This is a genomic window from Streptosporangium nondiastaticum, assembly GCF_003011965.1.
Lineage (GTDB): Bacteria > Actinomycetota > Actinomycetes > Streptomycetales > Streptomycetaceae > Streptomyces > Streptomyces nondiastaticus.
This window is the reverse complement of the sequence record NZ_PXWG01000032.1, coordinates 1-55,401: the sequence shown is the minus strand read 5'-3', so window position 1 is coordinate 55,401 and position 55,401 is coordinate 1. Positions and strand designations below refer to the sequence as shown.

54 protein-coding genes and 1 pseudogene (1 of these 55 only partly in view) are annotated in these 55,401 nt (G+C 73.1%); 23 read left to right on the top strand and 32 right to left on the bottom strand.

Going from position 1 to position 55,401, the window contains the following annotated elements; all coding sequences use genetic code 11:
• Nucleotides 1–621 carry the 5' portion of an MFS transporter gene (locus B7P34_RS15055; RefSeq protein ID WP_106676744.1) on the bottom strand. The gene continues 735 nt to the left of window position 1, outside the view, so the window shows 621 of its 1,356 coding nt (coding positions 1–621); its start codon is at nt 619–621; the stop codon falls past the left edge of the window.
• Nucleotides 622–623: 2 nt separating this feature from the next.
• Nucleotides 624–1,517 (bottom strand): alkaline phosphatase family protein, encoded by an 894-nt coding sequence (locus B7P34_RS15050; RefSeq protein WP_106676742.1) that lies wholly within the window; start codon nt 1,515–1,517, stop codon nt 624–626.
• A 138-nt stretch (nt 1,518–1,655) separates the two neighbouring features.
• On the opposite strand from B7P34_RS15050, the gene B7P34_RS15045 reads away from it, so the two are divergent.
• Nucleotides 1,656–2,198, top strand: coding sequence for an MOSC domain-containing protein (locus B7P34_RS15045; protein ID WP_106676740.1), 543 nt, complete (start codon nt 1,656–1,658; stop codon nt 2,196–2,198).
• 19 nt (nt 2,199–2,217) lie between these two features.
• Here B7P34_RS15045 and B7P34_RS15040 read toward each other — a convergent pair whose 3' ends face one another.
• Entirely contained in the window at nt 2,218–2,505 is a 288-nt protein-coding gene (locus B7P34_RS15040) for a hypothetical protein (RefSeq protein WP_223267866.1), read from the bottom strand.
• A gap of 101 nt (nt 2,506–2,606) precedes the next feature.
• Between B7P34_RS15040 and B7P34_RS15035 the strand changes: the two genes are divergently transcribed.
• On the top strand, nt 2,607–3,578 hold the full coding sequence (locus B7P34_RS15035; RefSeq protein ID WP_106676739.1) for an oxygenase MpaB family protein: 972 nt from the start codon (nt 2,607–2,609) through the stop codon (nt 3,576–3,578).
• On the opposite strand, the gene B7P34_RS15030 is transcribed toward B7P34_RS15035, so the two are convergent.
• Nucleotides 3,561–4,088 carry a PadR family transcriptional regulator gene (locus tag B7P34_RS15030; protein ID WP_106676737.1) on the bottom strand — a complete coding sequence of 176 codons (528 nt, stop codon included), beginning with the start codon at nt 4,086–4,088 and terminating at the stop codon, nt 3,561–3,563. The two genes, B7P34_RS15035 and B7P34_RS15030, sit on opposite strands and share 18 nt — an antisense overlap.
• Before the next feature lie 137 nt (nt 4,089–4,225).
• Between B7P34_RS15030 and B7P34_RS15025 the strand changes: the two genes are divergently transcribed.
• Nucleotides 4,226–4,960 carry an alpha/beta fold hydrolase gene (locus tag B7P34_RS15025; RefSeq protein ID WP_223267865.1) on the top strand — a complete coding sequence of 245 codons (735 nt, stop codon included), beginning with the start codon at nt 4,226–4,228 and terminating at the stop codon, nt 4,958–4,960.
• Between the two features lie 27 nt (nt 4,961–4,987).
• Here the strand turns inward: B7P34_RS15025 and B7P34_RS15020 are convergent, their stop codons facing one another.
• Nucleotides 4,988–5,641: a class I SAM-dependent methyltransferase gene (locus tag B7P34_RS15020; RefSeq protein WP_106676735.1), complete on the bottom strand. Its 654-nt coding sequence runs from the start codon at nt 5,639–5,641 to the stop codon at nt 4,988–4,990.
• 125 nt (nt 5,642–5,766) lie between these two features.
• Between B7P34_RS15020 and B7P34_RS15015 the strand changes: the two genes are divergently transcribed.
• Both B7P34_RS15015 and B7P34_RS15010 read left to right on the top strand, forming a co-directional pair.
• A complete protein-coding gene (locus tag B7P34_RS15015) occupies nt 5,767–6,189 on the top strand; it encodes a roadblock/LC7 domain-containing protein (RefSeq protein WP_106676733.1) in 423 nt (140 codons plus the stop codon).
• 89 nt (nt 6,190–6,278) lie between these two features.
• A complete protein-coding gene (locus B7P34_RS15010; protein ID WP_146166823.1) occupies nt 6,279–7,223 on the top strand; it encodes a DUF6397 family protein in 945 nt (314 codons plus the stop codon).
• 30 nt (nt 7,224–7,253) lie between these two features.
• On the opposite strand, the gene B7P34_RS15005 is transcribed toward B7P34_RS15010, so the two are convergent.
• Nucleotides 7,254–8,117, bottom strand: a complete 864-nt coding sequence (locus B7P34_RS15005) for an acyl-CoA thioesterase (RefSeq protein WP_106676729.1) — start codon at nt 8,115–8,117, stop codon at nt 7,254–7,256.
• Between the two features lie 49 nt (nt 8,118–8,166).
• Nucleotides 8,167–10,662, bottom strand: a complete 2,496-nt coding sequence (locus B7P34_RS15000; protein WP_223267864.1) for a DEAD/DEAH box helicase — start codon at nt 10,660–10,662, stop codon at nt 8,167–8,169.
• Nucleotides 10,663–10,815: 153 nt separating this feature from the next.
• On the opposite strand from B7P34_RS15000, the gene B7P34_RS14995 reads away from it, so the two are divergent.
• Nucleotides 10,816–11,607, top strand: coding sequence for a metal-dependent hydrolase (locus B7P34_RS14995; RefSeq protein ID WP_106676725.1), 792 nt, complete (start codon nt 10,816–10,818; stop codon nt 11,605–11,607).
• 31 nt (nt 11,608–11,638) lie between these two features.
• Here B7P34_RS14995 and B7P34_RS14990 read toward each other — a convergent pair whose 3' ends face one another.
• Together B7P34_RS14990 and B7P34_RS14985 are read right to left on the bottom strand one after the other, a co-directional pair.
• Nucleotides 11,639–13,420, bottom strand: coding sequence for an ABC transporter ATP-binding protein (locus B7P34_RS14990; RefSeq protein WP_106676723.1), 1,782 nt, complete (start codon nt 13,418–13,420; stop codon nt 11,639–11,641).
• Nucleotides 13,417–15,282, bottom strand: coding sequence for an ABC transporter transmembrane domain-containing protein (locus B7P34_RS14985; RefSeq protein WP_106676721.1), 1,866 nt, complete (start codon nt 15,280–15,282; stop codon nt 13,417–13,419). The genes B7P34_RS14990 and B7P34_RS14985 overlap by 4 nt, the downstream gene beginning before the upstream one ends.
• 150 nt (nt 15,283–15,432) lie before the next feature.
• Here B7P34_RS14985 and B7P34_RS14980 point away from each other — a divergent pair, with 150 nt between their 5' ends.
• The gene (locus B7P34_RS14980; RefSeq protein WP_106676719.1) at nt 15,433–17,049 is read left to right on the top strand and encodes a peptide-N4-asparagine amidase; all 1,617 of its coding nucleotides are present in this window, start codon (nt 15,433–15,435) and stop codon (nt 17,047–17,049) included.
• 79 nt (nt 17,050–17,128) lie between these two features.
• Here the strand turns inward: B7P34_RS14980 and B7P34_RS14975 are convergent, their stop codons facing one another.
• Entirely contained in the window at nt 17,129–17,569 is a 441-nt protein-coding gene (locus B7P34_RS14975; RefSeq protein WP_106676717.1) for a MarR family winged helix-turn-helix transcriptional regulator, read from the bottom strand.
• 96 nt (nt 17,570–17,665) lie between these two features.
• Here B7P34_RS14975 and B7P34_RS14970 point away from each other — a divergent pair, with 96 nt between their 5' ends.
• Both B7P34_RS14970 and B7P34_RS14965 read left to right on the top strand, forming a co-directional pair.
• Nucleotides 17,666–19,483 (top strand): ABC transporter ATP-binding protein, encoded by a 1,818-nt coding sequence (locus B7P34_RS14970; RefSeq protein ID WP_106676715.1) that lies wholly within the window; start codon nt 17,666–17,668, stop codon nt 19,481–19,483.
• A 199-nt stretch (nt 19,484–19,682) separates the two neighbouring features.
• Nucleotides 19,683–20,930: an MFS transporter gene (locus B7P34_RS14965; RefSeq protein ID WP_223267863.1), complete on the top strand. Its 1,248-nt coding sequence runs from the start codon at nt 19,683–19,685 to the stop codon at nt 20,928–20,930.
• On the opposite strand, the gene B7P34_RS14960 is transcribed toward B7P34_RS14965, so the two are convergent.
• From B7P34_RS14960 to B7P34_RS14940, 5 genes are all read right to left on the bottom strand, one after another.
• On the bottom strand, nt 20,927–22,117 hold the full coding sequence (locus B7P34_RS14960; protein WP_223267862.1) for a CaiB/BaiF CoA transferase family protein: 1,191 nt from the start codon (nt 22,115–22,117) through the stop codon (nt 20,927–20,929). The two genes, B7P34_RS14965 and B7P34_RS14960, sit on opposite strands and share 4 nt — an antisense overlap.
• Nucleotides 22,118–22,216: 99 nt before the next feature.
• On the bottom strand, nt 22,217–22,906 hold the full coding sequence (locus B7P34_RS14955; protein ID WP_106676709.1) for a LutC/YkgG family protein: 690 nt from the start codon (nt 22,904–22,906) through the stop codon (nt 22,217–22,219).
• Nucleotides 22,903–24,390, bottom strand: coding sequence for a lactate utilization protein B (locus B7P34_RS14950; RefSeq protein WP_106676707.1), 1,488 nt, complete (start codon nt 24,388–24,390; stop codon nt 22,903–22,905). The genes B7P34_RS14955 and B7P34_RS14950 overlap by 4 nt, the downstream gene beginning before the upstream one ends.
• Complete coding sequence (locus B7P34_RS14945; protein ID WP_106676705.1) at nt 24,387–25,175, bottom strand: (Fe-S)-binding protein; 789 nt, start codon at nt 25,173–25,175, stop codon at nt 24,387–24,389. The genes B7P34_RS14950 and B7P34_RS14945 overlap by 4 nt, the downstream gene beginning before the upstream one ends.
• Nucleotides 25,176–25,260: 85 nt before the next feature.
• Nucleotides 25,261–26,355, bottom strand: a complete 1,095-nt coding sequence (locus B7P34_RS14940) for an FAD-dependent oxidoreductase (protein WP_106676703.1) — start codon at nt 26,353–26,355, stop codon at nt 25,261–25,263.
• Between the two features lie 54 nt (nt 26,356–26,409).
• Between B7P34_RS14940 and B7P34_RS14935 the strand changes: the two genes are divergently transcribed.
• Nucleotides 26,410–26,841 (top strand): YjbQ family protein, encoded by a 432-nt coding sequence (locus tag B7P34_RS14935; protein ID WP_106676701.1) that lies wholly within the window; start codon nt 26,410–26,412, stop codon nt 26,839–26,841.
• 37 nt (nt 26,842–26,878) lie between these two features.
• Here B7P34_RS14935 and B7P34_RS14930 read toward each other — a convergent pair whose 3' ends face one another.
• The 3 genes from B7P34_RS14930 to B7P34_RS14920 all read right to left on the bottom strand — a co-directional run bounded on the left by B7P34_RS14930 (nt 26,879) and on the right by B7P34_RS14920 (nt 29,119).
• Nucleotides 26,879–27,799, bottom strand: a complete 921-nt coding sequence (locus B7P34_RS14930; protein WP_106676700.1) for a D-alanyl-D-alanine carboxypeptidase family protein — start codon at nt 27,797–27,799, stop codon at nt 26,879–26,881.
• A 107-nt stretch (nt 27,800–27,906) separates the two neighbouring features.
• On the bottom strand, nt 27,907–28,602 hold the full coding sequence (locus B7P34_RS14925) for an HAD family hydrolase (protein WP_223267860.1): 696 nt from the start codon (nt 28,600–28,602) through the stop codon (nt 27,907–27,909).
• 34 nt (nt 28,603–28,636) lie between these two features.
• Nucleotides 28,637–29,119 carry an Lrp/AsnC family transcriptional regulator gene (locus B7P34_RS14920; RefSeq protein ID WP_106676696.1) on the bottom strand — a complete coding sequence of 161 codons (483 nt, stop codon included), beginning with the start codon at nt 29,117–29,119 and terminating at the stop codon, nt 28,637–28,639.
• Nucleotides 29,120–29,416: 297 nt separating this feature from the next.
• On the opposite strand from B7P34_RS14920, the gene B7P34_RS14915 reads away from it, so the two are divergent.
• Nucleotides 29,417–30,913 carry an FUSC family protein gene (locus B7P34_RS14915; protein WP_223267859.1) on the top strand — a complete coding sequence of 499 codons (1,497 nt, stop codon included), beginning with the start codon at nt 29,417–29,419 and terminating at the stop codon, nt 30,911–30,913.
• Nucleotides 30,914–30,978: 65 nt separating this feature from the next.
• Nucleotides 30,979–32,043 carry a lactonase family protein gene (locus B7P34_RS14910; RefSeq protein WP_106676692.1) on the top strand — a complete coding sequence of 355 codons (1,065 nt, stop codon included), beginning with the start codon at nt 30,979–30,981 and terminating at the stop codon, nt 32,041–32,043.
• Nucleotides 32,044–32,252: 209 nt separating this feature from the next.
• Here B7P34_RS14910 and B7P34_RS14905 read toward each other — a convergent pair whose 3' ends face one another.
• The 4 genes from B7P34_RS14905 to B7P34_RS14885 all read right to left on the bottom strand — a co-directional run bounded on the left by B7P34_RS14905 (nt 32,253) and on the right by B7P34_RS14885 (nt 36,544).
• Entirely contained in the window at nt 32,253–33,149 is an 897-nt protein-coding gene (locus B7P34_RS14905; RefSeq protein ID WP_223267858.1) for a hypothetical protein, read from the bottom strand.
• A gap of 168 nt (nt 33,150–33,317) precedes the next feature.
• On the bottom strand, nt 33,318–34,382 hold the full coding sequence (locus B7P34_RS14900; RefSeq protein WP_106676688.1) for an N-acetylglucosamine kinase: 1,065 nt from the start codon (nt 34,380–34,382) through the stop codon (nt 33,318–33,320).
• Nucleotides 34,383–34,581: 199 nt separating this feature from the next.
• Nucleotides 34,582–35,259 (bottom strand): uracil-DNA glycosylase, encoded by a 678-nt coding sequence (locus B7P34_RS14890; protein ID WP_106676684.1) that lies wholly within the window; start codon nt 35,257–35,259, stop codon nt 34,582–34,584.
• Nucleotides 35,260–35,449: 190 nt separating this feature from the next.
• Complete coding sequence (locus B7P34_RS14885) at nt 35,450–36,544, bottom strand: NADH:flavin oxidoreductase/NADH oxidase (RefSeq protein WP_106676752.1); 1,095 nt, start codon at nt 36,542–36,544, stop codon at nt 35,450–35,452.
• Between the two features lie 163 nt (nt 36,545–36,707).
• On the opposite strand from B7P34_RS14885, the gene B7P34_RS14880 reads away from it, so the two are divergent.
• A complete protein-coding gene (locus B7P34_RS14880) occupies nt 36,708–37,082 on the top strand; it encodes an ArsR/SmtB family transcription factor (RefSeq protein WP_106676682.1) in 375 nt (124 codons plus the stop codon).
• Nucleotides 37,083–37,103: 21 nt separating this feature from the next.
• Here B7P34_RS14880 and B7P34_RS14875 read toward each other — a convergent pair whose 3' ends face one another.
• The 6 genes from B7P34_RS14875 to B7P34_RS14850 all read right to left on the bottom strand — a co-directional run bounded on the left by B7P34_RS14875 (nt 37,104) and on the right by B7P34_RS14850 (nt 42,635).
• Complete coding sequence (locus B7P34_RS14875; RefSeq protein ID WP_106676680.1) at nt 37,104–38,462, bottom strand: FAD-dependent oxidoreductase; 1,359 nt, start codon at nt 38,460–38,462, stop codon at nt 37,104–37,106.
• A 174-nt stretch (nt 38,463–38,636) separates the two neighbouring features.
• Nucleotides 38,637–39,254, bottom strand: a complete 618-nt coding sequence (locus B7P34_RS14870) for a TetR/AcrR family transcriptional regulator (RefSeq protein ID WP_106676678.1) — start codon at nt 39,252–39,254, stop codon at nt 38,637–38,639.
• Nucleotides 39,255–39,450: 196 nt separating this feature from the next.
• Complete coding sequence (locus B7P34_RS14865) at nt 39,451–40,146, bottom strand: HAD family hydrolase (RefSeq protein ID WP_106676676.1); 696 nt, start codon at nt 40,144–40,146, stop codon at nt 39,451–39,453.
• Between the two features lie 9 nt (nt 40,147–40,155).
• Entirely contained in the window at nt 40,156–40,860 is a 705-nt protein-coding gene (locus B7P34_RS14860) for a phosphatase PAP2 family protein (protein ID WP_106676675.1), read from the bottom strand.
• 153 nt (nt 40,861–41,013) lie between these two features.
• Nucleotides 41,014–41,964, bottom strand: coding sequence for a M56 family metallopeptidase (locus B7P34_RS14855; protein WP_106676673.1), 951 nt, complete (start codon nt 41,962–41,964; stop codon nt 41,014–41,016).
• 86 nt (nt 41,965–42,050) lie between these two features.
• Nucleotides 42,051–42,635: a DUF5134 domain-containing protein gene (locus tag B7P34_RS14850; protein WP_106676671.1), complete on the bottom strand. Its 585-nt coding sequence runs from the start codon at nt 42,633–42,635 to the stop codon at nt 42,051–42,053.
• Nucleotides 42,636–42,862: 227 nt separating this feature from the next.
• Here B7P34_RS14850 and B7P34_RS14845 point away from each other — a divergent pair, with 227 nt between their 5' ends.
• Nucleotides 42,863–43,405 carry a GNAT family N-acetyltransferase gene (locus B7P34_RS14845; protein ID WP_106676669.1) on the top strand — a complete coding sequence of 181 codons (543 nt, stop codon included), beginning with the start codon at nt 42,863–42,865 and terminating at the stop codon, nt 43,403–43,405.
• 115 nt (nt 43,406–43,520) lie between these two features.
• Here the strand turns inward: B7P34_RS14845 and B7P34_RS14840 are convergent, their stop codons facing one another.
• Genes B7P34_RS14840 through B7P34_RS14830 form a run of 3 tightly spaced genes read right to left on the bottom strand, consistent with a single transcriptional unit; the run spans nt 43,521 to nt 46,119 of the window.
• Complete coding sequence (locus B7P34_RS14840) at nt 43,521–44,273, bottom strand: amino acid ABC transporter ATP-binding protein (protein ID WP_106676667.1); 753 nt, start codon at nt 44,271–44,273, stop codon at nt 43,521–43,523.
• Nucleotides 44,270–45,187, bottom strand: a complete 918-nt coding sequence (locus B7P34_RS14835; protein ID WP_106676665.1) for an amino acid ABC transporter permease — start codon at nt 45,185–45,187, stop codon at nt 44,270–44,272. Before B7P34_RS14835 ends, B7P34_RS14840 begins: the two co-directional genes overlap by 4 nt.
• The gene (locus B7P34_RS14830) at nt 45,184–46,119 is read right to left on the bottom strand and encodes an ABC transporter substrate-binding protein (RefSeq protein WP_106676663.1); all 936 of its coding nucleotides are present in this window, start codon (nt 46,117–46,119) and stop codon (nt 45,184–45,186) included. Before B7P34_RS14830 ends, B7P34_RS14835 begins: the two co-directional genes overlap by 4 nt.
• Before the next feature lie 369 nt (nt 46,120–46,488).
• Between B7P34_RS14830 and B7P34_RS14825 the strand changes: the two genes are divergently transcribed.
• Genes B7P34_RS14825 through B7P34_RS14815 form a run of 3 tightly spaced genes read left to right on the top strand, consistent with a single transcriptional unit; the run spans nt 46,489 to nt 49,738 of the window.
• Nucleotides 46,489–47,886, top strand: a complete 1,398-nt coding sequence (locus B7P34_RS14825; RefSeq protein WP_106676661.1) for a DUF6421 family protein — start codon at nt 46,489–46,491, stop codon at nt 47,884–47,886.
• Nucleotides 47,887–47,909: 23 nt separating this feature from the next.
• On the top strand, nt 47,910–48,671 hold the full coding sequence (locus B7P34_RS14820) for an SDR family NAD(P)-dependent oxidoreductase (RefSeq protein WP_106676659.1): 762 nt from the start codon (nt 47,910–47,912) through the stop codon (nt 48,669–48,671).
• A complete protein-coding gene (locus B7P34_RS14815) occupies nt 48,668–49,738 on the top strand; it encodes a threonine aldolase family protein (protein ID WP_106676657.1) in 1,071 nt (356 codons plus the stop codon). The genes B7P34_RS14820 and B7P34_RS14815 overlap by 4 nt, the downstream gene beginning before the upstream one ends.
• A 115-nt stretch (nt 49,739–49,853) precedes the next feature.
• On the opposite strand, the gene B7P34_RS14810 is transcribed toward B7P34_RS14815, so the two are convergent.
• A complete protein-coding gene (locus B7P34_RS14810; RefSeq protein WP_106676655.1) occupies nt 49,854–50,585 on the bottom strand; it encodes a lysophospholipid acyltransferase family protein in 732 nt (243 codons plus the stop codon).
• A gap of 310 nt (nt 50,586–50,895) precedes the next feature.
• Between B7P34_RS14810 and B7P34_RS14805 the strand changes: the two genes are divergently transcribed.
• From B7P34_RS14805 to B7P34_RS38590, 6 genes and pseudogenes are all read left to right on the top strand, one after another.
• Entirely contained in the window at nt 50,896–51,222 is a 327-nt protein-coding gene (locus B7P34_RS14805) for a thioredoxin family protein (protein WP_223267857.1), read from the top strand.
• Nucleotides 51,223–51,326: 104 nt separating this feature from the next.
• Nucleotides 51,327–51,953, top strand: coding sequence for a flavin reductase family protein (locus B7P34_RS14800; protein ID WP_223267856.1), 627 nt, complete (start codon nt 51,327–51,329; stop codon nt 51,951–51,953).
• A 212-nt stretch (nt 51,954–52,165) separates the two neighbouring features.
• Entirely contained in the window at nt 52,166–52,930 is a 765-nt protein-coding gene (locus B7P34_RS14795; protein WP_286157477.1) for an electron transfer flavoprotein subunit beta/FixA family protein, read from the top strand.
• 57 nt (nt 52,931–52,987) lie between these two features.
• Complete coding sequence (locus tag B7P34_RS14790) at nt 52,988–53,950, top strand: electron transfer flavoprotein subunit alpha/FixB family protein (protein ID WP_106676649.1); 963 nt, start codon at nt 52,988–52,990, stop codon at nt 53,948–53,950.
• A 144-nt stretch (nt 53,951–54,094) separates the two neighbouring features.
• Nucleotides 54,095–55,357 (top strand): DUF6986 family protein, encoded by a 1,263-nt coding sequence (locus B7P34_RS14785; RefSeq protein ID WP_146166821.1) that lies wholly within the window; start codon nt 54,095–54,097, stop codon nt 55,355–55,357.
• Nucleotides 55,323–55,401 (top strand): annotated as a pseudogene (locus B7P34_RS38590) (DNA-binding response regulator); the annotation flags it as partial. The gene B7P34_RS14785 and the pseudogene B7P34_RS38590, both read left to right, overlap by 35 nt.

Sequence of the window (55,401 nt, the reverse complement as noted above, 5' to 3'; positions counted from 1 at the left end):
CAGGAGGACGAGCACCCCGAGGGCGGCCGTGCAGCCGCTCACGGTGAACACGGCGTCGTAGCCGCCCGCCGCGGCGCGCAGGACGAGGAAGGCGACCAGGGGCCCGATCAGCGCGCCCGCGGTGTCCATCGCGCGGTGCACCCCGAAGGCCCGGCCCCGGGCGGCCGGGTCGCAGGCCAGCGAGATCATGGCGTCGCGCGGCGCGGTGCGCAGGCCCTTGCCCGTGCGGTCGGCGGCGAGCACCGCGCCGATCAGGGGCACGCTGTGCGCGAGGAGCAGCAGCGGCTTGCACAGGGCGGAGAGGCCGTAGCCGGCCGCGGCCACGGCCTTGTGGCCGCCCGCCCCCCGGTCCGAGAGCCTGCCGCCGGCGAGCCGGACGAGCGCGCTGACCCCGTTGTGGATGCCGTCCAGGAGGCCGAAGCCGAGCGGTGAGAGGCCGAGTTCGGCGACGAGGTAGAGCGGCAGGACGGCGGTGACCATCTCCGAGGAGACGTCGGTGACGAGGCTGACGGTGCCCAGGGTGAGCACCGTCGCGGGGACGGCGGCCCGCCGGCCGGAGGAGGGGGACCGGCCGGCGGTGTCGGGGACACCCGGTGCGGTGCGGCTGTCCGCGAGGTACACGGTCAGCTGTTCCAGATGCCGGTGATGTCCTGCGCGCTCTCCGCCCTGCCGGCGTGCGCGGTGCCGTACATGTCCTCGAGCGTGCGCAGGACGTCGTAGTGGTTGTAGGTGGTGCCGGACGCGGACCCCGGCTTGACGGGCTGTCCGTACAGGACGGTCGGGATGCGGTTGCCGCTGAGCCTGTTGTCCTCGTCGAAGGTGATGAGGAGCAGGCTGTTGTGCGACGCGGCCCAGTCCGCATAGCCCTTGAGGTTGTTCTTCAGCCAGGTGTCGCCTGTGCCGACAGAACAGTCGTGCATGTCGCTGCAGAGGTTCGGCACGACGAACGAGACGGTCGGCAGCTTGGTGTAGTCGCCGGGGAAGGCGGTCATGGTGTGCGCGGTGCTGGTCGGCACGTTGCTGAAGCCGAACCAGGGGTTGTGCTTCTGCGCGTACTTGCCGCTCTTGCAGGTGGTGGACCCCTCGGCGGGCAGGGACTCGTTGTAGCTCGCCCAGGTCCTGCCCGCGGCGGTCAGTTCGGAGGCGAGGTTGGGGGCGTCGCTGAAGCCGGGAGTGACACAGCTGTCGTCCGTGACGTCCTGGGTGTCGCCCGAGAAGAGGGCGTAGTAGTTGGGCTGGCTGGGGTGCGTCTCGGCGTAGGAGGCGGTCAGGCTCGCCCCACCCGAAGCGAGGGAGTTGATGTAGGGGGCGCCCCCGTTCCCCATGACCTGGTCGTAGGCGTGGTTCTCGAAGACCACGACCACTACGTGGTCGGGAGTGGGGACGGCCGCCGCCGCGGTGGAGTCCGGGACCCACAGGCCGAGGGAGGCGGCGGCGAGACCGAGGGCCGTGCCCAGGGCGCCGAGGTGGCGGCGGCGCGGCCGGCGCGGTCCGTGGGGGCTGGTGGTGGGGGACATACGGGCAACGTAGGACGCTACGAGTGTCATGTACACGCCTTCGAGGTGACGGCTTCGGGAACTGTCGGTGCCACCGGTTAGGCTCGGAGTCCGGCTGACGTACGCACGGGTGTGCGTGACCGAGGGGGAGGGCCTGCCGTGACGGGGACAGTGACTGCCGTGTGCCGCAGTGGTGAGCACACGTTCAGCAAGCCGGTGAGCGAGAGCATCACGCTCCTGGCAAAACTGGGGGTGGAAGGCGACGCCCATCTCGGCGTGACCGTGCAACACCGCTCGCGGGTCGCGCAGGACCCGACGCAGCCCAACCTCCGTCAGGTACACCTGATACACGAGGAGTTGTTCGCGGAGGTCGCCGAGGCGGGCTTCGCGGTCCGGCCGGGCGACCTGGGGGAGAACGTCACGACCAGCGGGATCGACCTGCTCGCGCTGCCGCGGGGCACCCGGCTGCACCTCGGCGACCGGGCGGTCGTCGAGGTGACGGGGCTGCGCAACCCGTGCTTGCAGATCGACGGCTTCCGCAAGGGGCTGCTCAGGCACGTCGTCGGCCGGGACGAGAACGGGGCGGTCGTCCGCAAGGGCGGCATCATGGGCGTCGTGCTCGAAGGCGGCGAGGTCCGGCCGGGAGACCCCGTACGCGCGGAGCTGCCCGACGGGCCGCACGTCCCGCTCGACCGCGTCTGAGCCGCGGCCGGCCCGCGGCTCAGGAGACCGGCAGGTTGAGCAGCTTGCGCGCCATGTGCTGCGGCGTCTCGTCGTGCTCCCGGGCGAGCGCCACGACCGCCCGGCACGCGAGCTCGTTCACACCGAAGCAGAGCGCCTCGGGGGAGACCCAGCGGGCCGCCTCGGCGCTTCTCTCGTGGTCGTCCTCGGCGCACGCCGCCACATATGTCGCGGCCGCCTCGAAGAGATTGTGCTGCCGCCGGGCGGGCGGCGGGGGCTCCGGCACCCGCCGGGCCTCCTCGATGTGCTTGCGGAGCTTGCCGAACACCGATCCTCACCTGCCTCCGCGAGCGTTCCGTGCCGTGGTCGTTCAAGTGTGCCCGCCGCCCGTAGAGTTGAACCTCCGACGAACGAAGGGGCGACCACCGCGTGAAGCGCTACGACCGGCTCAGGGCGATCCGGAGGCTGGACCCCGAACGGGACTTCCTCAGGATCTACCGGATCACGGCGACCCTGGAGTTCCCCTGGGACATCACCCGCGCTTTGGAACTCGCCCTCTACAGGACCTATGCGGTGCCCAGCATCGGCCGCCTGCTGGCCGGAACGGGCGAGTTCTCCGGCCGCCCGCAGAAGCGCTACGACGACACGGCCCTGCTGCTCGACACCGTCGTGGAGCACGGATTCGACAGCGAGAGCGGCCGGACCGCGATCCGTCGAATCAACCAGATGCACCGCAGCTATGACATCAGCAACGACGACATGCGCTACGTCCTGTGCACCTTCGTCGTCGTCCCGCGGAGGTGGGTGGACGCGTACGGCTGGCGAAGGCTCTCCGGGCACGAGCGGCAGGCGATCGCCGTGTACTACCGCACCCTGGGCAAGCACATGGGCATCCAGGACATCCCCGGCTCCTACGACGAGTTCGAGCGCTGCCTGGAGGAGTACGAGGCCGAGCACTTCGGCTGGGACGAGGGCGGCCGGCGCGTGTCCGACGCGACGCTCGACCTGATGGCCTCCTGGTACCCGCGCCCGCTCGCCCCGCTCGTGCGTGGCGCAAGCATGGCCCTGCTCGACGACCCCCTGCTGCGCGCGTTCCGCTACGAGCGGCCCCACCCCGCCACCCGGGCGCTGGTCCGGGGCGCCCTGCGGGCCCGGGGCAGGGCCGTGCGCCTGCTCCCGCCCCGCCGCACTCCCCACTACGTGCGCCAGAATCCCGAGATCAAGGGCTACCCCGACGGCTACGTCGTCGCGGAGCTGGGCACGTTCCCCGCCGGCCGCAGGGGCGCGGTCTGCCCCGTGCCGCACGAACGGCCCGCCACGGACCCCGCGACCGCCGGAACCGACGAGGCCTCCGGGGCCGCTCCGGACCCGGCAGGGAGGGGCTCAGACGCCGCGGAGTGAGCCGATCGTCTCGCGCAGCCAGGCCAGTTCCGCACGGCTGGTCGCGCGGGCGATGGTGAGGACTCCGCGCCGGAAGGGGTCCTCGATCTCCTCGGCCCGCAGCGGCCGGTCGCCGGAGTGGAAGAAGCTCGTCGGCTGCTGGAGGAAGGCGAGCCGCCGTTCCAGCACGGCGGCCTGCCCCGCCGGTTCGCCGAGGTGCCGCAGGAACGCGAGCACCGTGAACCAGCGGTTCTCGTCCGTGATGTCGCTCTCCGCCGGCTCCGCCAGCCGGTGGCGCAGTTCCTCGCGGCCGTGCTCCGTGAGGCTCAGCACGTGCCGGGGGGCGGCTCCGCAGCCGGGCCGCGTCTCGCGGGCCAGCAGCCCCGCCGACTCCAGCCGCTTGATCGCCGGATACAGCGACCCCTCCGCCACGGGCTTGACGTGTCCGGTGAGCGCGGCGATGCGTTTGCGCAGCTCGTATCCGTGCAGCGAAGCGTCGTAGAGGAAACCGAGGATGGCGAGTTCGAGCATGGCGGTATTCAACCCGACAGCTGCTGTACATCGCTATGGCGGTACATCGTGATCGATGTATGGTGATGATCCAGTACGAAATCGCTGGAGGGGAGAACGGCATGCGGCAGGCGGAGTTCGGATCCACGGGGGCCTGTGTGCGATGGACCGAGGCCGCCGGAGGCGGCCCGGCGCGGGTCTACCTCCACGGTCTGGGATCGGCCTCGGCCGTCTACCACGCGCACATCGCGGCCGCCTCCGCGCTCGCCGACCGGCGTTCGCTCTTCATCGACCTGCCGGGACACGGCATCAGCGACCGCCCCCTGGACTTCGGCTACACGCTGGAGGAGCACGCCGACGCCGTGGCCGCGGCCCTGCACTCGGCCGGGATCACGGGGGCCGAGGTCGTCGGCCACAGCATGGGCGGAGCGGTCGCCATCGTGCTCGCGGCACGGCGGCCCGAGCTGGTCTCCGGCCTCGTACTCGCCGAGGCGAACCTGGACCCCGACCCGCCCCGCACGGCCGGCAGCAGCGGCATCGCTTCCTACACGGAGGAAGGCTTCGTCCACGGCGGCGGCTTCACGGAGACGCTGCAGCGCGTGGGCCCGCTCTGGCGCGCGACGATGCGGCTCGCCGACCCCACCGCGCTCCACCGCAGCGCCGTCGGCCTGGTGCGGGGGACCCGGCCGACGATGCGCCGCATGCTGCAGGAACTGGCCATTCCGCGCACGTACCTGATGGGTGAGCTGAGCGGGGAACTCCCCGACCGCGAGGGACTGGAGGCCTCGGGTGTGGTCGTGGAGACCGTGCCCGGCGCCGGGCACAACATGATGTTCGACAACCCCGCCGCCTTCGTGGAGGCGGTCGCCGGGCAGTCCCTCCTCTCTTCGTAGGCCCTTCTTCCCGGCGCGCGCAGGCGCTCAGTCCCGGACCGCCCCGTTCTGCGCAGGGCGGTCCGAGCGGCTCGCGAGCGCCAGGAACCGCGTGTCCTCGTCCGTGTACGAGTCGAGGTGCCAGCCGCCGCTCGCCAGCAGAGGGCGCAGGTTGGGCTCGGCGCGCTCGTCGTCGGGCGTCACCTGGCGTCCGTGACGAGCTGCGAGCGCGGCCCGCCCGACGGGGTGGAAGAGCGCGAGCCGGCCGCCGGGCCGTACGACCCGGGCCAGCTCGGACAAACCCTCCACCAGGTCCGCCAGGTGCGAGACGAGCCCCGCGGCGAAGACGGCGTCGACCGAACCGTCGCGCAGCGGAAGCCTGGTGACGTCGGCCAGCAGCAGCCGGCCGGCCCGTTGCCGGCCGGCCCGCACGGCCGCCTCCAGCATCGCGGGCGTGAGGTCCGCACCGAGCACGACGCCCCGCGGGCCGACGGCCGCGCGCAGCGCCGGCAGCGCCCGGCCGGTGCCGCACCCCGCGTCCAGGACCACATCGCCCCGCCGCAGCCCGAGGTCGGCGACGGCGGCGTCGTAGGCCGGCCCGTCGCCGGGGAACCGGGCGTCCCAGTCGCGCGCCCGCACGCTGAAGAACTCCTGCACGTGGGCGGGATCGCGCCACTGGTCCTTGGTCGTTTCCTGTGCCATGTCCCCATCATGTGCCAACTTGTGCACGGAGACGTGCCGACGGGCCGGGACGGGTTGCCGACAGCACGCGGGTGAGCAAGGCTGGCACGGCAGTTACGGGGAAAAGTCGAACGGGGAGGCGGGACATGACAGTCGGCAAGGGGCTCGACTGGATGCTGGACGACCTGACCGAGCGCATCGAGCACATACGGCACGCACTGGTGCTCTCCAACGACGGACTGGTGACGGGGGCCAGCACGAGCCTGCAGCGCGAGGACGCCGAGCACCTGGCCGCCGTCGCGTCGGGGCTGCACAGCCTCGCCAAGGGCACGGGCCGGCAGTTCCGGGCCGGCCGGGTGCGGCAGACGATGGTCGAGTTCGACGAAGGCGTGCTGTTCGTGACGGCCGCGGGCGACGGCAGCTGCCTGTGCGTCCTCGGGGGAGCGGAGGCCGACATCGGCCAGATCGGGTACGAGATGACGCTGCTCGTCAACCGCGTCGGCGAGCACCTCGGCGTCGCGGCCCGGCAGCAGAGCGGGGCGGTGGGGGGCCCGGGCAGCCGCAGCTGACGGGAGGTTATCCACAGGCCGGAAACGCCGCCGTACTCCACCGCTATCGTCGTCACTGTCAGTGATCGGACGGTTTCGGGGGAGGTTTCATGGCAGTGCAGGAATGCCGGGAGCGGGGGACGGCGGCCACGGTGGCCTGTGGGACGGCGGCGCGGGAGCTGGGTCTCAAGCCCCGCGAATTCGAGCTCGCCGTGCAGCTGGGGCACGTGCGGACGGTGTCCGTCAGCGCCGGCGGCAGACCGCGGGTCGCCCGCGAGGAGATCGAACGGCTCCGGTCCGGTGCGGGATTCCCCGAATCGCTGCGCAACAGGCTGTGGGCCGTGGGCACGGCGGAGGCCGCCCAGTTGATGGGCGTCAGCCCCGCCCGCTTCGCCCGCCTCGCCAGAGCGGGCTGCTTCGCCCCCGTGAGGTTCTACGTCAATCGCTACCGCGCGGTGGTCTGGCACTATCTGGCGGCCGACCTCGTGGAGTTCGCCGACGCCAATCCGGAGCTCCTCAGCGGTCGCACGGACCCGGCGCTCCGCATGGAGCTGGAGGAGCGTGACGACCAGCGGGCCCGGAGCTGGCGCGCCCGGCGGCTCGGCCAGCTGACCGTGCTGACCGCGGACCCCTGGGAGCGCGCGGCGGCCGTCGCGGCCGTGCTCGCCCCCGACCAGCTGGCGGACGCCGTGCCCGACCCGTACGAGCGGGCGTACCTGAGCTTGCTGCGCCCGGATCTCGCCGGGATCCGCACGGACTCGGCCGCGGCGCGGGACGTCATCGAGCGGGTGACGCTCGCTGCCGACGCCGACGAGATCGGGCGCCACCGGGAGCGGCTCGCACGGGCCCTGGCCACCGCCCGAGCGGCGCGGCCGGCGCCGAAGCCCGACGGGTACGTGCCCGTGCCCCAGCCTTCCGCCGAGCCGGTTCCTGATCCGGCACCGGTACCGGAGCAGGAGCAGCGGGAAGAGGAGCGGGAGGCGCAGGCCGCGGAGGAACCGGCGGCGCCGGCGGGTCTGCGGGGGTGGCTCCGCAGGCTGCGCCGCATCGCGTGAACGCCCCGGAGGGGGCCGCTCGGGCGGCTCTCAGCCGACCTTGCGGAACAGCCCCTCCTGCATCACCGATACCAGCAGCCGGCCCTCGCGGTCGAAGATCTGGCCACGGGCCAGCCCCCTGGCACCCGTCGCGATCGGTGACTCCTGCTGGTAGAGGAACCACTCGTCGGCCTGGAAGGGCCGGTGGAACCACATCGCGTGGTCCAGCGAGGCCATGTCGAAGCCGCGCGGCCCCCACAGCGGCTCCACCGGGATGCGTACGGCGTCGAGGAGCGTCATGTCGCTCGCGTACGTGAGGGCGCACGTGTGCACGAGCGGGTCATCGCCCAGCGGCCCCAGCGCGCGCATCCACACGGCGCTGCGGGGCTCGGCATCCGCCAGCTCCTGCTGCGTCCAGCGCAGCCGGTCCACGTAGCGGATGTCGAAGGCCAGCCGGCGCTCCATGTGCCGCAGCGCGCTGGGCAGCTCGCCGAGGTGATCGCGGATCTCGTCGGCGAGCCGCGGCAGCTCCTCCGGAGCGGGCACGTCCGGCATGGCCACCTGGTGTTCGAAGCCCGGTTCGGGCTCGTGGAAGGAGGCGGTGAGATTGAAGATCGTCCGGCCCTGCTGGACGGCCACCACGCGCCGCGTGGTGAAGGAGCGCCCGTCGCGCACCCGCTCCACCTGGTACACGATCGGCACGCCCGGCCGCCCCGGGCGCAGGAAGTACGCGTGCAGCGAGTGGACCGGGCGGTCACCGTCGGTGGTCCGCCCGGCCGCGACCAGCGCCTGCCCGGCCACCTGCCCGCCGAAGACGCGCTGGAGCGACTCGTCGGGACTGCGGCCGCGGAAGATGTTCAGGTCGATCCGCTCCAGGTCGAGCAGACCCACCAGACGGTCGGTCGGTGTGGTCATCGGGCCTCCTTCGCTGCCGGGGCGGGCCGCGTGGGCCGCGCCTCGGAGGCTACAGCTGGCCGACCTCCAGGACGCGCACCACCGCGCGGCCCTCCTCGTCGGAGGCGGTGAGGTCCACCTCGGCCGTGATGCCCCAGTCGTGGTCGCCGTCGGGGTCGGCGAAGGTCTGCCGGACCCGCCACAGCCCGTCCTCCGGCTTCTCCTCGATGCGCAGCAGCTTCGGGCCGCGCGCGTCGGGGCCGGTCCCCAGGTCGTCGTACTCGTCCCAGTAGGCGTCCATGGCCTCGGCCCAGCGGTCCTCGTCCCAGCCGGAGTCGGCGTCCATCTCGCCCAGCTCGCCGACCTTGTCGAGGGCGGCCAGCTCGACCCGGCGGAAGAGCGCGTTGCGCACCAGCACCCGGAAGGCGCGGGCGTTCGCCGTGACCGGCTTGACCTGGTCGGCGCGGTCCTGGGCCTCCTCGGCCGACTCCTCCTCGGGGTTGGCCAGCTGCTCCCACTCGTCCAGCAGGCTGGAGTCGACCTGGCGCACCATCTCGCCCAGCCAGGCGATGAGGTCCTCGAAGTCCTCGGACTTCAGGTCGTCGGGGACGGTGTGGTCCAGAGCCTTGTACGCGCCGGCCAGGTAGCGCAGGACGATGCCCTCGGTGCGCGCCAGGTCGTAGAAGGAGGTGAACTCCGTGAAGGTCATGGCCCGCTCGTACATGTCGCGGATGACCGACTTCGGCGAGAGCGGGTGGTCGCCGACCCAGGGGTGGCTCTTGCGGTAGAGCCCGTAGGCGTGGGTCAGCAGCTCGTCCAGCGGCCTGGGGTAGGTCACGTCCATGAGCCGCTCCATGCGGTCCTCGTACTCGACGCCGTCCGCCTTCATCGCGGCGACGGCCTCGCCGCGCGCCTTGTTCTGCTGCGCCGCGAGGATCTGCCGCGGGTCGTCCAGCGTGGACTCCACGACCGAGACCATGTCCAGGGCGTAGGACGGCGACTCCGGGTCCAGGAGCTCGAAGGAGGCGAGCGCGAACGTCGACAGCGGCTGGTTGAGCGCGAAGTCCGACTGCAGGTCCACGGTCAGGCGGACGATGCGGCCCTCGGCGTCGGGCTCGTCGAGCCGCTCGACCACGCCGCCGTCCAGCAGGGAGCGGTAGATCGCGATGGCGCGGCGGATGTGCCGCAGCTGGTTCCTGCGCGGCTCGTGGTTGTCCTCCAGCAGGCGGCGCATCGCCTCGAAGGCGTTGCCCGGGCGCGCGATGACCGCGAGCAGCATGGCGTGGGTGACGCGGAAGCGCGAGGTCAGCTGCTCCGGCTCGGAGGCGATGAGCTTCTCGAAGGTGTTCTCCGTCCAGCCGACGAAGCCCTCGGGAGCCTTCTTGCGGACCACCTTGCGCCGCTTCTTGGGGTCGTCGCCGGCCTTCGCCAGGGCCTTCTCGTTCTCGATGACGTGGTCCGGGGCCTGGGCCACGACGAAGCCGGCCGTGTCGAAGCCGGCCCGGCCCGCGCGGCCCGCGATCTGGTGGAACTCCCGCGCCCGCAGCGTCCGCACCCGCTGGCCGTCGTACTTGGTGAGCGCGGTGAACAGCACCGTGCGGATCGGCACGTTGACGCCGACGCCGAGGGTGTCCGTGCCGCAGATGACCTTCAGCAGACCGGCCTGCGCCAGCCGTTCCACTAGGCGGCGGTACTTGGGCAGCATGCCCGCGTGGTGCACGCCGATGCCGTGCCGGACGTAGCGCGAGAGGTTCCGGCCGAACTTGGTGGTGAAGCGGAAATTGCCGATCAGCTTGGCGATCTCGTCCTTCTCCTCGCGCGAGCACATGTTGATGCTCATCAGCGCCTGCGCCCGCTCCACGGCCGCGGCCTGTGTGAAGTGCACGATGTAGACGGGCGCCTGGTGCGTCTGCAGCAGCTCGGTGAGGGTGTCGGTGAGCGGTGTCGACCGGTACTCGTAGGACAGCGGCACGGGCCGGGTCGCCGAGCGGACCACGGCGGTGGGCCGCCCCGTGCGCCGGGTCAGATCCTCCTCGAACCGGGACACATCGCCCAGAGTTGCCGACATCAGGATGAACTGCGCCTGGGGCAGTTCCAGCAGCGGGATCTGCCACGCCCAGCCCCGGTCCGGCTCCGCATAGAAGTGGAACTCGTCCATCACGACCTGGCCGATGTCGGCGTCCTTGCCGTCCCGCAGCGCGATGGAGGCGAGCACCTCGGCGGTGCAGCAGATGATGGGCGCGTCGGCGTTGACCGAGGCGTCGCCCGTCAGCATGCCGACGTTCTCCGTGCCGAAGATCTTGCACAGGTCGAAGAACTTCTCCGACACCAGCGCCTTGATCGGCGCGGTGTAGAAGGTCACCTGGTCGTTGGCCAGCGCGGTGAAGTGCGCCCCGGCCGCGACGAGGCTCTTGCCGGAGCCCGTGGGGGTCGAAAGGATCACGTTCGCCCCGGAGACCACCTCGATCAGCGCCTCCTCCTGCGCGGGGTACAGCGAGATGCCCCGCTCCTCGGCCCAGGTCGAGAAGGCTTCGAAGAGGGCATCGGGTTCGGCATGGCTAGGCATCTGATCGATAAGGGTCACCCCTCCATACTGCCTGGCCCCGGACCGGATCAGGGAACCGGCCGGTCCAAAGGTGATCATCCGGACGCTACGCTGAGTCGCCGACCCGGCGTCAGAACAGCGCACGCCGTCCGGCACGAGGAAGTGGGAACGACCATGATGGGACCGGCGCACTCGCTCTCGGGAGCGGCCGCCTGGCTGGGAGTGGGAGCGGCGACGGCCGCCGCGGGCGAGCCGATGCCCTGGCCGGTGCTCGTCGTCGGCGCCCTGATCTGCGCCGGAGCGGCACTCGCCCCTGACCTCGACCACAAGTCGGCGACGATATCGCGCGCCTTCGGCCCGGTATCCCGCGCGCTGTGCGGCGTCATCGACAAGCTGTCGCACTCCGTCTACAAGGCCACCCGCGGGCACGGCGACCCGCGCCGCAACGGCGGGCACCGCACGCTCACCCACACCTGGCTGTGGGCCGTCCTCATAGGCGCCGGCGCCTCGGCGCTGGCGGTCACGGGCGGCCGCTGGGCCGTCCTCGGCATCCTCTTCGTCCACCTCGTGCTCGCGGTCGAAGGGCTCCTGTGGCGTGCGGCCCGCACCTCCAGTGACGTCCTGGTGTGGCTCCTCGGAGCCACCAGCGCCTGGATACTGGCCGGCGTCCTGAACGAGCCGGGCAACGGCGCCGGCTGGCTCTTCTCCGAACCCGGCCAGGAGTACCTGTGGCTGGGCCTGCCGATCGTCCTCGGCGCCCTCGTGCACGACATCGGCGACGCTCTCACAGTCTCCGGCTGCCCGATCCTGTGGCCCATACCCGTCGGCCGCAAGCGCTGGTATCCGGTCGGACCGCCGAAGGCCATGCGCTTCCGGGCAGGCAGCTGGGTGGAGCTCAAGGTCCTCATGCCGGCGTTCCTCGTGCTCGGCGGCCTGGGCGGGCTCGGGGCCCTGGAGCTCATCTGACCCGGGGCGCCCCGGCCCGCCCGGCGGGCGGCTACCGGTGCCAGGACCGCCACAGCGCCGCGTACGTGCCGCCCGCCGTGACCAGCTCGTCGTGGCTGCCCAGCTCGGAGATCCGGCCGTCCTCCGCCACCGCGATCACGTCCGCGTCATGGGCGGTGTGCAGCCGGTGCGCGATGGCCACCACCGTACGGCCCTCCAGGACCGTCGCCAGCGAGCGCTCCAGGTGCCGGGCCGCGCGCGGATCCAGCAGCGAAGTCGCCTCGTCCAGCACGAGCGTGTGCGGATCGGCGAGCACGAGCCGCGCCAGCGCGACCTGCTGGGCCTGGGCCGGGGTGAGCGCGAGCCCGCCCGAGCCCACCGCGGTGTCCAGGCCGGCCGCGAGCGCCCGCGCCCAGCCGTCGGCGTCCACCGCGCCGAGAGCCGCCCACAGCTCGCCGTCCCCGGCGTCCGTCCGGGCGAGGAGCAGGTTGTCGCGCAGCGACCCCACGAAGACGTGGTGCTCCTGGTTGACCAGGGCCACGTGGCGGCGCACCCGCTCCGCCGGCATCCGCGCGAGCTCCGCGCCGCCGAGCGTCACCGCGCCCGAGCGCGGCGCGTAGATGCCGGCCAGCAGCCGGCCCAGCGTCGACTTCCCCGCGCCGGACGGCCCGACCAGCGCGACCCGGCTCCCCGGCCGCACCTTCAGGGAGACGCCGTGCAGGACGTCGTTGCCCGCCAGGTAGCCGAACCGCACCTCGTCGGCCCGCACCTCCCGGCCCTTCGGGTCCGTGCCGTCGTCCGCAGCCTCCGACCCGATCTCACGCACGCCCACCAGCCGGGCGAGCGACACCTGCGCGATCTGCAGCTCGTCGTACCAGCGCAGGATCAGGCCGACGGGCTCGACGAGCATCTGCGCGAACAGCGCGCCCGTCGTGAGCTGCCCCACCGACACCCAGCCCTGCAGCACGAAGACACCGCCGATGATCAGCACGGAGCCGAAGACCAGCGAGTGGGTCGCGTTGATCACCGGGAAGAGGACCGACCGCAGCCACAGCGTGTACCGCTCCCACCGGGTCCATTCGGCGATCCGCCGGTCGGACAGCGCCACGCGGCGCTCGCCCAGCCGGTGCGCCTCGACGGTCCGCCCGGCGTCGACGGTCTCGGTGAGCGACGCCGCCACGGCGGCGTACCCCGCGGCCTCGGACCGGTAGGCGCCGGGCGCCCGGCGGAAGTACCAGCGGCAGCCGATGACGAGCACCGGCACCGCGACCAGCACGCACAGCGCGAGCGGCGGCGCCGTCACCGCCAGCGCCCCCAGCAGCAGCGCAGCCCACACGAATCCGATCGCCAACTGGGGCACGGCCTCGCGCATGGCGTTCGCCAGCCGGTCGATGTCGGTGGTGATCCGCGACAGCAGGTCACCGGTGCCGGCCCGTTCCAGGACGCCCGGCGGCAGCCCCACCGACCGCACGAGGAAGTCCTCGCGCAGGTCCGCCAGGATCTCCTCGCCGAGCACCGACCCGCGCAGCCGCACCATGTGCACGAAGACGGCCTGCACGGCCAGGGCGACGGCGAACAGCGAGAGCGTGCGTCCCAGACGCACCTCCTCCGCCCCGGCCGCCAGGTCCTCGACCATCCCGCCCAGCAGGTAGGGGCCCACCATGGACGCGGTCACCGCGACGGCGTTCACCGCCACGAGCAGCACGAACGCCGTCCGGTGTCTGCGGAGCAGCTCGCGCACGTAGGCCCGTACGGTCACGGGCCCGGCGACCGGGAGCGTGGTCGCCGACTCCGGCGCCGCGGGGTCGTGCTCGGGGGGTGTCACACCGATCATGCCGACTCCTCGATCTGTCCGCTCCCGCCGAGCTCGGAGAGCTCCGGGTCCCTCGCCCCGGCCGCCGCCGGTACGGCGTCCGTCTCCCGCGTGACCACGGCGCGGTACGCAGGGTCGTCGTGCAGCAGCCCGCGGTGCGTGCCCACCGCCACGGCCCGGCCCTCCTGGACGAACACCACGCGGTCCGCCCGGTCGAGCAGCAGCGGGCTGGAGGAGAACACCACCGTCGTACGGCCCTGCCGCAGCGCTCGCAGCCCGTCGGCGATCCGCGCCTCCGTGTGCGAGTCGACCGCCGAGGTGGGCTCGTCGAGCACCAGCACCTGCGGGTCCGTAACCAGCGACCGGGCCAGCGCCAGCCGCTGCCGCTGCCCTCCCGACAGCGAGCGGCCCCGTTCGGTGATCCGGGTCCGCATCGGGTCGCCGGAGGCGTCAGGAGAAGCCTGCGCCAGGGCGGTCAGCACGTCGTCGCACTGCGCCGCCGCCAGTGCGGCTCCGGCCGGCACGGCACCCGAGGCGGGCACGTCCAGCAGCTCGGCGAGCGTCCCCGACAGCAGCACCGGGTCCTTGTCCTGGACGAGCACCGCGGTACGGGCCGCCTCCAGCGGCAGATCGTCCAGTGCGACACCGCCGAGCAGTACCGACGGCGCCCTCTCGGATCCGGCGGATCCGGCGGGGGCGTGCCCGCCCAGCCGGTCGGCCAGCCGGCCCGCCACGTCCGGATCGCCGCACACCACCGCGGTCAGCCGCCCAGCCGGAGCCGACAGCCCGCTCTCCGGGTCGTACAGGTCTCCTGCCGGAGCGGATCCCGGTTCCTCACCCGCATCCTCTTCACCCGCATCCGGGCGGGCTGTGCGGGCTGTGTGGGCTGTGCGAGCCAAGGACAGCACGCGGGCCGCGCGCGCCGCCGACGGACGGGAGAAGGAGTACGCCATGGCGATCTCCTCGAACACCCGAAGCGGGAAGAGAAGGAATGTCACCACGCCGTAGACGGTAACCAGTTCACCGACACCGACCCGGCCGTCCTCCACCAGCCCCACCCCGTACCCGACCACCGCGATCAGCAGCAGCCCCGGCAGCAGCACCTGGACCGCCGCGATCAGAGCCCACATCCGGGCGCTGCGCACGGCTGCCCGGCGCACCTCCTGGGAAGCGCGCCGGTAGCGGTCCAGGAACAGCTCCTCGCCGCCGATGCCGCGCAGCACGCGCAGCCCGGCCACGGTGTCGGAGGCCAGCTCCGTGGCGTACCCCGCCTTCTCCCGCTGCTCGTCGGCGCGCTTCGTCGCCGGCGGCAGCAACGGCAGCACGGCCAGGACCAGGGCCGGCACCGCCAGCGCGATCAGCCCGCCCAGGGCGGGCTGATAGATCACGAGGGCCGCGCACACGGCGAGCGTGGTGAACAGCGCGGAGGCGAAGCGCGAGAGGGCCTCCACGAACCACCCGATCTTCTCGACGTCGCCCGTCGACACCGCCACGACCTCTCCCGCGGCGACCTGGCGGGTCAGCGTGGCGCCCAACTCCGCCGTCTTCCGGGCCAGAAGCTGCTGCAGCCGGGCGGCGGCAGTGATCCAGTTGGTGATCGCCGCACGGTGCAGCATCGTGTCGCCCAGCGCGATGAGCACGCCCAGCAGCACCATCAGCCCGCCCGCCAGGGCCAGCCGGGCGCCCGAGCGATCCACCACGGCCTGGACGGCTATGCCGAGGGCCACCGGCAGGGCGGCCACGGCGGCCATGTGCACTACGCCCCATGCCAGGGCCTTGGCCTGGCCCGCCGTCTGGTTCCGCCCGAGCCAGAGCAGGAGGCGCGGACCCGACCTCGTGTCGGGCCGGCCGGGATCGGAGTACGGAAGGTCGCGAATCTGCATGACGTCCCAGGGGGTTGGGCGGGCCGGCAGGAGCTGTGAAAGGTTCGCGCCACTGGAGTGCCGCATTCAACTGGTTTTCGCACGCCGGCGCCGAGTCAGGCCAAAAGGGGCCCTGGCGCACTGCAGTGCGAAGCGCTTCACTCCTGCCCCATGAGACGACTGTTCCTCGCCGTGTGCGCCGCGGCCGCAGGCCTGGCGCTGGGAGCGGGCCCCGCCCTGGCCGCGGGCCCGCCGACCGAGTTCGGCACCGACTGGCACGACCCGGTCACCGCCGGCCCGCCCGTCGCCACGCCGGACACCAGATCCTGCACCGTGACGCTCGCCGACACCGAATTCCGCGACTACACGCCCTACAAGGGCACTTACCTGCCGCCCAAGGCCTGCGGCGACCGCTGGAACAAGGTCGTCCTGCGGCTCGACGGCGCCGTCGCCGGCCGGCAGTACGACCGCCTCGGCTACCTGCAGGTCGGCGGGGTGGAAGTCCTGCGCACCTCCACCCCGGAACCCTCGCCCGAGGGCATCAGCTGGCACGTCGAGAAGGACGTCACCCGCTACTCCGCCACCTTCCGGGAGCGGCAGCCCGTCGAGATGCTCATCGGCAATCTGGTGAACGAGACCTACACCGGCGTCATCAAGGTCAAGGCGACCCTGACCTTCTACGCCGCCGACGGACGGGCCCGGCCGGCACAGACACCCGACAAAGTCCTCACTCTCGACAGCGCGCACAACGCCGGCACGTCCTACGAAGGCATGCTGACCACGCCGCGCAACAGCGAGCGGATCGTCGCCGAGGTGTACGCGACGGGCTCGGGCGGCGGCTGCGAGGAGTTCTGGTACCTGACGGTGCCGGACGCGGCACCGTACTCCTGCAAGGCCAAGGACGGGCCGTACCGCGAGGTCCAGGTGTCCGTGGACGGCAAACTCGCCGGCATCGCCGCGCCCTTCCCCACGGTATGGACGGGCGGCTGGTCCAACCCCTTCCTGTGGTACGTCATACCCGGTCCGCGCGCCTTCGACGTGCGGCCCCTGGAGTACGACCTGACGCCGTTCGCCGGGCAGCTCAACGACGGCAAGCCGCACCGGATCGCGATCTCGGTGACCGGAGTGCCCGAGGGGCAGAGCGGCTGGAGCACCCCCACCAACGTCCTGGTGTGGCAGGACGCGAGGGCGGGCAGCGTCACCGGAGCGCTCACCGCACACACGACCGGCGCGCCCGCGAACACGGTCGCCTACGAGCCCGGCACCGAGCACGCGCTGAAGGCCGACGGCGGGCACTCCCTGACGGTCGCGGGCTACGTCGACACCTCGCACGGCAGGGTGGCGACCACGGTGACCCGCAGGGTCGCCGCCGCCTCCACCCACCGCTGGACCGACGGAGAGTCGAAGGACGGACTCCGGGCCCGCTGGACGGACGACGAGAGCGTCACCGTGGCCGGCCGGGGCCCCGCCGTCACGACCAGCGCCCACCGCGTCTACAGCATGGACGGCGAGATCTCCATCGGCTCGGGCGACCGGCTGCGCACCGTGATGACCATGGGCGACCGCTCCGACAGCGTCACGCTCCGCGCAGGGAAGAGGATCGACTGGTCGCGGCTCGACGACACCTACACGGGTGACGCCGCGTACAACCAGAACGTCCCCCGTGAGAAGCGGCACGCGGTCGGCGTCTCGCGCGAGCGCTACCGCCTCCTCGGGCCGGGCGCCTGCTACGACCGGACCCTGGCCACCGCCCAGGGCGAACTGACGGAGGACAGTCGCTCCTGCTGACCGCCCTCACGGCTCCGGCCGCCCTCGCCGGGCGGGCGCGAGGCGCTCCCATGGCGCCGTGCCCGCCCGGTTCCGGGCGTCAGCGGGAGGGGCCCGGGCCCGCCATCAGCTCGTTCAGGAGGCTTCCCAACTGGTCGCGCTGCGCGGCGGAAAGGGGCGCCAGGACGTCCTCCACGGCGGTGCGGCGCGCCTCTCTCAGCTCCCGCAGGATCCTGCGGCCCTCGTCGGTCAGCTCGATCCGGATGACCCGGCGGTTGGACGGATCCGGCACCCGGCGCACCGAGCCGCCGGCCTCCAGGGCGTCGACGAGGGTGGTGACGGCCCGCGGCACGACCTCCAGGCGCTGGGCCAGGTCGGCCATGCGGGGCGGGTGGTCGCAGTGCGCGACGGCGCGCAGCAGCCGGGACTGGGCAGGCGTGATCCCGACCGGGTCCAGATAGCGCTTCTGGGCCCGGTGGAGCCTGCGGGTGAGCCGCAGCAACTGCTCGGCGAGCTGTCCGGACGCGTCGGGGGCGGTCATGATCGCAAGGTTACCAGGACGACATTCATTGTGAGCTTAGGTAACAGTGAGCTAAGCTCGGCAATCGACACTGTCGTCTCCGAAATCCAGGAGCCCATGCACCACGACGAAAAGCACTGGACCCCACCGCCCGCCGATCCCGAGCAGCCCGCCCAGATCCGGCGCATCCTCGGGCTCTTCCGCCCCTACCGCGGCAGGCTCGCCCTCGTCGGCCTCCTCGTCGCCGCGTCCTCACTCGTCTCCGTCGCCTCGCCGTTCATGCTGCGCGAGGTCCTCGACACCGCGATCCCCCAGGGGCGCACGGGACTGCTGACCCTCCTCGCGCTCGGCATGATCGCCTCTGCGGTCGTCAACAGCGTCTTCGGCGTCCTGCAGACCCTGATCTCCACGACGGTCGGCCAGCGCGTCATGCACGACCTGCGCGCCGCCGTGTACGACCGCCTGCAGCGCATGCCGCTCGCCTTCTTCACCCGGACCCGCACCGGCGAGGTGCAGTCCCGCATCGCCAACGACATCGGCGGCATGCAGGCCACCGTCACCTCCACGGCCACCTCGCTCGTCTCCAACCTCACCAGCGTCATCGCCACGGTGGTCGCGATGCTGGCTCTCGACTGGCGGCTGACCGCCGTCTCGCTGCTCCTGCTGCCGGTGTTCGTGGCGATCAGCCGCCGCGTCGGCCGCGAGCGCAAGAGGATCACCTCTCAGCGGCAGAAGCAGATGGCCGTCATGGCCGCGATGGTCACCGAGTCGCTCTCCGTCAGTGGCATCCTCCTCGGCCGCACGATGGGCCGCGCCGACTCCCTGACCCAGGCCTTCACCAAGGAGTCCGAGCGGCTCGTCGGCCTCGAAGTGCGGGCGAACATGGCCGGACGGTGGCGCATGTCGACCATCGGCATCGTGATGGCCGCCATGCCCGCCTTCATCTACTGGGCCGCGGGCATCGCCATGGAGACGGGCGGCCCGGGCATCTCCACCGGCACTCTGGTGGCCTTCGTCTCCCTCCAGCAGGGCATGTTCCGGCCCGCCGTCAGCCTGCTGTCCACGGGCGTGCAGCTGCAGACCTCCATGGCGCTCTTCCAGCGCATCTTCGAATACCTCGACCTGCCGGTGGACATCGCCGAGCCGGAGCAGCCGGTCCGGCTGGAGCAGGTGCGGGGCGAAGTGCGCTTCGAGGACGTTTCCTTCGCCTACGACGCACCGGGCTCGCGCGAGCCCTCGGCCCCCACGCTCAGCGGGATCGACCTGACCGTGCCGGCGGGCGGCGCCCTCGCCGTCGTCGGGCCGACCGGCTCCGGCAAGAGCACCCTCAGCTATCTCGTCCCCAGGCTCTACGACGTCACCGGCGGCCGCGTCCTGATCGACGGCGTCGATGTCCGCGACCTCGACTTCGACACCCTGGCCGGAGCGGTCGGAGTGGTCTCCCAGGAGACCTACCTCTTCCACGCCTCCGTCGCGGACAACCTCCGCTTCGCCAAGCCCGACGCGACGGACGAGGAGATCAGATCGGCGGCCCGCGCCGCACAGATCCACGACCACATCGACGCCCTCCCCGAGGGGTACGACACCCTCGTCGGCGAGCGGGGCTACCGCTTCTCGGGCGGCGAGAAGCAGCGCCTGGCCATCGCCCGCACGATCCTGCGCGACCCTCCCGTCCTCATCCTCGACGAGGCCACCAGCGCCCTGGACACCCGCACCGAGCACGCCGTCCAGCAGGCCATCGACGCCCTCTCCGCGGGGCGGACGACGATCACCATCGCGCACCGCCTCTCGACCGTCCGCAACGCCGACGAGATAGTCGTCCTCGACGGAGGACGGGTCACCGAGCGCGGCACCCACGAGGAACTCCTCGCGGAGGACGGGCACTACGCCGCGCTCGTACGCCGGGACGAAGGGCGCGTGACGGCCGACGCCTGAGGGCCGGCGCGTGACCGGCGCGTGAAAGGCCGGCCCGCGAAGGCGGTTCGTACGGGTGTGCGGGGTCGCTGCCGGGGGGATCCAAGGGATCATGACGCAATCCGAGCCACTGTCCGGAGCCGCCGACGGCGGCACGGCCACCCGTGGGACAGGCCGTGCACGAACCTCGCACCCCTCACCGGCCCCACCCCGCTCCTCCGTGCGCCAGCTCGCCGCGGCGTCCGTCGGCAACGCCGCGGAGTGGTACGACTGGTACGCCTACTCCTTCCTGGCGGTCTACTTCGCCGACCAGATCTTCCCCAAGGGCTCCGGCGACTCCCTCGTGCCGCTGCTCTCGACCTTCGCCGTCTTCGCGGTCGGCTTCTTCATGCGCCCCGTCGGCGGCCTGCTCATGGGGGCGGTCGCCGACCGGCGCGGCAGGCGGGCGGCCCTCACGGTCACCATCCTGCTGATGGGCGCCGGGAGCCTGCTCCTCGCTCTCACCCCCACCTACGCCGCCGCCGGCATTCTCGCCCCGGTGGTGCTCGTGGTCGCCCGGCTGGTCCAAGGGCTCTCGGTCGGAGGGGAGTTCGCCGCATCCACGACCTTCCTCGTGGAGTCCGCGGGCCCGGGCCGCAGAGGGCTGTTCTCCAGCTTCCAGTACGTGTCCACCACCATCGGCCAGCTGCTCGCCTCGGGCACGGCCGCCCTGCTCGCCCACCTCCTCACCGAAGGCCAGATGGGGGACTGGGGCTGGCGCGTGCCGTTCCTCGTCGGCGCGCTCATCAGCCTGGCCGGCTTCTGGATCCGGCAGGGTGCGCACGAGACGCACGAGGTGCCGGGGAAGGCGTCCGAGCGCCCGGCCGCCCTCGAAGCGCTGCGCCGCCACCCGCGGCAGTCCCTGCTGATCTGCGGCATCACCGCCGGCGGCACACTGGCCTACTACACGTGGACCACCTACCTGCCGACCTACGCCCAGATGAACGCCGGCATCAGCAAGGGCGACGCCCTCGCCGTCGGCACGATCTCGCTGGCCTTCTTCGCCGCGCTGCAGCCCCTCGGCGGACTGCTCTCGGACCGCGTGGGCCGCAAACCCCTGCTGATCGGCTTCGCAGTGGGGTTCGCCGCCCTGGCAGTCCCCCTGCTGCACGCGATCAGCAGCTCCTTCGCGTCGCTGCTGCTCGTACAGTGCGCGGGCATGGTGCTGCTCACCGGCTACACCTCGATCGCCGCGGCCGTGAACGCCGAGGTGTTCCCCGCGCGGGTGCGGGCCGCGGGGATCGGCTTTCCCTACTCGCTCACCGTGGCCCTCTTCGGAGGCACCGCACCCTACCTCGGCACCTGGTTCAAGGACGCGGGCCACCCGGGGGCCTTCCCCTGGTACGTGGCCGGGCTCTGCCTCGTGTCCGCGTGCGTCTACGTGATCCTCCCGGAGACCGCGAAGCGCCCCCTCGACGGGGCCGGTTAGCCCGCCGGCTTCTCCCCGGCCCCGGAAGCCGCCGCCTGGGCGTTGTCCGGGGCGGCGAACTCGGCGCGGACGGCGTCCGTGTGCTCGCCCAGCGCGGGCACCGCCCGCATGGCTGCCTCCCGGCCCCTCACCTCGACCGGGGGAAGCAGTCCGCGCAGCGGGCCGGCGGGGGAGCCGAACTCGCGCCAGCGGTCGCGCGCCGCGAGCTGCGGATGGGCCGTGAACCCGGCCACCGTGCGCAGCCGGGCGTTCGCGATCCCCACCCCGTCGAGCAGGGCGGCCGCCCCGTCCGCCGTGTGCGGGGCGAACCGCTCCTCGATGACGGCGGTGAGCTCGTCGTCGTGGGACCGGCGCAGCGGGTTGTCCGCGAAGCGGGGGTCGCGGACCAGCCCGGGCTGCCGCAGCACCTGCTCGCACAGGGCCGTCCACTCCCGGTCGTTCTGCACGCTGAGGAACACCTGCTCGCCGTCGCCGCAGCGGTAGTGCCCGTACGGAGAGATGGACGGATGGCGCGCCCCGCTGCGGGTGAGCGGAGCGCCGCCGTAGGCCTCCGCGAAGTACGGCTGCCCCATCCACTCCGCGAGCGCGTCGAAGAGCGAGACGGACAGGGCCGTGCCCTCGCCCGTGCGCTCCCGTTCGTAGAGGGCGGTGAGGATGCCGGTGTAGGCGTACATGCCGCCCGCGATGTCGGCTATGGAGATGCCGGGGCGGGCCGGGGCGCCGGCGTCCCCGGTGAGCGAGACCAGCCCGGTCTCGCACTGCACCAGCAGGTCGTAGGCCTTCTTGTCGCGGTACGGGCCCTCCGCGCCGTATCCCGACACGTCGCAGGTGATCAGGCGGGGGTGCCGGGCGCGCAGCACGTCGCTGCCGAGGCCCAGCCGCCCCGCCGCGCCGGGGGCCAGGTTCTGGACGAACACGTCGGCGCGGGCCACGAGACGGTCGAGGAGGGCGCGGTCCTCGCCGGCCTTGAGGTCGAGGGCGACGCTCTCCTTCCCGCGGTTGACCCAGACGAAATAGGCGGAGAGCCCCTTCGTCCTGCGGTCGTAGTCGCGGGCGAAGTCCCCGCGCCCCGGCCTCTCGACCTTGATCACGCGCGCGCCGAGGTCGGCGAGCTGGCGGGTGGCGAACGGGGCGGCCACGGCCTGTTCGAGGGCGACGACCGTGACGTCGTGCAGGGGCGGCTTCAACTCGACTCCTCCCACCGGGCAGTTCATATGACAGGGGCTGTGGACAGCCCGCCGCACGGGCGGCCGCATCGGTCGTAGTGTCGCGCCATGGACAACTGCTCACGGCTCGCGAGAGTCGCCCGTCACCTCGCGAGGGTCGCCCGTCACGAGGACCACTTCCAGGGTGCGCGGCCCGTGCACGCCCTCGACCCGCTCCAGCTCGATGTCGCTCGTCGCCGACGGGCCCGAGATCCAGGTCAGGGGCCGTGCCGGGGACAGCCGCCGGACCGCCTGCGGGACGGAGTCCACGACCTGGTCGCCGGTCCGCACCACGCAGATGTGGTGGTCCGGCACGAGCGTGAGGCGGCGGCTTCCCTGGTCGGGGCCCGCGTCGAGCACGACCGTCCCGGTCTCGGCGATCGCCAGCGCGCAGCCGGTGATGACGCTGTCGACCGAGTCGAGGACACGGGCCGTCAGATCAGGGGAGTCGAGGAGGAATTCGGCGTCCGCTCCGGCGAGCCACCCGGCCGGAAGCCCGGCCGGCACGGCCACCCGGCGGGCGCCGCGTTCGCGGAGCAGGCGGGCGAGGAGTGCGGGAAGCCCCGGCGCGTCCGTGCGGTGGACGAGGGCGCGGTAGTCCGCCAGGTTCTCCGCGAGGAGGCCGACGGTCGCGTCGTGCGAGCGCTCGCCGTGCTTCTCCGCGTAGTCGCGCGGCACGGGGTGACCGGCTGGCTGCTCCGTCGCCGGCACGTCGCGGAGCGCGCGCCGCACCCGGCCGAGGATCAGTTCCCTGCTGGATTGGCCGTTCAAGAGGTGCCTCCTGCGCGGCCGGTGCCGCCTCGGGTGCGGGCCCACCAGTCGCGGAACGACTCGGGCGGGACGTCCGGCAGGTCGCGGGTGTCCGACCAGGCGCGGCCCGGTCCGGGCAGCCGCCGGGGATGGAGGCCGCGGGTGCGGGCCAGCAGCCGCTGGCCGCGGCGCAGCGCGCGGGGGTGGTCGAGCGCCCAGCCCGCGGCGGCCATCACGGCGCGCTCGGCGCCGTGCCGCTTCGCGGGCCTGATGACGGTGCGGGTGCCCCGGATCGTCACCGGGCCGCCTTCCGCGACCCTCTCCCGCAGGTGGACCAGGATTTCGGGGATGTCGATGGCCACCGGGCACGCCTCGAAGCAGGCGCCGCACAGGGAGGAGGCGAACGGCAGCGACTCCTCCAGGGGCGAGGCGAGGCCGCGGAGCTGGGGCGTGAGCACGGCTCCGATCGGCCCCGGGTACGGCGAGCCGTACGCGTGGCCGCCGGCCCGCTCGTACACGGGGCAGACGTTCAGGCAGGCCGAGCAGCGGATGCAGCGCAGCGCCCGGCGGCCGGTCGTGTCGGCAAGGGTGTCGGTGCGTCCGTTGTCGAGGAGGACCAGGTGGAAGGCGCGCGGGCCGTCGCCGTCGGTGGTGCCCGCCCACATCGAGGTGTACGGGTTCATGCGCTCCGCAGTCGACGAGCGCGGCAGCAGCTGCAGGAAGATCTCCAGGTCGCGCCAGGTGGGCACGACCTTCTCGATGCCGACCACCGAGATCAGGGTCTCCGGGAGGGTGAGGCACATGCGGCCGTTGCCCTCGGACTCGACCACGACGAGCGTGCCGGTCTCCGCCACCGCGAAGTTGGCCCCGGAGACGGCCACCTTCGCCCGGAGGAACTTCTCGCGCAGGTGCAGCCTCGCGGCCTCGGCGAGATCGGCGGGGGAGTCGGTGAGCCCCTCGGGCGCCGGGAGGCCCCAGTCGGCCATGCGGCTGCGGAAGATGTCGCGGATCTCCGACCGGTTGCGGTGGATGGCGGGCACGAGGATGTGCGAGGGCAGGTCGTCGCCGAGCTGCACGATGAGCTCGGCGAGGTCGGTCTCGTACGCCCGGATCCCGGCCGCGGCGAGGGCGCCGTTGAGACCGGTCTCCTGGGTGGCCATCGACTTGACCTTGACCACCTCGCGTTCGCCGGTGGCCAGCACCAGACCGGTGACGATCCGGTTGGCCTCGGCGGCGTCGGCCGCCCAGTGGACGGTGCCGCCCGCCCGGGTCACGGACTCCTCGAGTTGTACGAGGTAGTGGTCTAGGTGGCGCAGGGTCCGGTCCTTGACCGCGGCTCCGGCGGCCCGGAGCCGCTCCCAGTCGTCCAGCTCCGCGACGGCCCGGTCGCGCTTGGCGCGGATGGTGCCGGTGGCGCGGCGCAGGTTGGCGCGGAGCCGGGCGTCCCGCGTCGAGGCCTCGGCGGCGCGCGGGAAGGAGGGCATCCCCAGGTAGGTGCCGGTCACCGGGCGCCTCCCCCGCGGGCCGTGCCGTGCGGAGGCTCCGGATCGTCCTCGGCTCCGGCGAGGATCTCGGCGATGTGTACGGGGCGGACCGGCGAGCCCTCCCGGGCGAGGATCCCGCCGAGGTGCATGAGACAGGAGTTGTCGACCGTGCACAGGGTGCGGGCACCGGTCGCGGTGACGGCCCGGGCCTTGTCGGCGCCCATGGCGGCGGAGACGGCCGGGTTCTTGACGGCGAAGGTGCCGCCGAAGCCGCAGCACTCCTCCGCTCCCGGCAGCTCCCGCAGCTCCAGGCCCTCGACGTGCTCCAGGAGCCGGCGCGGCCGGTCGCCCAGGCCCAGCACCCGCAGCCCGTGACAGGTGGGGTGGTAGGTGACGGTGTGCGGGTAGCGGGCGCCCACGTCGGTCACTCCGAGGACGTCGACCAGGAACTCCGTCAGCTCGTAGGTCCTGGCCGCCGCCTCGGTCACGGCCTCGGGAACCGCCCCGCCCCGGCCCTCGGCGGCGGCCTTCGCGGCGATCCGCGGGTAGTTGTCGCGGACCATGGCCGCACAGGACCCGGAGGGGGTGACGATGTAGTCGTGGTCGCTGAAGGCGGCGGCGTAGCGGCGCAGCAGGGGTTCGGTCCGGTGCCGGTAGCCGGTGTTGAACAGCGGCTGGCCGCAGCAGCTCTGCTCCGCGGGGAAGTCCACCCGGACGCCGAGCCGTTCGAGGAGGGTGACGACGGCCCGGCCGGTGCGCGGGTAGAGCGTGTCGTTGACGCAGGTCACGAACAGCCCGACGCGCACGGCCCCTCCTCGCTCGCCGGGCGGCGGCCGTCACCGCTCGGCGGATCCCGTCACCGGCGCTCCAGCGGTGATCATCCGGAGGGCCTCATACTGCCGCAGGGACCGGCGGCTGTGAAGAACCGAGCAGCGCGCGGATCTCCCGTACGGCCGCACGGCCCGCCCGGTTGGCCCCGATGGTGCTCGCGGACGGCCCGTAGCCGACGAGGTGGACGCGGGGGTCGCGTGCCGCGCGGGTGCCCTCCAGACGGATGCCGCCGCCGGGCTCGCGCAGCTTCAGCGGGGAGAGGTGGTCCACGACGGCCCGGAAGCCGGTGGCCCAGAGGATGACGTCGGCGTCGACGGTGCTGCCGTCGGCCCACGCCACGCCGGTGGGGGTCACGCGGTCGAACACGGGGCGCGGGACGAGCACGCCGGCCGCCCGTGCCCGCTCCATGGCCTCCGTCATCGGCAGTCCGGTCACCGAGACGACGCTCTGCGGCGGCAGCCCCTCGCGCACCCGTTCCTCGACGCGGGCGACCGCGGCTCGGCCCCACTCCTCGGTGAAGGGGCCCTCGCGGAAGACCGGCGGCCTGCGTGTGACCCAGGTCGTCGAGGCCGCCACCTCGGCGATCTCCAGCAGGTGCTGCACCGCGGACGTGCCGCCGCCGACCACCACCACGCGCTGCCCGGCGAACGCCTGGGGGCCGGGGTAGCGCGCGGTATGCAGCTGGCGGCCGCGGAAGGTCGCCTGGCCGGGGTAGCGGGGCCAGAAGGGGCGGTCCCAGGTGCCGGTCGCGTTGATCAGGGCCCGCGCCGACCACGGGCCCTCGGAGCTCTCCACGGTGAGCCGCCCGTCCTGCCCGTCGCGCACCGCGCGCACGTCGACGGGCCGGTGGACGTGGAGGTCGAAGGCGCGCTCATAGTCGGCGAAGTAGCCGCCGATCACGGCCGACGAGGGCATGGAGCCGTCCGCACCGGTCAGCTCCATGCCCGGCAGGGCGTGCATGCCGTGCACCTTGCCGTAGGTGAGCGTCGGCCAGCGGAACTGCCAGGCGCCGCCCGGGCGAGGGGAGCGGTCCAGGACGACGAAGTCCCGGTCCGGTTCGTACCCCGCGCGCCGCAGGTGATAGGCGGCGGACAGCCCCGCCTGCCCGGCGCCGATCACCACGACCTCGGTCTCACGCACCCCAGGATTGTTCATGCTTCTACTAACCCGGGGGAGGGAAGATCTCTTCCCGCGTACGAAAATGGAGCCATGGCAGACACCCATGGCTCCTTCCGCACCCACGTCCTCGACATCGCCACCGGTTCCGCGGAGACGGTCTACGACCTCACGCACGACTGCGAGGCGTTCCTGCGCGAGGCGGCAGCCGGCCGCGACGGGCTGCTCAACGTCTTCGTCCCGCACGCGACCGCCGGCGTCGCCGTTCTGGAGACCGGCTCCGGCAGCGACGAGGACCTGCTGTCCGCCCTCCACGACCTGCTCCCGGCGGACGACCGCTGGCGCCACCGCCACGGCAGCCCCGGCCACGGCCGCGACCACGTGCTGCCCGCCCTCGTGCCCCCGCACGCGACCCTTCCGGTCATCGGCGGGCGGCTGGAGCTGGGCACCTGGCAGTCGGTGTGCCTGGTCGACACCAACAGGGACAACCCGGACCGCCAGGTGCGGCTGACGTTCCTCGGCTGAGCCGCCGGGGCACGCCGGTCCCGCGGGGGCCGGGCCGTCAGTCCTTCTGCGCCGACTCCGGCAGCTGGCGGAGCTTGACGCTGGACTTCGTCCGGTAGGCCCAGTCCAGCATCTTCACGGCGTCCGGGTAGCGGTTGGCGCCGTCGTTGAGGATGACGCCGACCACTGTCCGGCCGTTCCGCTCGGCGGCGAAGACCAGGCAGGCACCGGCGGACGTGCCGGTGCCGGTCTTGATGCCGATGGCGCCCTTGTACGACCCGAGCAGCTTGTTGGTGTTGTCCCAGTAGTAGGTGCGGTTGACGTTCGCCGCCTTCTGGCGGGTCGCCGACGCCTTGACCACCGTCCGGAACGTGCTGTTGCCCAGCGCGTGCCGGGCCAGCTGCGCCGAGTCGCGCGGGGTCGTGAAGTTGTTCCCCGCCCGGGATATGCCGTCGAAGGAGTCGTACTTGGTGTTCTTCAGGCCCAGGTCAGCGGCCTTCTTGTTCATCTTGGCGATGAACGACGCCGTCCGCGCCGCCTCGGTGTCGCCGCTGCCAAAGGTGTCCGCGAGCGCGTACGCGGCGTCGCAGCCCGAGGGCAGCATCAGGCCGTACAGCAGCTGCCGTACGGTCAGCTTGTCGCCCGTGCGCAGATCGGCCGTGCTCGCGCCCGTGCGGGCCACGTAGTCGCGGTACGACTGCTTGATGGTGACCTTCTTGTCGAGGTCCACGCCCTTGGTGTCCAGGACGGTCACCGCGGTCATCACCTTGGTGGTGCTGGCCATCTGCCGCCTGGTGTCGGCGTCCTTGCCCCACAGCCCGCTGTTCTTGCCGCTGTCGAGCAGGAACGCGCCCTTGGCGCTGACCGACGGGCCGCTCGCGGCCTCGGCGGTCGTCGTCGGGAGCACGACGGCGACCGCCGCGGCCGATGCGACCGCGGCCGCGCCCCAGCGCCGGACCGGTCTTGCGGATCGCTCCATGTATGCCTCTGTTCCTCGCGTGTTGAGCCGGGCGATTCGTCTCGCCCGCAATGCCGAGCGAGCCGATGATCGCACCGGTTCTCCGGCGGCGAGAACCTGGGGGCGCCTCAGTTTCCTCCCATGACCCACTCATAGGCCCGCCCGGCGTCGAATTCCTTCTGGCCGCCCGGGAAAAGCAGCCCCGCCGACGCGAATGCGGGGTCGTCGGCGGTCCCCGGCACGTAGGGCACCGCCACGCACCCCATGCCCGCCCGGCGGGCCGCCTCCGCGCCGGGCGGGGCGTCCTCGACCACCACGCAGTCGCCCGGCGCCGCCCCGAGCCGCCGCGCGGCCTCCAGGAACACGTCCGGCTCGGGCTTGCCGTGCTCGACCTCCTCGGCCGAGACCAGCGTGGTCAGCACGCCGCCGAGCCCCGTACGAGCCAGCACCGCCTCGATCGCCGCCCGCGAGGAGCCCGACGCCACGGCCAGCGGCACGCCCGCCCCGTGGAGCAGGTCCACGAACCGGCGCATCTCCGGGAACGCCTCCGTGTGCGCCCGGGCCAGCTCCAGATAGGCGCGGTTCTTGGCGGCCAGGAGCTCGTCGACCGGGGCCTCGATGCCGTACTCGCGGCGGAGGGCCTCCAGCGTTTCCCGGGTGCCGATCCCGATGAAGCGGGTGTGCTCCTCCCAGCTGAATCCGGGCACGCCGTATTGCTCCAGCACCCGGCGGCCCGCTTCGTAATAATTTGGTTCGCTGTCCACGAGCGTTCCGTCGAGATCGAAAATGACCGCAGGGCTCCGGGAATGGCGCGAAAAGCTCATGCGGACCAGCATGCTGCAGACGGCACCGCAGCCCTCACCCGCCCCGCTGCGCCGCGCGTCCCACGGAATCCACCAGGGGCAGCACCCGGTAGGGCACGCGCTCGCGCAGCACCATCTCCGTGCGGGTGCGCACCACCCCCGGCGTCCGGACCAGCACCTGGATCACGTCCTCCAGGTGCGCCGCGTCCCGCGCGACGACCCGGGCCAGCAGATCGCCGCCCCCGGTCGTCGAGAAGGCCTCCATGATCTCCGGGACTTCCGCCAGCGCCTCCGCGACCGTGTCCAGGTGCCCCTGGGTGACCTCGATGTGTACGAACGCCAGCACGGGGTGGCCCAGGGCGGCGGGCGACAGGCGCGGCCCCGAACCAGTGATCACACCGTCGCGCTCCAGCCGGTCCAGCCGCGCCTGCAGCGTTCCGCGGGCAATGCCCAGCACGCGCGCGTACTCGCGCACGCTCGTCCGGGGCTGTTCCAGCAGCAACCGGAGGATCTTCGCGTCCAGTGCGTCCACGGCCATGGGCCAACGGCCTCCTCGTGGTCGGAGTTCCCGGCCGGTAACTGTACCAATGGCCCAGTTATCGGGCGCGCTGTTGAGCCACTGGGGTGACGGATGTTTTCCTCTACCCACCGATGGCGTTGCGATGGGCTGCGCCGGGCGGCGAAGGAGCCGCGCCGGACCCCCGCAGCGCCTTTGTCATGCCGAAAACCACATGTGTCATGCCGAAAACCACATGCCGAAAACCATCCGTACGCGTGCGTGCGCGCGCGTACCCAACTCGGGGAGAAGGGGGCGGCAGCACTGAAGAGGATCTTCGTGGCTCCGGATCCGGGCCTGCTCCGGCTGCGGACCGCCGTCCGCGCCGTCATCGGCGTGGGCTTCGCGGTCACCGTCGTGGAGCTGTCCGGCCTGCCGCTGTCCGCCTCCATCGCGGGCGGCCTCGCGGCCCTGCTCGCGATGTTCACCGTCGGCGACGCGACGCCGGGCCGCCAGGCGGTCACCACGGCCCTGCTGCCCGCCGTCGGGTTCCCCGTGCTGGCCCTGGCGGCGGCCCTGCACGGCACGCCCCTGGTGCGCGACGCCGCGTTCCTCGCCGTCGTGTTCGGCGGGGTCTACGCCCGGCGCTGGGGAGCGCGCGGGCAGGCGCTCGGGATCTTCGGCTTCATGATGTTCTTCGCCACGCAGTTCCTGCACGCCGTTCCCGCCCAGCTCCCGCACCTGTACGCAGCCGTCATCATGGCCCTCGCGGCCTGCGGCCTAGTGCGCTTCGGGCTGTGGTGCATCGAGCGCCGCACCCCGCCGCCCGCCGGACCTGCCCCGCTCGCCGGGCGCGGCCTCGCCCGCCCCACCACCCGGCTCGCCTTCCAGAACACCGTCGCCTGCGCCGTCGCCCTCGGCGTCGGCCAGCTGGTCTCCGACCAGCGCTGGTACTGGGCCGTGGGCACCGCCTGGTGGATCTTCGTCAACACCGCCTCACGCGGCGAGACCCTGGTCCGCGGGTTCCGCCGCGTGATCGGCACCCTGGCCGGCATCGCGGCCGGCCTCCTCGTGGCCGTGCCGCTGCACGGCGCGCCCGGGCCCACCGCCGTCCTCGTCGCCCTCTGCGTCTTCGGGATCTTCTACACCGCGGCCCCCTCGTACAGCTGGATGATGTTCTTCGTGACCGTCATGGCCGGCCTGCTCTACGGCCTGCTCGGCGTCCTCCACCCCGGCCTGCTCGCCCTGCGCTTCGAGCAGACCCTCGTCGGGGCCGCCGGCGCCGCCCTCGCCGTCGCGTTCGTCCTGCCCGTCACCACCCACGCCGCCACGGACGCCTGGATCCGGCGCGCCCTGGTCGCCGTGCGGCACTGCACCGCGGACTCCGCGCGGCGGCTGGCCGGCGACGCGTCCGCGGACCCCGCACCGCACGTCGCCGAGCTCGAACTCCTCCTCGGCAAGGTCCGCGTCTCCCTGGCCCCGCTGCTGCACCCGCTCAGCCCGCTGCGCGCCCGCAAGGAACGCGCGCGGCAGGTCATGCGGCACCTCGACGACTGCGCCCGGCAGGCACGCGGCCTCGCGGCCGTCGCCGCGGACCCCGATGCCTCGCACGACGCCCGGCTCACCGCCGCCTGCCAGCGCGTCGAGACGGCGCTGCTCGGCCTCGTCGCGCCCGGTGGCGAGACCCGGTCGGCGGCCGTGCTGCCCGGTGCGGCACCGCACCACCACCCCGGCGCCGAGGCCGCCCTCGCCCACGTGCGGGACCTGGAGGCCGCGCTGTCCTCGCTGGCCGAGCCGCTGCGCAGCGGCCCCCGCGGAGTGTTCGCGGAGGCCTGACATCCGGTATGTCGGTGGCGCCGTGTAGCGTCGGGATCACAGTCTTCGGGGCGGGGAGGGCGGCAATGACGGTCGACGGCGGACGGGCCGGGCAGCGCGGGCGGCTCGCGTACATCGGGTCGTACACGGCGGCGGGCGGCCGGGGGATCACGGTCGCCGAGGCCGACCCCGGCACGGGCGCGCTGAAGCTCCTGGGCTCGACGGACGCCGTGGCGAACCCCTCCTTCCTCGCGCTCTCGCCCGGGGCCGACGTGCTGTACGCGGTGAGCGAGACCGACGAGGGCGCCGTCGCGGCGCTCTCCCTCGCCGACCCCGTACGGCCCGCGCCGCTCGGCGAGCCGGTGCCCGTGCGGGGCGACGCGCCCACCCACCTGGCCGTCACCGGCACCCACGTGTTCACCGCCAACTACGGCTCGGGCAGCGTCAGCGCCCTCCCCGTCCGCAGGGGCGGCGGGCTCGGCGTCCCTGCGGCGGTGCTGGCCCACCGGGGCAGCGGCCCGGTCGCGGACCGGCAGAAGGCGCCGCACGCCCACGCCGTCCTGCCCGACCCCTCGGGCCGCATGCTCCTCGCCGCCGACCTCGGCACGGACTCGGTGTGGACGTACGTCCTCGACCCGGTGACGGGCCTGCCGCGTCTCCACGGCGAGACCCGGCTGCGGTCCGGTACGGGCCCGCGGCACCTGGCGTTCGCCCCCCGTGCCGACCGCGTCTACGTGCTGAACGAGCTGGCCCCGAGCGTCACCGTGTGCCGCTGGAGCAGTGCGGACGGGCTGCTGGAGCCCCTCGGCGAGACGCGCGTCCTGCCGCCCGGCGAGGGCGTCCCGACGTATCCGTCCGAGCCCGTGGTCTCCGCCGACGGGCGGTTCCTCTGGGTGGCCAACCGGGGCCACGACAGCATCTCGGTCCTCGCCCTCGACGCAGCGGGGGACGTCCTCGGGCTCCGCGACGTCGTCGGCTGCGGGGGCGTCTGGCCGCGGGACCTGACCCTGCACCCGTCGGGCCGGCATCTGTACGCCGCGAACGAGCGGTCGGGCGATGTCTCGTGGTTCGCCGTGGACCCGGACACCGGCATACCGGCCCTCGCCGGCACGGTCGCCGTGCCGGCGGCATCCTGCGTCATCTTCAACTGAGCCCGAGGCCGGGGCCCTGGACGCTGAGCCCGGGGAGCCGCGCCCTCGGCCCGGGGAAACCAAGCCGGGAAACCGGGCCCGGGAACGCCGAGAGGGGCTCTCCGCAGTGCGGGAGCCCCTCTTCCGGGAAACGGACGGGCCGAGCGGTCAGACGGTAACGGCACCTTCTGGTCGCAGGACCCGTGCGGAAACGCAGCAGGCGGGGACGGTCAGCGCGCCGGGCTCTGGGCCGGCTGCACGGGTATGCCCAGCACCTCCGCGTACTTGGCCAGGACGAGCTTGCCGATCGCCGGGTAGGCGCCGAGCGGAGCGGCCGCCGCGCAGTCCGCCTCCTTCGCCGCGGCGTCCGCGACGCCCTCGGCGATCTCCGGGCCGATGAGGCCGGGGGCCAGCGCCAGGTTCCGGGAGCCGGAGCCGCGCAGCTGGTCGGCCGCGCGCGCGATGTCGCCCTCGACGTCGAGAGCGGCCGCGAGGACCGGCACGGCGAGGCGGGCGGAGAGCAGCATGCCGCTGATCCCGGCGGCCTGCACGGACTCCTCGCCGCCGACCGTCGCCAGGATGACCCCGTCGGTCGCCGTTGCAACTGTGAACAGTCGCGCGCGGTCGGCGCGGGCCAGACCGGCCTCCGACAGGCGGACGTGCAGGGCCTCCGCGAGCAGCGGGTGCGGGCCGAGCGCGTCGGTGAGCTCGGCGGCGGAACCGCTGCTCATGACGGACTGGCGGATGCGGCGCAGGAGGGCGTTGTCGGGGCCGGCCAGGAGCGGCACCACGATGGCCGGGGGCCACTGGTCCCAGGCGTCGGCGGCGCCGTCCTCGGCACCGGCTTCGCGGGCTTCGCGCGCGCGAGCGGTGCGCTGCGCGGCGGCGTAGGCGAGGACGGACTCGAGGGACGGGTAGCCCTCCGTGCTGCCGTCGGCGTCCACGTAGCCGATGCGGGCGTCGAGGCCCGGGAGCTCGGAGCGCGCGATGCTGAGGACCTCCTCGGCGAGGAGGCGCGTCGCCGTGTCGGGGAGCCCCGGAACGGCGAGCACCAGCGGCGGCGCGCCGGCGGGGGCGGCCGCCGGCTCCGGCCGCCGGTGCCGTCCGGGCTGACGGGGTCGCGGCATTCGTACAGGCAGGCCAGGCGCAGGCCCTGTGGGGGAGCTCATGGCGCCGCATGTTAGTCGTTCAAGGCACTCGGCCGTTCGGGTGGGGGCGTCCCGGTGGTGTCTGTCCGGATTTATTCGCCCAAAAATACGCTCATCGCAGAAGCGTACGGACGTGGTCGGAAGTGCTCAGCAAACGATGTGCAGCATCGGCGGATCGGCCGGCAGCAGCAGACTGTCCGTCAGCAGGGCTTCGGCCATGCACAACGCGCCGTCCAGCGGCTCACCCGCCGCGGTGACCGGACGCGCGTGGGGAAGTTGCAATTGCAACTCCTCGTGCAGGGGTGCGAGCAGGGGAGTGCCCATACGGAGGAGGCCCCCGGTAACGGCCACGTCGCAGGCTCCGCCCGTCCCATACACCCCATCGGCCGGATCCGCCAGACCTGCCTGCCGACCGGTTGCTGCCGGGGTCGCGTCCCGGCCGGGCCCGGGCGCCGGGCAGACCGCCGCGGCAGCCTCGGCGATGTGCCGGGCCGCCCGCCGCAGGATGTCCGCCGCCACCGGGTCGCCCGGGGCGCACCGGGACACCTCCGGGGCGAACGAGGCGAGGACGGCGGGCCGGTCCGCCCGGGGATACAGTGCGGCGGGCAGCTCCGGCGGCGGACCGAAGACCTCCCGCAACCGCTCCAGCAGGGCGGGCGAACCACCGGCCCGCCCGTCGTACGCCCGCATCGCCGCCTCCAGCCCGGCGCGGCCGATCCAGGCGCCGCTCCCGCAGTCGCCGAGCAGGTGGCCCCAGCCGTCGGCGCGCCGCCAGCCGCCCTCCGCGGTCAGGTCCGTGCCCACCGCGATCAGCCCGGTGCCCGCGGCTACGACGGCACCCGGCCGCTGGCCCAAGGCGCCCGCGTAGGCGGTGACGGCGTCCGAGGCCAGGGCGAGCCTGCGCACGCCGAGGCCCTCGCGCAGGGCGGAGGGCAGGACGGCGCGCAGGTCCGCGCCGAGCGAGACCATGCCGGCGGCGCCCACGCAGACGGCCTCGCAGCGCTGCGCCCCGGCCCGCGCCAGCAGGCTCCGGGCCGCGGGCAGCACCTGGCCGAGCAGACCCCGGGCGTCGACGCCCCGCTCACCGACGGCGACCGGGACGGAGGAGGACCAGGTCAGGTCCGGGCCGTTGCCCGGGACCGGGCGCAGGGCGACGCGAATCCCCGAGCCGCCGGAGTCGACGCCGAGGACGTGACCGGTCGCCGGGCTCACCGGGCCGCCGCGTCCCTCGCCGGCACGGCCGCAGCGGACACGGCGGATGCCGCCGGCACCGCGGGCGCCACCGCGGAGGCCGGCCCGGTCATCGCGGAAGCCGTCACCGCGGAGGCCGGCTCAGGCGTCACGGAAGCCCGCGCCGGGGAGGCCGGCCCGGTCACCATGGAAGCCGTCACCGCGGAGGCCGGCGCAGGCATTACGGGAGCTGCCAGTCCACCGGGGCCGCGCCCTGGCGCGCCAGCAGGTCGTTGGCGCGGCTGAACGGCCGCGAGCCGAAGAAGCCGCGGTCGGCCGACATGGGGGAGGGGTGCGCCGACTCCACGGACGGCACCTGCCCCAGCAGCGGCCGCAGATTGCGCGCGTCGCGCCCCCAGAGGATCGCCACCAGCGGCCGCCCCCGTTCGACCAGCGCCCGGATCGCCTGCTCGGTGACCTCCTCCCACCCCTTGCCGCGGTGCGCGGCGGGCTTGCGCGGGGCGGTGGTCAGCGCCCTGTTGAGGAGCAGGACGCCCTGCCGGGTCCACGGCGTGAGGTCGCCGTTGGACGGCCGCGGCAGCCCCAGGTCGGTGTGCAGCTCGCGGTATATGTTCTCCAGGCTGCCGGGCAGCGGCCGCACCTCGGGCGCCACCGAGAAGCTCAGCCCGACGGCGTGCCCCGGCGTCGGGTACGGGTCCTGACCCACGATCAGCACCCGGACGTCGTCGAACGGCTGCTGGAAGGCGCGCAGGACGTTGGCGCCCGACGGCAGGTACGTGCGGCCCGCGGCGATCTCGGCGCGCAGGAAGTCGCCCATCGCGGCGATGCGGCCGGACACCGGCTCCAGGGCCTTCGCCCAGCCCGGTTCGACGATCTCGTGCAAAGGTCGTGCAGCCACAGCTGCCGCCCCTCCCTGTAAACAGACTGCTGGCAGTTGCGCAAGTCTAGGATCGTACGCGAGGGAGGGGCCGCGCCCGCATCCCGGCTCCGGGGGCCGGCCGGGCGGGGAGCAGCGCCTGAGCCCGCCCGTTCCCGCCCGCGGATTCAGCCGTACGTGTGGCACACGGGCCGTTGCTGCCCCTTGCGTCTCAGACGGCCCAGCCGTACTGGTCGGGCATGCGCTTCGCCGCGCCGAGCGCGGCCGCCGCACGGTGGGGCCAGTACGGGTCGCGGAGCAGCTCGCGGCCGAGCAGGACGGCGTCGGCGTCACCGGCGGCGAGGATCTTCTCGGCCTGCTGCGGCTCGGTGATCAGGCCGACCGCGCCGGTCGGCAGGCCGGCCTCCTCGCGGACCCGGCGGGCGAACGGCACCTGGTAGCCGGGGCCGGTGGGGATGCGGATGCCGGAGGCGATGCCGCCCGTGGAGACGTCCACCAGGTCCACGCCGCGGACCCGCAGCTCGCGCGCGAGGCGCACGGTGTCGTCGGCGGTCCAGGCGTCGCGCCCGTCCTCGGGGTTCTCCGCGACCCAGTCCGTCGCCGACGTCCGGAAGAACACCGGCAGTTCCTCCGGCCAGACCGCGCGCACCGCTTCCACGACCTCCAGCGCGAAGCGCGCCCGGTTCTCGAAGGAACCTCCGTAGGCGTCGGTGCGCCGGTTGCTGAGCGGGGACAGGAACTCGTGGATGAGGTAGCCGTGGGCGCCGTGCACCTCCACGACCTGGAAGCCGGCGGCCAGGGCGCGCTGCGCCGCCTCGGCGAATTTCCGCACGATCTGCTGTATCCGGTCCACCGTCAGCTCGTCGGGCACGGGGTGGCCCTGCGCGAACGGCAGCGCGCTCGGGGCGACCGGCCGCCAGCCCTCCTCCGGGCCCACCGGCTTGCCGCCGCGCCACGGCCGGTCGGTGGCCGCCTTGCGGCCGGCGTGCCCGAGCTGGATGCCCGGCACGGTGCCGCGCTCCTTGAGGAAGGAGGCGATGCGGCGGAGCGCCCCGGCCTGGGTGTCGTTCCAGAGCCCGAGGTCGGCCGGGCTGATGCGGCCCTCGGGGCTGACCGCGGTCGCCTCCACCAGGATCAGCCCCGCGCCGCCGGTCGCGCGGGCTGCGTAGTGCGCGAAGTGCCAGTCGTCGGCGACGCCCGCGCCCGGTCCGAAGACCTCGGCGCTGTACTGGCACATCGGGGCCATCCAGATCCGGTTGGGAAGGGTCAGCGAGCGCAGGTCGTACGGGGTGAAGAGTGCGGGCATGGCGGTCACGGCAGTCACAGCGGGCTCCTCCAGGTGCGCCGGGGGTCTCCACGGCGAGGTCAGTCGTACGATAACTCTCGTAGTACGATGGATGTCAAACTACGAGGGTCCTCGTACAATGGGGGAGCCGCGGAGATCCCCGGCGGACCTTGGAGGAGCAGCCGTGCCGGCGCAGAGAGAGCACAAACAGCCGTCGCCGAGCGGTCGTTCCCTGGAGCACCCGGACCGCGCGGACATCCGCCTGGAGGGCGTGCTGCACGCGCTCTCCGACCCCATGCGCCTGCAGATCGTGCGCGACCTCGCCGCGGTGGAGGGCGAGTTGAACTGCTCGGTCTTCGACCTTCCGGTCAGCAAGTCGACGACGACCCACCACTTCCGCGTGCTGCGCGAGAACGGCGTGGTCCAGCAGATCTACCGGGGCACCGCGAAGATGAACGCCCTGCGCCGCGACGACCTCGAAGCGCTCTTCCCCGGGCTGATCGGTTCCGTCCTCACCGCGGCGTCGCTCCAGGCCACCCGCCTGGAGGCCGCGTCCTGACGGGACTTCCGGCCGCGGCGGTCAGCCGCCGGTGCGGGCCGCGGACAGCAGCCCCGCCCAGTCCGGGATCTTCACCGGCCCGCGCCCCAGCCGCCGGCCCAGAGCGGCCTCCGCCGCCTCGATGCCCAGCCAGCCCGGCCACTCCACGGGCTGCCGTCCCGCGGCCCGCAGGGCTGCCTGCGCCTCCTCGGCGGTCACGGGCGAGCGCCCCGCGAGCGCCCCGGCATCGGCCAGCAGGGACGCCACCGTCTCCTTCGCGCACGAGCGGTTCGTGCCGATCACGCCCGTCGGGCCGCGCTTGATCCACCCCGCCACGTACTCGCCGGGCGACGGCACGCCGTCCCGCAGCACCCGGCCTTCCGCGTGCGGCACGGTCCCCAGCTCGCCGTCGAACGGCAGGCCCGCGATCGGCACTCCGCGGTAGCCCACCGAGCGCAGCACCAACTGCGCCTCCACGTCCTCGAACTCACCCGTCCCGGCGATGCCTCCGCGGCCGTCCGGGACCGTCCGCTCGAAGCGCACGGCACGCACCGCGCCGTCGCCGAGCAGGGCTACGGGCCGGAGGAAGAACCGCAGGTGGATGCGGCGCGGGCGGCCCGCCGGAGGCCGCTCCGCCCAGTCGCTCAGGACCTCCACGTTGCGCCGCGCCGCAGCGGGCAGCCCGCCGGGGTCGGCCCAGGCGGGGTCGAGCGCCGCCTCCCCGGCCCGGACGAGCGTCTCCGCGCCCGGCAGCGTGCCCAGTTCGCGCAGCTCCTTGGTGGTGAACTTCGCCTGCGACGGCCCGCGCCGGCCCACCATGTGGATATCCGTCACCCGGCTCTCCGCGAGCGCGCCCAGGGCGGCGTCCGGCACGTCGGTGTGGTGCAGTTCGCCGGGGCCGCGTCCCAGCACGCGGGCCACGTCGACGGCGACGTTCCCCACGCCGATGACGACCGCGGAGCGCGCGTCGCCCAGCGCGAACCCGCCGGGCAGGGCGTCCGGATGGGCGCTGTACCAGGAGACGAACTCCGTGGCCGAGAAGCTCCCGGGCAGGTCCTCGCCCGGGATGCCCAGCCGCCGGTCGGTCGCGGCCCCGACGCAGTAGACCACCGCGTGGTACAGCTCCAGCAGCCTGCGCGGCGCGAGGCCGCGGGGGCCGTCGCCCACCGGGACGTTGCCGAAGAACCTGATGTCCGGGTGCTCCATGGCGGCCCGCAGGTTGTTCTGCAGCGACTTGATCTTCTCGTGGTCGGGCGCGACGCCGTAGCGCACCAGCCCGTACGGGCAGGGCAGCCGGTCCAGCACGTCCACCGTCACGCCGGGGACGTCCCGCTGCTGCACCAGGGCCTGGGCGGTGTAGACCCCGCTCGGCCCCGAGCCGACGACGGCGATGCGAAGCACGGTGGGCCCCTTTCCGCGGATCTCCGCAGACGTCCCGCGGATCTCCGCAGGTGTCCCGCGGATCTCCGCAGGTGTCCCGCAGGTCCCTCCAGGATCGCACCGGGGGGCGCGGGACGGCAGGGCGACGGGCGGGCATGGCCGGTTAGGGAGGGCCGGACGGGGCGGGGCAGCGGCTCAGGTGCCCGCGGGCGGGGGCTCGGGACCGGGCGGGACGCCCAGCTCCCAGTCGAGCCCGTAGCGCTGGAACAGCTCCGCGCGCAGGCGTTCGAACGGCATGGGCGCGCCCGGCAGCAGGACGGCCACGACGGCGCCCATCAGCAGTGCGCGCAGCAGCGGGTAGTCCGTGTCCGGGTCGGGCGAGCCGTAGGCCTCCACCGTGTCGTGCAGCAGGTGCGCGAGGCGCTGCTGCTCGGGACACTGGATGAATCCTTCCGCCTGGAGGATTCCGGCCATGTGGGTGCGCATCAGCAGCGGCCGGTCCCGCGCGAGCCCGAGGATCGCGTCGATCGCGCGGGCGAGGCGCTCGCGGCCGTCCCGGGCGCACGGGGCGCGCTCCAGGCCGGCCTCGAGCTCCAAGTGCATCACGCGGTGCACCGCGGACTGCAGCAACTGCCGCTTGCCCGGGAAGTAGTACGAGACGAGGCCGCGCGCCGTGCCCGCCCGGTCGGCGATGTCGGCGAGCGTCGTCGCCTCGTACCCGCGTTCACCGATGAGCTCGACCGTCGCCTGGAGCAGCCGCTCACGGGAACGGCGGCGCATCTCCTCGTTGGCCGACGCGCTGCGCGGGGACATTCCATAACTCCTGCGTTGACTGGCTCCGGGCCAATATACTCAGGAGCTGACCGGCCGTCCTGCCCGCCCCCGGCGTGGTACGACTCCGGCGTGTCGGCTGGCCTGGGCGGCGCGGGGGACCGCCCAGACCAGCGTGGCGGCTCATCCGGCCAGGGGCCTCGGCAGCGGGCTTCGCCGGCGGGCCTGCCTGCGGCCGTCAGCCGACCAGCCCGAGCACCGGCCGCAGCCCCGCCGGCCGCTCCTCGACCGGCAGATGGTCCACCAGATGCACCGCACAGCCCAGCGCGGCGGCTCCCCCGTCGGCCCGGCGGTCATCCCCCACCATCAGCGCCTCCCCGGGAGTGAGGCCGAGCGCCTCACAGGCCGTCAGGAACAGCCGTGGATCGGGCTTCTGCACACCGTGCTCGAAGGACAGGACATAGGCGTCCACGAACGCGTCGAGGCCGTGCGCCCGGAACACCGGCCGCAGATCCCAGCCGACGTTGCTGACCACGGCCGTGCGCACGCCCATCTGCCGGAGCTCACCGAGGACACCGGCCGCATCGGCGTACGGGCGCCAGGCCGCCGGCTCCAGGTGACGCTCGTACAGCGCGTCGTAGATCTCGGGCCGGGGCAGCGGCACCTCGCGCGCCAGCCCGGTGTACGCGGCACGGTGCTCCTCCGCGCTGCGGTCGCGCGCGGCCCACACCCCGGTCAGATGCGGTGGTACGGAGCGCGGGTGCGGTCCGCCGGGAAGCGCGCCCGCGTCCTCCAGCCGCCGTGCGGCCCCGGCCGCTTCGGCCTCGCTCATCCGTATGCCCGTACGCTCCAGAGCCGCGGTCAGCCACGACACGGCCGACTCGATCCGGAACAGCGTGCCGGAGAAGTCGAAGAGCACTCCCTTGACCGTCATGACGCCCCCTCAGCCCTTGTCCGCCCGCCTGTCCGTCAGAGTCTCGAACAACGCCGCGGAAACCGCCACCAGCGCCCCGCCCAGCAGCCATCCGCCCACGACGTCCGACATCCAGTGGACCCCCAGGTACAGCCGGGTGAAGCCGACTCCGAGCACCGACACCGCTGCGACCGCCGCAGCGGCCCGCAGCACCGCTGCCCGGACGCCGTGCCGCCGCAGCAGCCACACGAGGAGCCCACAGGTGACCGTGGCCGTCAGGGCGTGCCCCGAGGGGAACGCCGCGTAGTGCGCGGTCACCACCGGGTCCGGCCAGCTCGGACGGGCCCGCCCCACCGCCGCCTTGAGCCCCTGCTGGAGACCGGTGCCCAGGGCCGACGTGCCGGCGACCCAGGCGCAGAGCAGCCAGTCGCGCCGCCGCACGAGCCACAGCACGGCGACGGCCAGGGCGGCGCGCATCGTCCAGGGGTCCCACAGCCGGTCGGAGAGCACGCGGACGCACCGCGTCCAGCCGGGGTGCTCCACGGCCACGGGGTGCAGCCCGTCCGCGATCTGCCGGTCGAGCGAGACGAGCGGTTCCCACGCGGAGGCCACCAGGGCCAGCAGCACGCAGAACACGGCGGCGAGGACGAGGCCGGTGCGGATCGCCACCGGCCGTGCGGGCGGGCGGGAAGGGGAGCCGGGGAGTGCGGGCGAAGGCCGCGGCGGGGCGTGCATGGGGCGATCGTGGCCCATGGGACGCCGGCAGGGCCACCCGTTCGCAACGACCGCTCGCTCCCGGCGACCGTGCCCGCCCCGCACCCCACGGGCCGGAGAGCCCTGCGAGCCGGAGAGCCTTGCGAGCCTGAGCGCGCTACGAGCCTGAGCGCCCTACGAGCCGGACCGGCTCAGTGCGCTCAGGCCCGGCATGAACGTGACCAGCAGCGGGACGGCCGGCACCAGGGACGCCACCGCCGTCAGCCGCAGCCGCCGCGCCGCCGTCAGCCGGGGCGCGGGGGCCAGCAGCCGCTGCACCCGCGTCGGCACCTGGGAGAGCTGCGACGGGCACGGCCCGAACACCCCGCGGTCCTCGTTCAGCTCCACCAGGGCCAGCGCGGTCGTCAGCCGGCCGAAGCGCCGCGACGCGGCATCGTCCGCCGCCAGCTCCACCAGGTGGTGCACCTGGTCGCGGAACGCCGCGAACACCGGCACCTGCGGGAAGCCGTTCGCGAGCGCCGAGGAGACGTGCAGCAGCCAGTGGTGCCGGGCCCGGGCGTGCCCCTGCTCGTGGGCCAGCACCGCATCCAGCTGCGAGCCCTTGAGACGGCGCAGCGCACCCGTCGTGATCACCAGCTGAGGGGCCGGGCCGCCGGGCAGCCACCAGGCGTCCGGGCGGTCGCCCTCCAGGACCACGAGCCGGTCCCCGCCGGGCTCCTCGCCGGGCAGCAGAGGGGAGCGCACCAGCAGTTCCGCGTGGCGCCTGCGGCGGCCGGCACGTGCCCAGCGGATCTCGCGGCTCAGCATCCACGCCGTCCAGGCGGCACCGCCCGCCAGCGTCAGGGCCAGCGGCGCGGCCCACGCGGCGTAGACGGTGAGGGCGTACGCCTCGACCACGCCGTGCGGCGCGGCGGCGAAGACGTGCCCGCGCACGGCCTCCCAGGCCGCGGCGGCGCTCAGCGCCATGGCAAGCAGACAGCACAGCAGCACGGCCGCCACCGCGCACTGCCACACCCACAGCGCCACGACCGGTTCGCGGTCCGGCCAGTCGGAGCGCGTCAGCACGCGCGGCGCCAGCGCCGCGACCAGTGCGCCGAGGACCAGCAGGGCGAGCGGGACCATCATGGCCGTCAGCCTATGAGCGGCGGGACGGGCAGGGGTACGGTCCCGTACGCGAAGTGACGCATGCCACGGGCGGCCGGGGGAGGCGCTCAGAGCGTCAGCAGCATGGCCAGCATGCCGATGCCCATGGACAGCCGGCACGCGTGCGTGAGGTCCGGCCGGCCCGGCCAGGTGAGCTGCCCCGAAGCGACGGTGACGGGGACGAGCACGGCCACCGTGCGGACCACGTACACGGCGAAGTACACCAGCAGCAGCCCCGTCAGCAGCGGGGTGCCGGCCGGCTCGTGCGCCGCCGCGGCGTGCCCGGCCGTGCCCGCGTGCACGCTCCGGCCGCCCACGGGGCCGCCGGCCATCGCCAGCGCCATGTAGACCATGGCGAACGCGCCCACGGCGTGGTGGAGATGAGGGGTGTCCAGGCGGCTCCGGGCCACGGCCACCAGGGTGTGCACCCCCGCGGCCCCGAAGACGACGGCGAACAGCAGGGCGCCCCACGGCCGCGTGTCCAGGACCGTGGCCGGAACGGCCATGGCGGCCATGCCGAGCCCCATCAGGGCGTCGCTCCCCACGGCCCGGCGCTCGCCCCCCGGGCCCGCGTGGACCCGCACCAGGCAGTACGCGCCCGTCGCGGCGCACAGCGCCACCAGCAGCCAGCCGATCAGCGGCGGTCCGTGCACGGCACACCTCCCCGGACGCCCAGACCCACCTCCGGTTGATTCCCACGGGAACGAATGCACATGGGGGCGCATGGGCGCACAGGAGAAGGACCGGAGGGGGCGATGTGCGCCCGCGCACGCGCGGTGGCACGTCAGGGGCGCGAAAGCGGGCGGCCGCCGCGCACCGGGGCCGGGTTAGTGTTCACGTGGAGCCGGAACCGCCGTACGGAGAGGACCCCAGGAACACGATGGACACCATCAGCAGCACCGAGACGAGCTTCCGGGACGCGACCGTCGACGACGTGCCCGTTCTCGTGGCGCTCGTCGAGTCGGCCTACCGCGGTGACGCGAGCCGCGCCGGCTGGACGACCGAGGCGGACCTGCTCGACGGCCAGCGCACCGACCCCGACGGAGTCGAGGCCGTGGTGACGGACCCGGCGAGCCGGCTGCTGGTGGTCGAGCGGGACGGCCGCATCGTGGCCTGCTGCCAGCTCGAACACCGGGGCGAGCACGCGTACTTCGGGATGTTCGCCGTCAGCCCGGAGATGCAGGGCGGAGGGCTCGGCAAGGTGGTCATCGCGGAGGCCGAGCGGCTCGTCCGCGCCGAGTGGGGCGCCACCGAGATGCACATGACCGTCATCAAGCAGCGTGACGAGCTGATCGCCTGGTACGAGCGCCGGGGCTACCGGCGCACCGGGCGGATGAGCCCGTTCCCGTACGGGGACGAGCGTTTCGGCATACCGCAGCGCGACGACCTGGAGTTCGAGCTGCTGATCAAGGAACTGGCCTGACGGCACTGTAAGGGGCGCTGGTCATTGAGCAGCGCCCCTTACTCCTTCTCACTTCGGGGACCCTTCCGTCTTCGAGGGCCCTTCTCGCTCCGAGGCCTCGCCCCTCACGGACGGCTCACAGCCGGCCCGCCTCCACGATCCGCCGCAGGAACCGCCTGGTGCGCTCCTCGCGAGGCCGGCCGAAGACCTCCTCGGGCGTGCCGCGCTCCAGCACGACCCCGCCGTCCAGGAAGCACACCTGGTCGGCGACGTCCCTGGCGAAGCCCATCTCGTGCGTGGCGAGCACCATCGTCATGCCGTCGTCCTTGAGGTCCCGCACGACGCCCAGCACCTCGCCCACCAGCTCGGGGTCGAGGGCCGCCGTGATCTCGTCCAGGAGCAGCAGCCGCGGCCGGCCCGCGAGCGCGCGGACGATCGCCACGCGCTGCTGCTGGCCGCCGCTGAGCCGGTCGGGGTACTCGCCCGCCTTGCCGCCCAGCCCGAGCCGCTCCAGCAGCTCCCCGGCCCGTTCCTCGGCCTCCGCGCGGGGGACGCCGTGCACCCGCCGCGGGGCCAGCGTGATGTTGTCGAGCACGGTCATGTGCGGGAAGAGGTTGTACGCCTGGAAGACGACGCCGATGCGGCGGCGGACGGTGTCCGGATCGACGCGCGGGTCGGTGATGTCCTCGCCGTCGAGGAGGATCGCCCCGTCGTCGATCTCCTCCAGCAGGTTCGCGCAGCGCAGCAGCGTCGATTTGCCGGAGCCGGAGGCGCCGATGAGGGCGGTCACCGTGTGCGGGGCGACCTCCAGGTCCACGTCGCGCAGCACGACCGTGCCCCCGAACGTCTTGCGCACCGCTTCGAGGCGCAGCACGGGCTGCGTGCTCATACGATCCCTCCCTGTGCCCGCCGGCGGTCCGTCCGCGCCGTGACCCAGTCGGTGAAGCGGGTCATGGGGATGGTGAGGGCGACGAAGATGAGCCCGGCGACCACGTACGGCGTGTAGTTGAAGCTCTTGCTCGAAAGGATCTGGGCCGCGTAGACGGCGTCGACCGCGCCGGCGATCGAGACGAGCCCGGTGTCCTTCTGCAGCGAGACCAGGTCGTTCAGGAGCGGCGGCACGACCCTGCGCACGGCCTGCGGGAGGATGACGAACCGCAGGGTCTGCCGGGCGCTGAGGCCCAGCGAGCGGGCGGCGGCGCGCTGGCTGGGGTGCACGGACTCGATGCCCGCGCGGAAGACCTCGGCGACGTACGCCGAGTAGGTCAGCACCAACGCCGTCCCGCCCAGCAGCACCGGGTCCGTCGTCACTCCTTGCAGGCGCAGCGCCGGGACGCCGAAGACGACCATCAGCAGGCAGATCACCAGGGGCAGCCCGCGGAAGAAGTCGGTGTAGGCGGTGGCGAGCGCGCGCAGCGGGAAGAAGACCGGCCCGCGCAGGGTGCGGGCGACGGCGATGAGCAGGCCGAGGACGAGCACGGCCGCTCCGCACACGACCAGCAGGCGGAGGTTCAGCCACAGGCCTTCCAGGACCTTGGGCAGCGCTTCGCGCGCGTAGTGCCCGTTCAGAAACGTTTCACGGGTGCGCGGCCAGCCGGGGGAGTTGACGACGGCCAGGAACAGGACGGCGCCCGTCACCAGGGTGCTGCAGGCGGCGACGGCCGTGGCGCGGCGCGCCCGGGTCCGTTTGAAGCGCTCCCGTTCGAGGCGGCGCGCGGAAGGCGTGTAGGTGTCCGGGGCGGTGTCCTTCACCAGGGACGGCGCGGCGTCCCCGGGCCCGGCGGCCGCTTCCCCGGCGCTCACTTCAGCACCGGGGCGTCGGCGGCCTCGGAGAGCCACTTCTTCTCCAGCCGGGCGAGCGTGCCGTCCTTGCGGAGGGAGTCGACGGCGCCGCTGACGCACGAGGTGAGGCGGCTGCCCTTGTCGAGGACGAGACCGAACTGCTCGGGCTTGCCGCCCCCGGCCTCGAACTGGCCGACGATCTTGGCGTCCTCGATCTCGGCGGAGGTGATGTAGAAGGCGGTCGGCAGGTCGACGACGATCGCTCCGACCTGGCCGTTCTTGAGCGCGGTCTTCGCGTAGTCGTTCTTCTGGAAGACGGCGGGCTTCTCGCCGGGCTTGATGACGTCGTTGATGACGTCGAGGCTGGTGGTGCCGACCTGGGCGCCGAGCTTGACGTGCTTGAGGTCGTCGGCGCTCCTGGCCTTGGCGGCGGGGGAGTCCTTCAGGGCGATGACGGCCTGGCGGACGTCGTAGTAGCCGGAGGAGAAGTCGACGGCGCGGCGGCGCTCGTCGCTGACGGAGACCTGGTTGAGGTCGACGTCGAACTTCTTGGCCCCGGGGGCGACGGCGGTGTTGAAGGGCACGGTCTGCCAGACCACGTCGGCCCGGTCGTACCCGAGCCGCTCGGCGAGGGCGTAGGCGACGGCCGATTCGAAGCCCTTGCCGTTCGAGGGGTCGTCGCCTGCGAACCAGGGCGCGTAGGCGGGCTTGTCGGTGCCCACGGTCAGCTTGCCGGGGAACTGTGTGGCCAGTTTCCCCTTCGTGCAGGCGGCCGCGGCGGGCGGCGCCGCGGAGGACTTCGAGGAGCCGGAGCCGTCGTCGTCCTGGGGAGCGCAGCCGGTGGCGGCCGCGAGGAGGACGGCGAGGCAGGCGGCGGCCGGGGCCGTGCGGCGGGCGGGGGAGGGCGCGGCCGGGGCGGCGGTGCGGCGCGTGGGCCGGTTGGCGACGGGCATGGCGCGAGACTGGCAGCGTGATCACCGGTCTGTCCAGGTCAGATCACCGACCGTCCGCATACCGGAAGACTGTTGCACGTTCGTGAATTCACCGGCGGCGGGCGGGTAGGCCCGGAGGATGCGGGCGAGCGGGCCCGGGGCCGCCCGGACGGCCGGGAATGGCCGGAACTCGACTAGGACAGTGCACGTGACTGCTGGGGCCGATGTGTCGGAATTGTGGATCCGGGAACACGTATGGCGGAGGCGTGCAGGAAAAACGGCGGCCTGACCTGGGGGTCGGCAGGATAATTTGTGGCCTCCCCTCTTGAGCAGGAGAAGCGTGCACGGATACGGTGTCTTAACGCCAAGTTCTCCCGAGGAGGAGCAGCCATGACGGAAATCCTTGCGTCGACGGCGATACGGGCCGACAAATCGACCGCCGAGCCGGTGATCGATCACGCCGCGTGGGCCGAGCTCAAGGACGCCGTGGAAACAATCCGGCCGTGGCAGTCCCGGGACGGCTCCATCGACTTCACCGCGGAGGACGCACCACCGGGCGAGGCGGTACGGGCCCAGCTGGACCGCGTCGTCACGGCGATCGAGCAGCTCTCGCCGCTCGTGCCGCACGACGCCGCGTACCACGAGGCCCTCGTGGCCGACCTGCGCCGCTGGGCCGAGGCCGGCTTCGGCGTGCCCGACTTCCTGGACTCGCTCCTCGCCTTCCAGCCCGCCGCGCAGCGCGCCGACGGCCTCCAGCACCTCGTCGTCTTCCCGATGTACACGCAGAACGGCAACCCCGACCGCAACCTCGAGGCCGTCGTCCTGCGCGTCGTCTGGCCCGAGTGGCTCGCCGAGCTGGAGCGCACCCGCTACGACAACCCGCTCTTCCTCGGCATCACCTTCGAGGACTTCACCGCGGGCTACGACACCAACTCCGCCGTCCTCTTCCCGGAGACCATCGCCGTCCGCGAGGCCCCCGAGCGCTTCACCTGGGGCGGCATCTTCTGCGACCGCGAGGCGGCCCGCTTCCGCCGCGTCACCGAGGCCGCCGTCTCCGCCCTCTGCCTGGAGCTCCCCGCCGACATCCAGGACATGGTCGGCGACCAGCACCGCTGTGAGCAGGCGTTCGTCCTGTGGGACATGGTCCACGACCGCACCCACAGCCACGGCGACCTGCCCTTCGACCCCTTCATGATCAAGCAGCGGCAGCCGTTCTGGATGTACGGCCTGGAGGAGCTCCGCTGCGACCTCACCGCCTTCAAGGAGGCCGTGAAGCTGGAGGCCGAGGGCAACGCGCACGGCCGCGACGTGCAGTACGCCGTCCTCTTCGACCGGATGTTCCGCTTCCCGGTCACCGGTGACCGCGTCCGCAACTACGACGGCCTCGGCGGCCAGCTCCTCTTCGCGTACCTCCACCGCCACGACGTCGTACGCTGGACGGACAACACCCTCCACATCGACTGGGACCGCGCCCCGCGGATCACCAACCAGCTCTGCGGCGAGATCGAGAAGCTCTACCGCGACGGCATCGACCGCCCCAAGCTGGTCCACTGGCTCGCCGCCTACGAGCTGGTCTCCTCCTACCTCCCCCCGCACCCCGGCTCCGTCTGGGCCAAGGGCCCCGAGGCCCTCGACCTCACCCAGCCGCCCCGCAAGCTCGTGGACGACGTGCTCCCGGACGAGTTCCCGCTCAGCATGTTCTACGAGGCGCTTGCCAAGAAGCTGCGCCACGTGATCGCCTCGACCAAGGGGATCACCGCGGCGAAGGCCGAGCGGGTGGCCGCGTGAGCGAGCAGACGAAGGAGACGACCATGAGCACTCCCACCAACGGCAACGGCCCGCTGGACGGCGCCGTCGTGGCAGTGGCGGGGGCTGCCGGCCCCGCGGGCCGCGCCACGCTGCTGCGCCTGGCCGAGGCCGGGGCGACGGTCGTCGCCGCCGACGCGGACGCGGCCCGCCTCGCGGAGGCCGTCGACGCCGCCCGCTACGCCCACGGCGGCGCCACGGTCACCGGTGACACCGTCGACCTCCTCGACCTGGAGGCCACCCGCAGCTGGGTGGACCGCACCGAGAAGGAGTTCGGCCGCATCGACGGCCTGGTCCACCTGGTGGGCGGCTGGCGCGGCTCGGCGACGTTCGCCGAGACCGACCTCGCCGACTGGGAGCTGCTCGAGAAGCTGCTCATCCGCACCGTGCAGCACACCTCGCTGGCCTTCGAGCCGGCCCTCCAGCGCAGCGGAAACGGCCGGTTCGTGCTGATCAGCGCCGCGGGCGCCAGCAAGCCCACCGCGGGCAACGCCGCCTACTCCGCCTCCAAGGCCGCCGCCGAGGCGTGGACGCTCGCGCTCGCCGACTCCTTCCGCAAGGCGGGGGGCGAGGGCGCGCCGCCGGCCGCCGCCACCATTCTGATCGTCAAGGCACTGGTGCACGACGCCATGCGCGCCGAGCGCCCGAACGCGAAGTTCGCGGGCTTCACCGACGTCAAGGACCTCGCCGAGGCGATCGTCGGCGTCTGGGAGAAGCCCGCCCAGGAAGTGAACGGAACCCGTCTGTGGCTGACTCCGCAGGTATGACCAGCAAGACCGACGCCATACGCCGCCACGACCCCGAGGTGCGCGGCTTCGCCAGCGACAACTACGCGGGCGCCCACCCCGAGATCCTCGCGGCGCTCGCCGTCGCCAACGGCGGGCACCAGGTCGCCTACGGCGAGGACGACTACACCGCCCACCTCCAGGACGTGATGCGCGGGCACTTCGGCCCCACCGCCGAGGCGTTCCCCGTCTTCAACGGCACGGGCGCCAACGTCGTCGCCCTCCAGGCCGCGACCGAGCGCTGGGGCGCGGTCATCTGCGCCTCCTCCGCGCACATCAACGTCGACGAGTGCGGCGCGCCCGAGCGCGTCGGCGGGCTGAAGCTGCTGCACGTGCCCACCGAGCACGGCAAGCTCACCCCCGAGCTCATCGACCGCGAGGCGTTCGGCTGGGACGACGAGCACCGCGCCCAGCCGCAGGTCGTCTCGATCACCCAGACCACCGAGCTGGGCACGTGCTACACGCCCGAGGAGATCCGGGAGATCTGCGACCACGCCCACGAGCGGGGCATGAAGGTCCACCTGGACGGCTCGCGCATCGCCAACGCCGCGGCCACCCTGGGCGTCCCCCTGCGGGCCTTCACCACCGACGCCGGAGTGGACCTGCTCTCTTTCGGCGGCACCAAGAACGGCCTGGTCTTCGGCGAGTGCGTCGTCGTCCTCAACCCGGACGCGGTGCGGGCGATGAAGCACCTGCGCAAGATGTCCATGCAGCTCGCGTCCAAGATGCGCTTCGTCTCGGCCCAGTTCGAGGCCCTGCTCAGCGGCGACCTGTGGCTGCGCAGCGCCTCGCACGCCAACGCCATGGCCGCGCGCCTGGCCGAGCGCGTACGGACCGTCGACGGCGTGGAGATCCTCCACCCGGTGCAGTCCAACGCCGTCTTCGCCCGGCTCCCGCACGACGTGAGCGAGCGCCTGCAGAAGCGCTACCGCTTCTACTTCTGGGACGAGGCGGCCGGCGACGTCCGCTGGATGTGCTCCTTCGACACCACCGAGGCCGACGTCGACGCGTTCGCGGCGGCCCTGGCCGAGGAGATGGGCCGGCAGTAGCAGCAGCTGCCCGCCCGGCGAAGGCGAAAGGGCGCCCGGCCGCGTGTGCGGCCGGGCGCCCCTTGCCGTGACGTCAGGCGCCCCTTTCCGTGACCGGGTGCGCTTCGGGTGCGCTCTAGCGGCGCCGGTCCATCGCCGCCGCCAGGTCGGGCGAGGGCGCCGTGCCGCCGAGGTGCGCCGGGATCCACCAGGTGTCGTCCGCGTCCTTCGGCCGCACCGGGTAGGCGCGCTGCGCCGCCTCCAGGAGCTCCTGGACGCGGGAGCGCAGCCGGTCGCTGAGGGTGTCCGGGTGCTCGCCGGGCTCGGGGGTCATCGGCTCGCCGACCCGTATCGAGATCGGCACGTGGTTGCGGCCCAGGTCGCGCTTGTGGCCCTTGGTCCACAGCCGCTGCGTGCCCCACAGCGCCATCGGCAGCAGCGGCACCCCGGCCTCCTGGGCGAGCCGCGCCGCGCCGGACTTGAAGTTCTTCAGCGTGAACGACTGCGAGATCGTCGCCTCCGGGAACACCCCGATGATCTCTCCGGAGCGCAGGGCGGACAGCGCGTGCTTGTAGGCGTCCATGCCGGCCGCGCGGTCCACGGGGATGTGCTTCATCGCGCGCATCAGCGGCCCCGACACCTTGTGCCGGAACACGGACTCCTTGGCCATGAACCGCACCAGCCGCTTGGCGGGGCGGGCGGTCAGCCCGCAGAAGACGAAGTCGAGGTAGCCGATGTGGTTGCTCACCAGGACCGCCCCGCCCCGCGCGGGGACGTGCTCGGTGCCCTGGATGTCGAAGCGCAGGTCGAGCGCCTTGAACATGGTGCGGGCGACACCGATCACCGGGGGGTAGACGAGCTCTGCCATCGGGGGAGGATCCTTCCGGGCCTGGGGAGGAGGGGGGTCTCCCGGGCTAAGTTACGCGGCCGTAGGGTTCGGCTTCTGCCAGATCGTGCCCGAATGCCCGGCCCGGGTGCCAGCGAGGACGGCCCCGAGGCCGGGAGATCCTCATCACGTCGCCGCGGGGAACGAGGAATTTTCTCCGGGCCGCATGGTGCTGCACCGGTGGACGCGGAGACCCGCGAGGCCCGCAGAACTCGTAGAAATGCGGGGAAATGTAGTGAAACGCGGGAAATGCGAAAAAGCGGAAAAGGCGCGACGGAAAGAGGGACCGAGGGTGCGCGAGGGCGACGACGGGCTGCGGCTGGGGGCCGCCGACATCGGCGGGGAGCTCGGGGCGCGGGCCACGCTCGTCCAGTTCTCCAGCGCCTTCTGCCAGCCCTGCCGGGCCACCAGGCGGACCCTGGAACAGGTCGCGGGCATGGTCGAGGGGGTCGCACACGTCGAGGTCGACGCGGAGGCGCACCTCGCGCTCGTGCGGGCCCTGGACATCACCGCGACGCCGACCGTCCTCGTCCTCGACGCCGCGGGCCGCGTCGTGCGCCGCGCCGCCGGCCAGCCGCGCAAGGCGGACGTCATCGCGGCGCTCGGGGCGGCGGTGTGACCGGCCGCGGGAATCCCGTCCCTCCGGCCCTCCCCAGTGATCCCTCTCCCATCTCCAGGGCCGCCCTTGACGCTCCGCACCGCGAATCGTCAGTGTGACGTTATGTGGCCAGGACCGACGATGTCCGCAACGACCGTGCCCGCGCCGACGATCCCGTGACGACGATGCCCGCGACGACCGTGACGACCGTACAGACCGGCTCGACCCAACAGCAGAAGGACAGTTCCATGACGGCCATGCCCGGGCTCGGCACCTCCCTCGCCACTCCTGAACTGCTGCGCTCCGTCTTCCGCAGGCACGCCGCCGGAGTCGCCGTGATCACCGCGCAGGGCTCGCGCCCGGTCGGCTTCACCGCCACGTCGCTCACGTCCGTCGCCGCCGAGCCGCCCCTCGTCTCCTTCGGCGTGGGCACCGGTTCGTCCAGCTGGCCCGTCCTCGCCGAGGCCGAGCACGTCGGCGTGCACATACTCGGCGAGCACCAGAGGGAGCTCGCCGGGACCTTCGCGCGCAGCGGCGCCGACCGCTTCGCCCCGCCCACGAGCTGGCGCCCCGGCCCTGAGGGCGTGCCGCTGCTGGACGGCGTTCTGGCGTGGCTGGTGTGCCGCGTGGTGGCCCGGGTGCCCGCCGGGGACCACCGGGTCGTGCTCGCCGAGGTCGTCGCGGGCGACTCCGCCGGAGCGGGGCGCCCGCTCGTCTACCACCAGGGGCGCTTCAACGGTCTGCGGGACTGAGACGTCCCGCGTTCCGCGCGTTGGACAGATCACAGCCGACCGGCCTTGCGTCCGGGGGAACGGGTCGCTGTACTGACGAGTAACATTCCGTTCGAGGCGCGGCCCGCATCGGGCGGAATCCGCCCCACAAGGCGCCTATGCTGCCTGCCAAGGCAGCTACGAAGAGACGATGCAGTAGGAGAGCCGGCGTGAGCTTGAGGATCGTTGTCACTGTGAAGTACGTGCCTGACGCCACCGGCGACCGGCACTTCGCCGAAGACCTGACCGTCGACCGCGACGACGTGGACGGCCTGCTCTCGGAGCTCGACGAGTACGCGGTCGAGCAGGCGCTGCAGATCAAGGAGGCGGCCGACGACGACGCGGAGATCACCGTCCTGACCGTCGGCCCCGAGGACGCCAAGGACGCGCTCCGCAAGGCGCTGTCGATGGGTGCGGACAAGGCCGTCCACGTCGAGGACGACGACCTGCACGGCACCGACGCGCTCGGCACCTCGCTGGTGCTGGCCAAGGCCCTGGAGCACGTCGGCTACGACTTGGTCGTCTCCGGCATGGCCTCCACCGACGGCGGCATGGGCGTCGTCCCGGCGATGCTCGCCGAGCGCCTCGGCGTCCCGCAGGTCACCCTGCTCTCCGAGGTCAAGGTCGAGGGCGGCAAGGTCACCGGCCGCCGCGACGGCGACGCCGCCAGCGAGCAGCTGGAGGCCTCCCTCCCGGCCGTCGTCTCCGTGACCGACCAGTCCGGCGAGGCCCGCTACCCCTCCTTCAAGGGCATCATGGCGGCCAAGAAGAAGCCGGTTGCGTCCCTGGACCTCTCCGACCTCGGCCTCGAGGCCGAAGAGGTCGGCCTGGAGGGTGCCTGGACCAAGGTCGACGAGGCCGCGGAGCGCCCGGCCCGCACGGCCGGCACCGTCGTCAAGGACGAGGGCGAGGGCGGCAAGCAGCTCGCCGAGTTCCTCGCGGGCCAGAAGTTCATCTGAGCTCTCTGATCCCGAACGAACCGTCACCCGCCCCACTTTTCCAGCAGGAGCAACGCCATGGCTGAAGTCCTCGTCTACGTCGACCACGTGGACGGCGCCGTCCGCAAGCCCACCCTCGAACTGCTCACCCTCGCCCGCCGCATCGGCGAGCCCGTCGCCGTGCACCTGGGTGCCGGTGCGGACACCGCCGCCGCGACGCTGGCCGAGTACGGCGCGGTGAAGGTCCTCACGGCCGACGCCGCCGAGTTCGCCGACTACCTGGTCGTGCCGAAGGTCGACGCCCTGCAGGCCGCGGTCGAGGCCGTCTCGCCGGCCGCCGTGCTCGTCCCGTCCTCCGCGGAGGGCAAGGAGATCGCGGCCCGCCTCGCGGTCCGCATCGGCTCCGGCATCATCACCGACGCCGTCGACCTGGAGGCCGGCGACGAGGGCCCGGTGGCCACGCAGTCCGTCTTCGCGGCCTCGTACTCCACCAAGTCCCGCGTCACCAAGGGCACGCCGGTCATCACCGTCAAGCCCAACTCCGCCGCCCCGGAGGCCGCCCCGGCCGCCGGCACGGTCGAGCAGCTCGCCGTCTCCTTCGGCGAGAACTCCACCGGCACCAAGGTCGTCTCCCGCACCCCGCGCGAGTCGACCGGCCGCCCCGAGCTGACCGAGGCCGCGATCGTGGTCTCCGGCGGCCGCGGCGTCAACGGCGCCGAGAACTTCGCGATCATCGAGGCCCTGGCCGACTCGCTCGGCGCGGCCGTCGGCGCCTCCCGCGCCGCCGTCGACGCCGGCTGGTACCCGCACACCAACCAGGTCGGCCAGACCGGCAAGTCGGTCTCCCCGCAGCTCTACATCGCGGCGGGCATCTCCGGTGCGATCCAGCACCGGGCCGGCATGCAGACCTCGAAGACGATCGTCGCCATCAACAAGGACGCCGAGGCCCCGATCTTCGACCTGGTCGACTACGGCGTGGTCGGCGACCTCTTCGAGGTCGTCCCGCAGCTGACCGACGAGGTCAAGACGCGCAAGGGCTGATCCGTTCCCTTCGCCCTCGTGGACAGGCCCCCGTACGCCGTTGCGTACGGGGGCCTGCCTGTTGACCTGCCCCGGTGGCGTCGATAGTTTCGCCCGCGCGGGCGGTCGGTTCCGTGCAGCGGAAACGTGGAGGGTGGGCCAGCCATGGGACAGCGGCAGGAGTTGGTGGCGACGACCTTCACGGGGGCGGTGAAGGAACGTATCGGCGCTTCTCTCGCCTACGTCGACGCCGACCTCGCGCGCCGCTACCCCGGCGACACGGGTACGCGGCAGCCCGTCCACACCGTCTACGTCCCCGCCGACGTCGTCGCCGCGGACACGGTGCGGTTCTGGGGCGATCAGGCGCTGGACGCGCTTGAGGAGCACGCGCCCGACGCTTCTTCGCTCGCCGGCGTGCTCGGGCTCTCCGAGGAGCTTGCCGTTCCGGTTTACGAGCGGGTGCGCGCCAAGTTGCTGCGGGAGCCGGTGGAGGACCTCCGCATCGACTTCGAGGACGGGTACGGGCCGCGGTCCGACGAGGAGGAGGACGCGGCGGCGGTGCGGGCGGCGGGGCTTGTGGCTGCGATGGGCGGGGGCGAGGGCGGGGGTGGGAGTGGACAGCCTCCCTTCGTGGGTATTCGCATGAAGTGTCTGGAGGCTGCTGTCCGGGATCGTGGGATCCGTACGCTGGACATCTTCCTGACCGGGCTGATGGACGCGGGCGGGCTGCCGGCCGGGCTCATGCTCACGCTGCCCAAGGTGAGTTACGCGGAGCAGGTCGCCGCCATGGCCGAACTGGCGGGGGAGTTCGAGAAGGCGCGAGGACTGGAGCCGGGGCGCATCCGCTTCGAGATACAGATCGAGACCACACAGGCGGTGCTCGGGGCGGACGGGCGCGCCACGGTGGCGCGGATGATCGACGCGGGGGCGGGGCGGGTCGGCTCGCTGCACTACGGGACGTTCGACTACAGCGCGTCGTGCGGGGTCGGTGCGGCGTACCAGGCGCCGGACCATCCGGTGGCCGACCACGCGAAGGCCGTGATGCAGGTGGCGGCCGCGGGGACGGGGGTGCGGGTGTCGGACGGGTCGACGAACGTGCTGCCGGTGGGGTCGACGGCCCAGGTGCACGCGGCGTGGCGGCTGCACTTCGGTCTGGTGCGGCGGGCGTTGGCGCGGGCGTACTACCAGGGGTGGGACATGCATCCCGGGCATCTGCCGACGCGGTACGCGGCGGTGTACGCGTTCTACCGGGAGGGGCTGGGGAGCGCGGCGGCCCGGCTGGACGCGTATGTGAACCGGGCGGGCGGGGACGTGCTGGACGAGCCTGCGACGGCGCGGGCGTTGGGATGTCGATATGAAGGGACGCGTCCTTGTCGTCGACGACGACACCGCACTGGCCGAGATGCTCGGCATTGTGCTGCGTGGTGAGGGTTTCGAGCCGTCGTTTGTAGCGGACGGCGACAAGGCACTTG

Bases quoted from the DNA above. Each gene is read 5' to 3' on its own strand.
- B7P34_RS14985 (WP_106676721.1), bottom strand. From the start codon at position 15,282: ATGCAGATTCGCGACCTTCCGTACTCCGATCCCGGCCGGCCCGACACG.
- B7P34_RS14935 (WP_106676701.1), top strand. From the start codon at position 26,410: ATGGCAGACACCCATGGCTCCTTCCGCACCCACGTCCTCGACATCGCC.
- B7P34_RS14815 (WP_106676657.1), top strand. From the start codon at position 48,668: ATGACCAGCAAGACCGACGCCATACGCCGCCACGACCCCGAGGTGCGC.
- B7P34_RS14925 (WP_223267860.1), bottom strand. From the start codon at position 28,602: ATGAGCTTTTCGCGCCATTCCCGGAGCCCTGCGGTCATTTTCGATCTC.
- B7P34_RS14930 (WP_106676700.1), bottom strand. From the start codon at position 27,799: ATGGAGCGATCCGCAAGACCGGTCCGGCGCTGGGGCGCGGCCGCGGTC.
- B7P34_RS14970 (WP_106676715.1), top strand. From the start codon at position 17,666: ATGCACCACGACGAAAAGCACTGGACCCCACCGCCCGCCGATCCCGAG.
- B7P34_RS14860 (WP_106676675.1), bottom strand. From the start codon at position 40,860: ATGCACGCCCCGCCGCGGCCTTCGCCCGCACTCCCCGGCTCCCCTTCC.
- B7P34_RS14940 (WP_106676703.1), bottom strand. From the start codon at position 26,355: ATGAACAATCCTGGGGTGCGTGAGACCGAGGTCGTGGTGATCGGCGCC.
- B7P34_RS15030 (WP_106676737.1), bottom strand. From the start codon at position 4,088: ATGCTCGAACTCGCCATCCTCGGTTTCCTCTACGACGCTTCGCTGCAC.
- B7P34_RS15000 (WP_223267864.1), bottom strand. From the start codon at position 10,662: ATGCCTAGCCATGCCGAACCCGATGCCCTCTTCGAAGCCTTCTCGACC.
- B7P34_RS14840 (WP_106676667.1), bottom strand. From the start codon at position 44,273: ATGAGCACGCAGCCCGTGCTGCGCCTCGAAGCGGTGCGCAAGACGTTC.
- B7P34_RS14885 (WP_106676752.1), bottom strand. From the start codon at position 36,544: ATGCCCGCACTCTTCACCCCGTACGACCTGCGCTCGCTGACCCTTCCC.
- B7P34_RS14920 (WP_106676696.1), bottom strand. From the start codon at position 29,119: ATGGCCGTGGACGCACTGGACGCGAAGATCCTCCGGTTGCTGCTGGAA.
- B7P34_RS14990 (WP_106676723.1), bottom strand. From the start codon at position 13,420: ATGATCGGTGTGACACCCCCCGAGCACGACCCCGCGGCGCCGGAGTCG.
- B7P34_RS14865 (WP_106676676.1), bottom strand. From the start codon at position 40,146: ATGACGGTCAAGGGAGTGCTCTTCGACTTCTCCGGCACGCTGTTCCGG.
- B7P34_RS14845 (WP_106676669.1), top strand. From the start codon at position 42,863: ATGGACACCATCAGCAGCACCGAGACGAGCTTCCGGGACGCGACCGTC.
- B7P34_RS14905 (WP_223267858.1), bottom strand. From the start codon at position 33,149: ATGCCGCGACCCCGTCAGCCCGGACGGCACCGGCGGCCGGAGCCGGCG.
- B7P34_RS14980 (WP_106676719.1), top strand. From the start codon at position 15,433: ATGAGACGACTGTTCCTCGCCGTGTGCGCCGCGGCCGCAGGCCTGGCG.
- B7P34_RS15010 (WP_146166823.1), top strand. From the start codon at position 6,279: ATGGCAGTGCAGGAATGCCGGGAGCGGGGGACGGCGGCCACGGTGGCC.
- B7P34_RS14975 (WP_106676717.1), bottom strand. From the start codon at position 17,569: ATGACCGCCCCCGACGCGTCCGGACAGCTCGCCGAGCAGTTGCTGCGG.
- B7P34_RS14785 (WP_146166821.1), top strand. From the start codon at position 54,095: ATGGGACAGCGGCAGGAGTTGGTGGCGACGACCTTCACGGGGGCGGTG.
- B7P34_RS14855 (WP_106676673.1), bottom strand. From the start codon at position 41,964: ATGATGGTCCCGCTCGCCCTGCTGGTCCTCGGCGCACTGGTCGCGGCG.
- B7P34_RS14830 (WP_106676663.1), bottom strand. From the start codon at position 46,119: ATGCCCGTCGCCAACCGGCCCACGCGCCGCACCGCCGCCCCGGCCGCG.
- B7P34_RS14825 (WP_106676661.1), top strand. From the start codon at position 46,489: ATGACGGAAATCCTTGCGTCGACGGCGATACGGGCCGACAAATCGACC.
- B7P34_RS15020 (WP_106676735.1), bottom strand. From the start codon at position 5,641: ATGGCACAGGAAACGACCAAGGACCAGTGGCGCGATCCCGCCCACGTG.
- B7P34_RS14790 (WP_106676649.1), top strand. From the start codon at position 52,988: ATGGCTGAAGTCCTCGTCTACGTCGACCACGTGGACGGCGCCGTCCGC.
- B7P34_RS15050 (WP_106676742.1), bottom strand. From the start codon at position 1,517: ATGTCCCCCACCACCAGCCCCCACGGACCGCGCCGGCCGCGCCGCCGC.
- B7P34_RS14870 (WP_106676678.1), bottom strand. From the start codon at position 39,254: ATGTCCCCGCGCAGCGCGTCGGCCAACGAGGAGATGCGCCGCCGTTCC.
- B7P34_RS14820 (WP_106676659.1), top strand. From the start codon at position 47,910: ATGAGCACTCCCACCAACGGCAACGGCCCGCTGGACGGCGCCGTCGTG.
- B7P34_RS15015 (WP_106676733.1), top strand. From the start codon at position 5,767: ATGACAGTCGGCAAGGGGCTCGACTGGATGCTGGACGACCTGACCGAG.
- B7P34_RS14810 (WP_106676655.1), bottom strand. From the start codon at position 50,585: ATGGCAGAGCTCGTCTACCCCCCGGTGATCGGTGTCGCCCGCACCATG.
- B7P34_RS15005 (WP_106676729.1), bottom strand. From the start codon at position 8,117: ATGACCACACCGACCGACCGTCTGGTGGGTCTGCTCGACCTGGAGCGG.
- B7P34_RS14910 (WP_106676692.1), top strand. From the start codon at position 30,979: ATGACGGTCGACGGCGGACGGGCCGGGCAGCGCGGGCGGCTCGCGTAC.
- B7P34_RS14995 (WP_106676725.1), top strand. From the start codon at position 10,816: ATGATGGGACCGGCGCACTCGCTCTCGGGAGCGGCCGCCTGGCTGGGA.